55 protein-coding genes (2 of these 55 cut by a window edge) are annotated in these 56,322 nt (G+C 71.1%); 35 read left to right on the top strand and 20 right to left on the bottom strand.

From position 1 onward, the window contains the following. A protein-coding gene (locus ACFOYY_RS14205; RefSeq protein WP_352008912.1) for a 6-phosphofructokinase crosses the window boundary here: on the top strand, positions 1 to 637 show its 3' portion. The gene continues 389 nt to the left of window position 1, outside the view; the window shows 637 of its 1,026 coding nt (coding positions 390–1,026); the start codon falls outside the window, past its left edge; its stop codon occupies positions 635 to 637. A 189-nt stretch (positions 638 to 826) separates the two neighbouring features. On the opposite strand, the gene ACFOYY_RS14200 is transcribed toward ACFOYY_RS14205, so the two are convergent. Then, positions 827 to 1,741, bottom strand: a complete 915-nt coding sequence (locus tag ACFOYY_RS14200; RefSeq protein WP_386190002.1) for an MHYT domain-containing protein — start codon at positions 1,739 to 1,741, stop codon at positions 827 to 829. A gap of 120 nt (positions 1,742 to 1,861) precedes the next feature. Here ACFOYY_RS14200 and macS point away from each other — a divergent pair, with 120 nt between their 5' ends. From macS to thiI, 3 genes are all read left to right on the top strand, one after another. Then, positions 1,862 to 2,998 carry a MacS family sensor histidine kinase gene (macS, locus tag ACFOYY_RS14195; protein WP_386190001.1) on the top strand — a complete coding sequence of 379 codons (1,137 nt, stop codon included), beginning with the start codon at positions 1,862 to 1,864 and terminating at the stop codon, positions 2,996 to 2,998. After that, positions 2,998 to 3,636 (top strand): response regulator transcription factor, encoded by a 639-nt coding sequence (locus ACFOYY_RS14190; protein WP_352009455.1) that lies wholly within the window; start codon positions 2,998 to 3,000, stop codon positions 3,634 to 3,636. Before macS ends, ACFOYY_RS14190 begins: the two co-directional genes overlap by 1 nt. Before the next feature lie 125 nt (positions 3,637 to 3,761). Continuing rightward, positions 3,762 to 4,964 (top strand): tRNA uracil 4-sulfurtransferase ThiI, encoded by a 1,203-nt coding sequence (gene thiI, locus ACFOYY_RS14185; protein WP_386190000.1) that lies wholly within the window; start codon positions 3,762 to 3,764, stop codon positions 4,962 to 4,964. 4 nt (positions 4,965 to 4,968) lie between these two features. Here thiI and ACFOYY_RS14180 read toward each other — a convergent pair whose 3' ends face one another. Both ACFOYY_RS14180 and aroF read right to left on the bottom strand, forming a co-directional pair. Next, on the bottom strand, positions 4,969 to 5,253 hold the full coding sequence (locus tag ACFOYY_RS14180; RefSeq protein ID WP_184714681.1) for a YiaA/YiaB family inner membrane protein: 285 nt from the start codon (positions 5,251 to 5,253) through the stop codon (positions 4,969 to 4,971). A gap of 117 nt (positions 5,254 to 5,370) precedes the next feature. Continuing rightward, the gene (aroF, locus tag ACFOYY_RS14175) at positions 5,371 to 6,408 is read right to left on the bottom strand and encodes a 3-deoxy-7-phosphoheptulonate synthase (protein WP_386189999.1); all 1,038 of its coding nucleotides are present in this window, start codon (positions 6,406 to 6,408) and stop codon (positions 5,371 to 5,373) included. 346 nt (positions 6,409 to 6,754) lie between these two features. Between aroF and ACFOYY_RS14170 the strand changes: the two genes are divergently transcribed. The 7 genes from ACFOYY_RS14170 (at position 6,755) to ACFOYY_RS14140 (ending at position 12,266) form a co-directional block, all read left to right on the top strand. Beyond that, positions 6,755 to 7,372, top strand: coding sequence for a molybdopterin-dependent oxidoreductase (locus ACFOYY_RS14170; RefSeq protein ID WP_386189998.1), 618 nt, complete (start codon positions 6,755 to 6,757; stop codon positions 7,370 to 7,372). A gap of 48 nt (positions 7,373 to 7,420) precedes the next feature. Continuing rightward, complete coding sequence (locus ACFOYY_RS14165; protein ID WP_386189997.1) at positions 7,421 to 8,605, top strand: histidine kinase; 1,185 nt, start codon at positions 7,421 to 7,423, stop codon at positions 8,603 to 8,605. Positions 8,606 to 8,681: 76 nt separating this feature from the next. Further along, positions 8,682 to 9,440, top strand: coding sequence for a LytR/AlgR family response regulator transcription factor (locus tag ACFOYY_RS14160; protein WP_352008919.1), 759 nt, complete (start codon positions 8,682 to 8,684; stop codon positions 9,438 to 9,440). Positions 9,441 to 9,524: 84 nt separating this feature from the next. After that, positions 9,525 to 9,929, top strand: coding sequence for a ClpX C4-type zinc finger protein (locus ACFOYY_RS14155; protein ID WP_386189996.1), 405 nt, complete (start codon positions 9,525 to 9,527; stop codon positions 9,927 to 9,929). A 104-nt stretch (positions 9,930 to 10,033) separates the two neighbouring features. After that, on the top strand, positions 10,034 to 10,231 hold the full coding sequence (locus ACFOYY_RS14150) for a hypothetical protein (RefSeq protein ID WP_352008920.1): 198 nt from the start codon (positions 10,034 to 10,036) through the stop codon (positions 10,229 to 10,231). Then, positions 10,231 to 10,578, top strand: a complete 348-nt coding sequence (locus ACFOYY_RS14145) for an ArsR/SmtB family transcription factor (RefSeq protein WP_352008921.1) — start codon at positions 10,231 to 10,233, stop codon at positions 10,576 to 10,578. Before ACFOYY_RS14150 ends, ACFOYY_RS14145 begins: the two co-directional genes overlap by 1 nt. Positions 10,579 to 10,634: 56 nt before the next feature. Then, positions 10,635 to 12,266: a SulP family inorganic anion transporter gene (locus tag ACFOYY_RS14140; RefSeq protein ID WP_362910988.1), complete on the top strand. Its 1,632-nt coding sequence runs from the start codon at positions 10,635 to 10,637 to the stop codon at positions 12,264 to 12,266. 401 nt (positions 12,267 to 12,667) lie between these two features. Here the strand turns inward: ACFOYY_RS14140 and ACFOYY_RS14135 are convergent, their stop codons facing one another. Further along, positions 12,668 to 13,525: a deoxyribonuclease IV gene (locus ACFOYY_RS14135; protein WP_352008922.1), complete on the bottom strand. Its 858-nt coding sequence runs from the start codon at positions 13,523 to 13,525 to the stop codon at positions 12,668 to 12,670. A 142-nt stretch (positions 13,526 to 13,667) separates the two neighbouring features. Here ACFOYY_RS14135 and ACFOYY_RS14130 point away from each other — a divergent pair, with 142 nt between their 5' ends. Further along, positions 13,668 to 14,858, top strand: a complete 1,191-nt coding sequence (locus ACFOYY_RS14130; RefSeq protein ID WP_386189995.1) for a glycerate kinase — start codon at positions 13,668 to 13,670, stop codon at positions 14,856 to 14,858. A gap of 67 nt (positions 14,859 to 14,925) precedes the next feature. Here ACFOYY_RS14130 and pknB read toward each other — a convergent pair whose 3' ends face one another. From pknB to thiO, 4 genes are all read right to left on the bottom strand, one after another. Next, on the bottom strand, positions 14,926 to 16,911 hold the full coding sequence (gene pknB, locus ACFOYY_RS14125; RefSeq protein WP_386189994.1) for a Stk1 family PASTA domain-containing Ser/Thr kinase: 1,986 nt from the start codon (positions 16,909 to 16,911) through the stop codon (positions 14,926 to 14,928). Positions 16,912 to 16,987: 76 nt separating this feature from the next. After that, on the bottom strand, positions 16,988 to 17,770 hold the full coding sequence (locus ACFOYY_RS14120; RefSeq protein WP_386189993.1) for a thiazole synthase: 783 nt from the start codon (positions 17,768 to 17,770) through the stop codon (positions 16,988 to 16,990). 5 nt (positions 17,771 to 17,775) lie between these two features. Beyond that, on the bottom strand, positions 17,776 to 17,976 hold the full coding sequence (gene thiS, locus ACFOYY_RS14115; RefSeq protein ID WP_352008926.1) for a sulfur carrier protein ThiS: 201 nt from the start codon (positions 17,974 to 17,976) through the stop codon (positions 17,776 to 17,778). Beyond that, entirely contained in the window at positions 17,973 to 19,136 is a 1,164-nt protein-coding gene (gene thiO, locus ACFOYY_RS14110; protein WP_352008927.1) for a glycine oxidase ThiO, read from the bottom strand. Before thiO ends, thiS begins: the two co-directional genes overlap by 4 nt. A gap of 327 nt (positions 19,137 to 19,463) precedes the next feature. Here thiO and ACFOYY_RS14105 point away from each other — a divergent pair, with 327 nt between their 5' ends. From ACFOYY_RS14105 to thiE, 3 genes are read left to right on the top strand one after another with little or no spacing between them, the layout of a single operon-like run. After that, the gene (locus ACFOYY_RS14105) at positions 19,464 to 20,648 is read left to right on the top strand and encodes an NAD(P)/FAD-dependent oxidoreductase (RefSeq protein WP_386189992.1); all 1,185 of its coding nucleotides are present in this window, start codon (positions 19,464 to 19,466) and stop codon (positions 20,646 to 20,648) included. 50 nt (positions 20,649 to 20,698) lie between these two features. Then, a complete protein-coding gene (locus ACFOYY_RS14100) occupies positions 20,699 to 21,073 on the top strand; it encodes an Rv2175c family DNA-binding protein (RefSeq protein WP_352008929.1) in 375 nt (124 codons plus the stop codon). Beyond that, on the top strand, positions 21,051 to 21,695 hold the full coding sequence (gene thiE, locus ACFOYY_RS14095; protein ID WP_352008930.1) for a thiamine phosphate synthase: 645 nt from the start codon (positions 21,051 to 21,053) through the stop codon (positions 21,693 to 21,695). The genes ACFOYY_RS14100 and thiE overlap by 23 nt, the downstream gene beginning before the upstream one ends. A 44-nt stretch (positions 21,696 to 21,739) precedes the next feature. On the opposite strand, the gene ACFOYY_RS14090 is transcribed toward thiE, so the two are convergent. Then, positions 21,740 to 22,807, bottom strand: coding sequence for a polyprenyl synthetase family protein (locus tag ACFOYY_RS14090; protein ID WP_386189991.1), 1,068 nt, complete (start codon positions 22,805 to 22,807; stop codon positions 21,740 to 21,742). Positions 22,808 to 22,935: 128 nt separating this feature from the next. On the opposite strand from ACFOYY_RS14090, the gene metF reads away from it, so the two are divergent. Further along, complete coding sequence (gene metF, locus ACFOYY_RS14085; RefSeq protein WP_352008932.1) at positions 22,936 to 23,871, top strand: methylenetetrahydrofolate reductase [NAD(P)H]; 936 nt, start codon at positions 22,936 to 22,938, stop codon at positions 23,869 to 23,871. Here the strand turns inward: metF and ACFOYY_RS14080 are convergent. After that, positions 23,868 to 24,422 carry a GNAT family N-acetyltransferase gene (locus tag ACFOYY_RS14080; RefSeq protein WP_362778639.1) on the bottom strand — a complete coding sequence of 185 codons (555 nt, stop codon included), beginning with the start codon at positions 24,420 to 24,422 and terminating at the stop codon, positions 23,868 to 23,870. The genes metF and ACFOYY_RS14080 overlap by 4 nt on opposite strands. Before the next feature lie 76 nt (positions 24,423 to 24,498). Further along, the gene (locus ACFOYY_RS14075; protein WP_352008934.1) at positions 24,499 to 24,978 is read right to left on the bottom strand and encodes a YbaK/EbsC family protein; all 480 of its coding nucleotides are present in this window, start codon (positions 24,976 to 24,978) and stop codon (positions 24,499 to 24,501) included. A 112-nt stretch (positions 24,979 to 25,090) separates the two neighbouring features. Between ACFOYY_RS14075 and ACFOYY_RS14070 the strand changes: the two genes are divergently transcribed. Next, positions 25,091 to 25,879 carry a L,D-transpeptidase family protein gene (locus ACFOYY_RS14070; protein WP_386189990.1) on the top strand — a complete coding sequence of 263 codons (789 nt, stop codon included), beginning with the start codon at positions 25,091 to 25,093 and terminating at the stop codon, positions 25,877 to 25,879. A 726-nt stretch (positions 25,880 to 26,605) separates the two neighbouring features. After that, entirely contained in the window at positions 26,606 to 27,052 is a 447-nt protein-coding gene (locus ACFOYY_RS14065; protein ID WP_352008936.1) for an SAV_6107 family HEPN domain-containing protein, read from the top strand. Between the two features lie 5 nt (positions 27,053 to 27,057). On the opposite strand, the gene ACFOYY_RS14060 is transcribed toward ACFOYY_RS14065, so the two are convergent. The 9 genes from ACFOYY_RS14060 to ACFOYY_RS14020 form a co-directional block, all read right to left on the bottom strand. Continuing rightward, positions 27,058 to 28,284, bottom strand: a complete 1,227-nt coding sequence (locus ACFOYY_RS14060; RefSeq protein ID WP_352008937.1) for a PP2C family protein-serine/threonine phosphatase — start codon at positions 28,282 to 28,284, stop codon at positions 27,058 to 27,060. 149 nt (positions 28,285 to 28,433) lie between these two features. Continuing rightward, on the bottom strand, positions 28,434 to 28,928 hold the full coding sequence (gene bldD / locus ACFOYY_RS14055; RefSeq protein WP_271219163.1) for a transcriptional regulator BldD: 495 nt from the start codon (positions 28,926 to 28,928) through the stop codon (positions 28,434 to 28,436). A gap of 269 nt (positions 28,929 to 29,197) precedes the next feature. Beyond that, positions 29,198 to 30,106 (bottom strand): universal stress protein, encoded by a 909-nt coding sequence (locus tag ACFOYY_RS14050; protein WP_352008938.1) that lies wholly within the window; start codon positions 30,104 to 30,106, stop codon positions 29,198 to 29,200. Then, positions 30,103 to 31,527 (bottom strand): amino acid permease, encoded by a 1,425-nt coding sequence (locus ACFOYY_RS14045; RefSeq protein WP_352008939.1) that lies wholly within the window; start codon positions 31,525 to 31,527, stop codon positions 30,103 to 30,105. Before ACFOYY_RS14045 ends, ACFOYY_RS14050 begins: the two co-directional genes overlap by 4 nt. Positions 31,528 to 31,552: 25 nt before the next feature. Then, positions 31,553 to 32,488: a carbamate kinase gene (gene arcC, locus ACFOYY_RS14040; protein ID WP_386189989.1), complete on the bottom strand. Its 936-nt coding sequence runs from the start codon at positions 32,486 to 32,488 to the stop codon at positions 31,553 to 31,555. Between the two features lie 2 nt (positions 32,489 to 32,490). After that, entirely contained in the window at positions 32,491 to 33,495 is a 1,005-nt protein-coding gene (gene argF, locus ACFOYY_RS14035; protein ID WP_352008941.1) for an ornithine carbamoyltransferase, read from the bottom strand. 21 nt (positions 33,496 to 33,516) lie between these two features. Continuing rightward, entirely contained in the window at positions 33,517 to 34,761 is a 1,245-nt protein-coding gene (locus ACFOYY_RS14030; RefSeq protein WP_352008942.1) for an arginine deiminase, read from the bottom strand. A gap of 38 nt (positions 34,762 to 34,799) precedes the next feature. Then, positions 34,800 to 36,230 (bottom strand): amino acid permease, encoded by a 1,431-nt coding sequence (locus ACFOYY_RS14025; protein WP_362778624.1) that lies wholly within the window; start codon positions 36,228 to 36,230, stop codon positions 34,800 to 34,802. A gap of 123 nt (positions 36,231 to 36,353) precedes the next feature. Then, the gene (locus ACFOYY_RS14020; RefSeq protein ID WP_352008944.1) at positions 36,354 to 36,623 is read right to left on the bottom strand and encodes a DUF3040 domain-containing protein; all 270 of its coding nucleotides are present in this window, start codon (positions 36,621 to 36,623) and stop codon (positions 36,354 to 36,356) included. A 280-nt stretch (positions 36,624 to 36,903) separates the two neighbouring features. Here ACFOYY_RS14020 and pyrR point away from each other — a divergent pair, with 280 nt between their 5' ends. From pyrR to ACFOYY_RS13935, 17 genes are all read left to right on the top strand, one after another. Continuing rightward, a complete protein-coding gene (gene pyrR / locus ACFOYY_RS14015; RefSeq protein WP_352008945.1) occupies positions 36,904 to 37,473 on the top strand; it encodes a bifunctional pyr operon transcriptional regulator/uracil phosphoribosyltransferase PyrR in 570 nt (189 codons plus the stop codon). After that, complete coding sequence (locus tag ACFOYY_RS14010) at positions 37,470 to 38,402, top strand: aspartate carbamoyltransferase catalytic subunit (RefSeq protein ID WP_362910403.1); 933 nt, start codon at positions 37,470 to 37,472, stop codon at positions 38,400 to 38,402. The genes pyrR and ACFOYY_RS14010 overlap by 4 nt, the downstream gene beginning before the upstream one ends. Further along, the gene (locus ACFOYY_RS14005; protein ID WP_352008947.1) at positions 38,399 to 39,694 is read left to right on the top strand and encodes a dihydroorotase; all 1,296 of its coding nucleotides are present in this window, start codon (positions 38,399 to 38,401) and stop codon (positions 39,692 to 39,694) included. The genes ACFOYY_RS14010 and ACFOYY_RS14005 overlap by 4 nt, the downstream gene beginning before the upstream one ends. A gap of 202 nt (positions 39,695 to 39,896) precedes the next feature. Next, positions 39,897 to 41,045: a glutamine-hydrolyzing carbamoyl-phosphate synthase small subunit gene (gene carA, locus ACFOYY_RS14000; protein WP_352008948.1), complete on the top strand. Its 1,149-nt coding sequence runs from the start codon at positions 39,897 to 39,899 to the stop codon at positions 41,043 to 41,045. After that, entirely contained in the window at positions 41,038 to 44,331 is a 3,294-nt protein-coding gene (carB, locus tag ACFOYY_RS13995) for a carbamoyl-phosphate synthase large subunit (RefSeq protein ID WP_352008949.1), read from the top strand. Before carA ends, carB begins: the two co-directional genes overlap by 8 nt. 230 nt (positions 44,332 to 44,561) lie before the next feature. Continuing rightward, entirely contained in the window at positions 44,562 to 45,413 is an 852-nt protein-coding gene (locus ACFOYY_RS13990; RefSeq protein WP_352006960.1) for a dihydroorotate dehydrogenase electron transfer subunit, read from the top strand. Next, on the top strand, positions 45,403 to 46,377 hold the full coding sequence (locus ACFOYY_RS13985) for a dihydroorotate dehydrogenase (protein ID WP_352008950.1): 975 nt from the start codon (positions 45,403 to 45,405) through the stop codon (positions 46,375 to 46,377). The genes ACFOYY_RS13990 and ACFOYY_RS13985 overlap by 11 nt, the downstream gene beginning before the upstream one ends. Further along, positions 46,374 to 47,087: an orotidine-5'-phosphate decarboxylase gene (pyrF, locus tag ACFOYY_RS13980; RefSeq protein WP_352008951.1), complete on the top strand. Its 714-nt coding sequence runs from the start codon at positions 46,374 to 46,376 to the stop codon at positions 47,085 to 47,087. The genes ACFOYY_RS13985 and pyrF overlap by 4 nt, the downstream gene beginning before the upstream one ends. A gap of 199 nt (positions 47,088 to 47,286) precedes the next feature. After that, entirely contained in the window at positions 47,287 to 47,610 is a 324-nt protein-coding gene (gene mihF, locus ACFOYY_RS13975) for an integration host factor, actinobacterial type (protein WP_184714603.1), read from the top strand. A 139-nt stretch (positions 47,611 to 47,749) separates the two neighbouring features. Continuing rightward, the gene (gmk, locus tag ACFOYY_RS13970; protein ID WP_386189988.1) at positions 47,750 to 48,382 is read left to right on the top strand and encodes a guanylate kinase; all 633 of its coding nucleotides are present in this window, start codon (positions 47,750 to 47,752) and stop codon (positions 48,380 to 48,382) included. A 13-nt stretch (positions 48,383 to 48,395) separates the two neighbouring features. Continuing rightward, positions 48,396 to 48,659, top strand: coding sequence for a DNA-directed RNA polymerase subunit omega (gene rpoZ / locus ACFOYY_RS13965; RefSeq protein ID WP_352008953.1), 264 nt, complete (start codon positions 48,396 to 48,398; stop codon positions 48,657 to 48,659). An 8-nt stretch (positions 48,660 to 48,667) separates the two neighbouring features. Next, complete coding sequence (coaBC, locus tag ACFOYY_RS13960; protein WP_386189987.1) at positions 48,668 to 49,972, top strand: bifunctional phosphopantothenoylcysteine decarboxylase/phosphopantothenate--cysteine ligase CoaBC; 1,305 nt, start codon at positions 48,668 to 48,670, stop codon at positions 49,970 to 49,972. 79 nt (positions 49,973 to 50,051) lie between these two features. Beyond that, positions 50,052 to 50,420, top strand: a complete 369-nt coding sequence (locus ACFOYY_RS13955; RefSeq protein WP_352008955.1) for a hypothetical protein — start codon at positions 50,052 to 50,054, stop codon at positions 50,418 to 50,420. A 224-nt stretch (positions 50,421 to 50,644) separates the two neighbouring features. Beyond that, positions 50,645 to 51,832 carry a methionine adenosyltransferase gene (gene metK / locus ACFOYY_RS13950; protein ID WP_352008956.1) on the top strand — a complete coding sequence of 396 codons (1,188 nt, stop codon included), beginning with the start codon at positions 50,645 to 50,647 and terminating at the stop codon, positions 51,830 to 51,832. A gap of 240 nt (positions 51,833 to 52,072) precedes the next feature. Then, a complete protein-coding gene (locus tag ACFOYY_RS13945; protein ID WP_386189986.1) occupies positions 52,073 to 54,394 on the top strand; it encodes an ATP-binding protein in 2,322 nt (773 codons plus the stop codon). A gap of 218 nt (positions 54,395 to 54,612) precedes the next feature. Beyond that, on the top strand, positions 54,613 to 55,872 hold the full coding sequence (locus ACFOYY_RS13940; protein ID WP_386189985.1) for a helix-turn-helix transcriptional regulator: 1,260 nt from the start codon (positions 54,613 to 54,615) through the stop codon (positions 55,870 to 55,872). A 220-nt stretch (positions 55,873 to 56,092) separates the two neighbouring features. Then, on the top strand, positions 56,093 to 56,322 hold the beginning of the coding sequence (locus tag ACFOYY_RS13935) for a primosomal protein N' (protein ID WP_386189984.1). Its footprint extends 1,849 nt past the window's final position; only the first 230 of its 2,079 coding nucleotides appear in the window; the start codon lies at positions 56,093 to 56,095; its stop codon lies beyond the right edge, outside the window.

The raw sequence follows: 56,322 nt of genomic DNA, 5'->3' as shown, positions 1-56,322 counted from the left end.
CAACGCGACCGACTACACCTTCGGCTTCGACACCGCGGTCAACATCGCGACCGAGGCGATCGACCGGCTGCACACCACCGCCGAGTCCCATCACCGTGCCCTGATCTGCGAGGTCATGGGCCGTCACGCGGGCTGGATCGCCCTGCACGCGGGCATGGCGGGCGGGGCGAACGTCATCCTCATTCCGGAGAAGCCCTTCGACATCGACCGGGTCTGCGCCTATGTGGAGTCACGCTTCAAGACCCGTTACGCGCCGATCATCGTGGTCGCGGAGGGCGCGCACCCGATCGAGGGGCAGATGACCCTGCAGGCGAACGAACTCGACTCCTTCGGGCACGTCCGCCTCGGCGGCATCGGCGAGATGCTCGCCAAGGAGATCGAGAAGCGCACCGGCAAGGAGGCCAGGACCACGGTCCTCGGGCACATCCAGCGCGGCGGCACACCCACGGCCTTCGACCGGGTGCTGGCCACCCGGTTCGGGCTGCACGCCATCGACGCGGTGCACGAGGGGCGCTTCGGGACCATGGTCGCGCTGCGTGGCACGGACGTGGTCACCGTCGGCCTCGACGAGGCGACCAGAGAGCTGAAGACCGTGCCGGTCAGCCGTTACGAGGAGGCCGAGGTCTTCTTCGGCTGACGGGCCGGGAAACCGGCGGGATCGACGGGCGGCGCACCGGTGACGGGGCGCCGCCCACGCCTTGTATCGGCCTGCAAACGTTCTGCAACCCCCCGGGCATACCGTCGGGCCGCGGATGCGCGACGATCCGCTACCTCTCCATGTACGGCTTGCGCCTCAGCAGCGGCCCGTCCGGGCGCAAGCCGTACATCACCTGTCCTGGGCGTCGAACAGGGAGGGACGTCGCTGCTCGGCGGGGGCGTTCTGCCCGGCGTTCCGCACGGTGTTCTGCCCGGTGTTCTGCGCGGCGGGGGCGCTCGCCGCGGCCGCGGTCGCGGCGTGACGCGCGGTGGTGCGGCGGTTCTCCAGCTGGGCCAGCAGTTCGGCGTCCGTACGCATCTCCTGCTCGGAGGGCGCCAGGATGACGGCGAGCAGCAGGCCCAGCGTCAGCAGGCTGACCGCTCCCAGGACCGGCAGCATGAAGTCGATGCCGCGCGCGCCGTCGACGGGCGTCAGGGAGATGCGGGGGCGCACCTCCATCGCGAACATCCCGACGTAGTGCATGCCGCACACCGCGACACCCATGATGAGGGCCGCGCCCGCGGTGGCGAGCGTCCCGTCCGTCTTGACGCTGAACCAGAGCGCCACGGTCGAGGCGACCATGGCGATGACGACCGACAGGGCGATCAGCGTCACGTCGTAGTAGACGGTCGCCGACATGTTCATCGCGGACACGCCGAGATAGTGCATCCCGGCCACGCCGACTCCGGTGACCATGCCGCTGACCACCAGCCGGGACGCGCTGTAGTTCTTCGAGGAGACCAGGAAGAGCCCGCCGCCGACGATGACGACCGCCAGGAGCATGGAGACGCTCGTCAGGAGCACGTCGTAGCGGATGGGGTTGCCGCCGACCGTGAAGCCCATCATGGCGACGAAGTGCATGACCCAGATGCCGGTGCCCCCGATGGAGAGGGCTCCTCCGACCAGCCAGCGCGCCCGCGCGGGCCCGGTCGCGGCCCGTGCCTTGGCGGTGAGCGCCAGGCCCAGCATGCACCCGATGGTCGAGACGATATAGGCCGCGATGGGGGTGACCAGGCCATATGAGAAGTGGTCTACGTGGGACATGTTCCAATTTCTGAGTCAGTGGGTGATTTGTTGGATTATGGCAGTTGTTGGTCGTTGTGCGTAAAAGAGGGGGTTTCGCGGAAGAGAAGGGAGGGTTGCGGGTGGCGATAAGGTCCAGGAGTGACGGGGATCGAGGGTCCGTTCTGGCGGGTCATCGCGGTCTTCCGCGTCGCCTCCCTGGTCTACGCGGTCCTGTTGCTGCTGCGCGCGGGCGGATACGCCCACCCGGTGACCGGCTGGCTGGTGATCTGCGTCATGGCGCTGTGGAGCGCGGTGGCGACCTTCGCCTACTCCTCACCCGAGCTGCGCGGCCGTACGCTGCTGGCCGCCGACATGGTCGTGACGCTCGGCTGCCTGCTGGCCACCCCGCTGGTCCAGGGCGCCTACCGGACGGGGAGCCTGCCGGTGACCGGCACCTGGATGGGCGGCGCCGTACTGGCCTGGGGCGTGTACGGCGGGCGCCGCGCCGGGGCGGTCGCGGCCCTGGTCGTCTCAGTGGCCGACCTGTGGCTGCACGACCTGCGCGGATCCGGTGTCGGCTTCGAGAACCTGCCGATCAACGGCAGCGTGCTGCTCTTCCTCGCCGGGGTCCTGGTGGGGCACGTCGCCCAGCTCGCCAGGAGGGCCGAGGCGCGCCTGCAACGGGCCATCGAGATCGAGGCCGCGGGGCGCGAGCGGGACAGGATCGCCAGGGACATCCACGACTCGGTGCTGCAGGTGCTGGCGCTGGTCCAGCGCAGGGGCCAGGAGATCGGCGGGGAGGCCGCCGAGCTGGGCAGGCTCGCGGGCGAGCAGGAGGCCGCGCTGCGCGAGCTCGTCAGGCTCCGCCCTGAGCCGCCCCGCGACGGCGTCGCCGACCTGCGCGTCCTGCTCCAGGCGTACGGCTCGGCCTCGGTGACCGTCTCGGTCCCCGCGACCCCCATGTCCCTGCCCGAGACCGTCGCGAGGGAGCTGGCCGCGGCGGTCGGCGCCGCCCTGGACAACGTGGCGGGGCACTGCGGCCCACACGCCCCCGCCTGGGTCTTCGCCGAGAGCGACGACGGCCTGATCACCGTCACGGTCAGGGACGAGGGGCCGGGCATCCCCGCCGGACGCCTTGAGGAGGCCGCCGCGGCCGGGCGGCTCGGCGTCGCCCAGTCCATCAAGGGCCGCGTCACCGATTTGGGCGGCACGGTCACGATCATATCGTCCCCCGGCGAGGGGACGGAGATCGAGATGTCCGTCCCCGTCCGGTCTAGGCTTGGCGGATGCGCGTGATGGTGGTTGACGACCACCCGATGTGGCGGGACGGCGTGGCCAGGGACCTCACCGAGGCGGGATACGAGGTCGTGGCGACGGTCGGCGAGGGCGCCCAGGCGCTCAGGGCCGCGGCTGCGGTCAGGCCCGAACTGGTCGTCCTCGACCTGCGGCTGCCGGACCTGTCCGGGGTCGAGGTGGCCAGGCGGCTGGCGGCGCACGACCCCCAGCCCCGCATCCTGGTGCTGTCGGCCAGCGGCGAGCAGGAGGACGTGCTTGAGGCGGTCAAGGCGGGCGCCTCCGGATACCTGCTCAAGTCGGCGAGCAGGCAGGAGTTCCTCGACGCGGTCAGCCGTACCGCGCAGGGCGACGCGGTCTTCACCCCGGGCCTGGCCGGGCTCGTGCTGGGGGAGTACCGCAGGCTGGCCGCCCAGCCGGTCCCCGCGGACGGCCCCCGGCTGACCGAGCGGGAGACGCAGGTGCTCCGCCTGGTCGCCAAGGGACTGTCCTACCGGCAGATCGCCGAGCGTCTGGTCCTGTCGCACAGGACCGTGCAGAACCACGTCCAGAACACCCTGAACAAGCTCCAGCTGCACAACCGGGCCCAGCTGATCCGTTACGCCATCGAGAGGGGGCTCGACGGTCCCGGGGGCGACTAAAGTGAGTTGTCTTTATCAGGTAACGCGCGACACTTGGCGTTGTGGCGCGGTCCTGAGGGCTCCCGCCGCGTGACGGCGGTGCCGTGCGCCCCTTTTCCCCTCGAAGTTCCACCGGAGGTTACGCCATGACGATGTCGGCCTTGGGCGAGCCCTGCGTTCTGCTCAAACTGGGCGAGGTCGTCCTCAAGGGAAACAACCGCGAGCTCTTCGAACGCACCCTGCAGTCCAACATCAAGGCCTCCGTCAAGGACCTGGACTTCAAGGTCGATCTGCGGCAGCGCCACGGAGTCATCGCGCTCTTCCTGCCGGAGGGTTCGGGGGTCGAACGGGCCGAAGCGGTCGCCGAGCGCGTCGGGAACGTGCCCGGCCTGGTCTGGATCCACCGCGCGTGGCGGGTCGCCAAGGACCCCTCTGCGGTCACCAAGGCGGCGATCGAACTGCTCGCCGACCGGGAGGACGTCCGGCGAGGCGTCTCCTTCGCGGTCCGCTCACGCCGTCGCGACAAGCGCTTCCCGCTGACCTCGATGCAGCTCGACCGGACCGTGGGCGGCGAGCTCAACGACATCTACGGCCTGCCGGTAGACCTGAAGAACCCGCAGCTCGTGGTCTCCATCGAGGTCGACCGTGACGAGGTCTTCGTCTTCACCGGCGGGCAGCCGGGCCAGGGCGGGCTGCCGGTCGGCACCAGCGGCAGGGGCCTGGTGCTGATGTCCGGCGGCATCGACTCCCCGGTCGCGGCCTACCGGATGATGCGCCGGGGCCTGCGGGTGGACTTCCTGCACTTCTCCGGCATCCCGTTCACCACCTCGGAGTCGATCTACAAGGCGTACGCCCTGGCCAGGGCGCTGGACAAGTTCCAGGGCAGGTCCCGCCTGTGGGTCGTCCCCTTCGGCAAGGCCCAGCAGTCCATCAAGGCCTCGGGCCAGGAGCGGCTGGCGGTCATCTCCCAGCGGCGCCTGATGCTCAAGACCGCGGAGGAGATCGCCCGCCGCCTCAGGGCCGGGGCGCTGGTCACCGGCGACTCGCTGGGACAGGTCTCCTCCCAGACGCTGCAGAACATCACCGCCCAGGACGACGCGGTCGACATGCCGATCCTGCGCCCGCTCATCGGCCTCGACAAGACGGAGATCATGGCGGAGGCCCGCCGCATCGGCACCCTGCAGATCTCCGAGCTGCCCGACGAGGACTGCTGCACGCTCCTGGCGCCCCGCAGGGCGGAGACCGCCGCCAAGATCGCCGATCTGAAGCAGATCGAGCGACGCCTGGACGCCGAGGAGCTCGCCGTGCAGCTGGCCGGTTCCCTGCAGGAGTACAAGCTGCAGGTGTGAGACCTCAGACGGGCTTGAAGGGGTCGTGCTCCGTCAGGAGCTTCTCCAGCCGCGCCCGGTCGACGCGGCTGGTGACGTCGGTCAGTTCCTGACGGTCGCGCACGCACTTGGCCAGGGTGAAGGCCGAGGTGACGACGTACAGGACGCCGATGCCGAGGAAGGCGCGAACCCAGGCCTCGACCGGGAGGTAGGCGACTCCGATGGCGACCGCCGAGACGGAGACGCAGAAGGACAGGACCGACTGGATGTAGAAGGCGCCGGTGTGCCGTGGCTGGATCGTCTTGGTCATGCCCCAACGATCCCCGGCCGCCGGCCGTGACGCCTGGGTGTTCCTACTTAATTACCGGTGAGTACGATGCTACTGGCGAGTACGGCCCACGGGCCGGGCCGTACTCGCCGGTGGTCGTCAGGCGGTGGCGAGGGCGTCGCCGGTCGCCGTCTTGCCGAGCAGCGGGGGCAGGGCGCGCATCACCTCGGAGAGCTCCTCAAGATCACTATGGACCAGTGCCTGCGGGCCGTCGCACAGGGCCAGCTCGGGCTGCGGGTGCACATCGATGATCACTCCGTCCGCCCCGACGGCGATGGCCGCCCGGGTCAGCGGGAGCACAAGGTCACGCCGTCCGCCCGAGTGGGACGGGTCGATGATGACCGGCAGGTGGGAAAGCCGCTGGGCCACCGGAACCGCGGAGACGTCAAGGGTGTTGCGGGTGGCCGTCTCGAAGGTGCGGATGCCGCGCTCGCACAGCACGATGTCGAGGTTGCCGCGCTGGGCGATGTACTCGGCCGCCATCAGCCACTCCTCGATGGTGGCGTTCATGCCGCGCTTGAGCATGACCGGCTTGCCGATCCCGCCGACCGCCTGCAGCAGCGCGAAGTTCTGCGCGTTGCGGGTGCCGATCTGCAACATGTCCGCGTAGGAGGCGACAAGTTCGACGTCGTGGGCGTCCACGACCTCGGTCACGATGGGCAGCCCGGTCTGCTCGCGCACGTCGGCGAGGATGCGCAGGCCCGCCTCGCCCAGTCCCTGGAAGGCGTAGGGGGAGGTGCGGGGCTTGTAGGCGCCCCCGCGCAGCAGGGTCGCACCCGCGGCCTTGGCCATGAGCGCCGCGTCGAGCGTCTGCTGCGGCGTCTCGACCGCGCACGGGCCGGCGATCAGGGTGACCAGGCCCGGCCCGATCGGCACGCCGCCGACCCTGACCGTGGAGCGCTCGGGGTGGTTGTCCCGGCTGACGAGCTTGTAGGGGGCCGTCACCCTCATCACCTCGGCGACTCCGCGCATGCCCTTCAGGTTGAGCGCGCCGAACTGCTCCACGTCGCCCACGAGGCCGATGATCGTACGGCTGACGCCACGGCTGACGAAGGCGTCGCCGCCCGCAGTGCCGATGATCTCCACGATCGCCTCGATGTCGCCCTGTGTGGCGTCGGGGCCCATGACGATGACCATGTCTCTCCTTCGCTGATCCGGTGGAAGTTCCGGGAAAACGAAAGGCCCCGAGTCCGTTGTCCGGACCCGGGGCCTTCACGTTCGCCTGGCTGTCTAGCGCAGCATCTGGAGGCGAACGGTCCGACCCACGGGTCCGTCGCCATACCAAAACCAGAACGCAGTACGCATCGCGGGCAATAGTAGCGCACCGCCGGGAGGCGACGGCGAGGGGCCGGGGAACCATGGCGGGCCCGTGAACGCCGGGTGACACCGGCGACGCGTTAGCGGGTGGCCGCCGCGAGGGCGGTGGACGCACGATGGCAGGATTGCCCCGAGTGATCGGGGCGCGACGGCGAGGGGAGTGACGGTGGAGCAGCCCGAACCTCCGGGGGAGGATGCGCGCCTGCCTCCCGGCCAGTACGTTCCCCGGGGCTATCCGGTGATCCACTACGGGAGGGTGCCCACCTTCCGGCCCGCCTCCTGGCGGCTGCAGGTGATGGGGGCCACGGCCTCCGGGGAGCCGCACGGCTTCACCTGGCCCGAGTTCTCCGAGCTGCCCCGCACCACCGTCGTCGCGGACTTCCACTGTGTCACCAAGTTCTCGGTCATGGGGAACGAGTGGCGCGGCGTCTCGGCCGCCACGCTGATGGAGCTGGTCCCTCCGGCCCCCGAGGTCAGGCACGTCATGATCTGGGCCGAGTACGGCTACAGCGCCAACGTGCGGATGAGCGACTTCGCCCGCGACCACACGCTGTTCGCCCTCGAACTCGGCGACAAGCCGATCACCCCGGAACGCGGCTTCCCCGTCCGCGCCCTGGTTCCCCACCTCTACGCCTGGAAGAGCGTCAAGTGGGTGCGCGCCATCGAGTACCTCGTGGAGGACAGGCGCGGCTTCTGGGAGGAGCGCGGTTACCACAACGTCGCCGATCCGTGGCGGGAGCAGCGCTACTCCTATCAGGAGGAACCGGGTGAAGGGCCGCCGTGATCGGCGTTCTTGCCTGATTGACAGGCGGGTTTGACTACGGTTTCCCGCATGTCGACCAGTGTCTGGGCGCTGCTCTGCGCCGTCAGGACTCTCCTGGGATTCGTTGTGCCGGGCCGTACCCCCGTCTTCCCCCGGCGCGCGGGCGGCTCACCGGACGAGGCCACCTTCGCGACCCTGCACGTCGCCGCGCTGGCGGCCCCCTCCCTGCGCGCGGGCCTGACGCGCGACTCGGCCCGCAAGACGATCAGGCACCTGCGCGCCCTGCTGGGCGCGGGCGCCATCGCGGTGACGGACGTGGACGGCGTGCTCGCCTGGGACGGCGAGGTGGACTGCCAGCGTGAGCACGCCCCGGGCCACGCCCGTGCGGTCCTGGCCTCGGGCAGGCCGCGTGTGGTGACCGGGCACGCCCTGTCCTGCGACGTCCCCGGATGTACGATCAGAGGGGCGGTCGTCGTCCCGCTCACCGTGGACAGACGGGTCGTCGGAGCGCTGGCCGCCTACGACTCGGCCGTCGGCCCCTCACTGGTCAGGACCGTCACCGAGGTCGCCCGCTGGGTGTCGTGCCAGCTCGAACTGGCCGAGCTGGACTCCTCACGGCGGCGTGCGATGGAGGCGGAGACCCGGGCCCTGCGGGCGCAGATCTCCCCGCACTTCATCTACAACTCGCTGACCACCATCGCCTCGTTCGTCCGCACGGACCCGGAGCGGGCCCGCGAGCTGCTGATGGACTTCGCCGACTTCACGAGATACGCCCTGCGCCGTGAGCGTGACTTCACCACCCTCGCCGACGAGCTGCACTGCGTCGACCGCTACCTGCTGCTGGAGCGCGCCAGGTTCGGGGAACGGCTCCGTTTCACCGTCAGGGTGGCCCCGGAGGTGCTCTCGGTCCCGGTGCCGTTCCTGTGCCTGCAGCCGCTCGTCGAGAACGCCATCAAGCACGGCATGGGCGAGACCGGGGGGTGTGGTGAGGTGCGGGTGCTGGCCTCGGACGCGGGCTCCGAGGCGCACGTCAGCGTTGAGGACGACGGACTCGGCATGGACCCGGAGCGGGCCAGGCTGCTGCTGGGCGACGACTCGCGGAACGAACGGGGTGAGGGCGGGATAGGCCTGGCCAACGTGGACGTACGGCTGCGCCACATCTACGGCGAGGACTACGGGCTCGTCGTGGAGACCGCGCCCGGCGCGGGCACCAAGGTGCGGCTGCGCCTTCCCAAGCTCTCCTGCCGGGCATAGCTAATTGTAGTCATCTCGTTACGCTAAGTTTCCTCTTCCCTTGCGGGAAGGCGGCCGTAGCGGGCAGCGTGGGGCCATGTTGAGAGTCCTGGCTGTCGACGACGAGGTCCCCGCGCTGGAGGAACTGGCCTACCTCCTGCGTCAGGACCCCCGCATCGAGCACGTCTTCACCGCCTCGGGAGGGGTGAACGCGCTGCAGGACATGGTCCAGATGATCGGGGCGGGCGAACGGCTCGACGGAGTCTTCCTCGACATCAGGATGCCCGGCCTCGACGGCCTCGACATGGCCCGTCTCATCGGCGGTTTCCCCAACCCGCCCCGGCTGGTGTTCGTCACGGCGCACGAGGACTGCGCCGTCCAGGCCTTCGAGCTTGAGGCGGTCGACTACCTCCTCAAGCCCGTCAGGCCCGACCGGCTGGCGGAGGCCGTACGGCGTCTCGAATGCGCCGCGCAGGCGTCGGAAGGACCGGAGATCGACGACGTCATCCCGGTCGAACTCGGCGGCAGGACCAGGTTCGTCCCCCAGCAGGCGGTCAGGTTCGCCAAGGCGAAGGGCGACTACGTGCGGCTGCACACCGTCGACGGCGACTACCTGGTGCGCATGTCGCTGGCCGCGCTCGAACGCCGCTGGGCCTCCTCCGGTTTCATACGTGTGCACCGCAGCACGCTGGTCTCCGCGCGGCACGTGAGCGAACTGCACTTCGACGGCGGCCGGGTGACACTGCGGGTGGGCGCGGAGACGCTGCCCGTCAGCCGCCGCCACACCCGCCGGGTCAGGGAGCGGCTCGTCCGTCAGCTCCAGGACCGTCCGGCCTCCCAGGGGACGCTCGGTTGATGTTTGTCAGGCGCTGCCTGACGGTATAGGCTCGCGGCGATGCTTGTCAGGGTGGGCCTGACAGCCATACGCGTGGAGGGCCGTATGCCCGTGACGTCTTTCGCCGAGCAGGAGATCCACTGCTCCTTCTGCGCCAAGCCGAAGACCGAGGTGGAGAAGGTGATCGCCGGTCCCGGCGTCTACATCTGCAACGAGTGCGTCGACCTCTGCGTCGCGATCCTCGCCGAGACCCGGACGTCCACGGCCGAGCAGGGCGAGCCGGAGAAGCCGGAGGAGGAGGTCCCCGGCATCCCCTGGCCCGAGGGCATGACCGAGGAGGAGATCCTCGCCCACCTGCCCCGCGTCGCGGCGGCGAGCGCCAGGGTCGAGGGCGACCTGCGGGCCTGGATCGAACGGCTGCGCGGGCGCGGGGTCACCTGGGCCAGGATCGGTGCCGCCCTGGGCATGACGCGTCAGTCGGCCTGGGAGCGCTTCTCCGGCGAGGAGTGACCCCTCGCGGGCCGGGGTGGTCCGGCCACGAGGTATCGTAATTGCGAAAATTCGCAATTACGTAGGTGTGTCCCCCCGGGTCGCGCCGCGACCGAAGGGATGACGTGAGTACGGCTTTCGCCGCGGCGATCAGAGAACGGGCGCGCCAGGCCTGGCAGGCCCTGCAGCAGGCCCGTGAGGACGACGACGTGCACGCCGGCCTGGCGGCCAAGAACGAGTGGGAGGACGTCCGGCGTCTGGCCCGCGAACACGGAGTGAGCCTCGACCTCGGCCCCCAGGCCGAGGAGGAGGCGGACTCGTGATGTCGGTACCGCTGTACGAGGCCAAGGCGGAGCTGTTCCGGCTGCTGGGGCACCCGGTGCGCATCCGGGTGCTGGAGCTGCTGCAGGACGGCCCCAGGCCGGTACGGCAACTGCTGGCCGAGATCGAGGTCGAGCCGACCGGCCTGTCCCAGCACCTGGCGGTGCTGCGCCGTTCCGGGCTGGTCACCGCGCAGCGCGAGGGCAGCACCGTGGTCTACGCGCTGGCCGGTGGGCGCGTCGCGGGCCTGCTGCGGGCGGCGCGCGAACTCCTGACGGAGAAGCTGACCGGGCAGAACGAACTGCTCGACGAACTGCTGCGGGACAGGGCGGGGAGCGGCACGTCGTGAACACGGTGGTTTCGCCGGGTGGCCGCCTGCGCGCGCTGCTGCCCGGCAGGGCGGACATGGCCGCGATGGCCCGCCGCCCGGGCAGGGACCTGCTGGCCGGGCTGACGGTGGCGATCGTGGCGCTGCCGCTGGCCCTCGGGTTCGGCATCTCCTCGGGACTCGGCGCGGCGGCCGGGCTGGCCACCGCGGTGATCGCGGGCACGGTCGCCGCGTTCTTCGGTGGATCCGGCCTGCAGGTGTCCGGCCCGACCGGGGCGATGACGGTGGTGCTGGTGCCGATCGTGCACGAGCACGGCGCCTCGGGAGTGCTGACCGTCGGCGTGATGGCCGGGCTGCTGCTGATCGCGCTGGCGCTGGCCCGTGCCGGACGGTACATGGCGCTGGTGCCCGCCCCGGTGGTCGAGGGCTTCACCCTCGGCATCGCCTGCGTGATCGGGCTCCAGCAGATCCCGGCGGCGCTCGGCGTCCCGACGCCCGAGGGGGAGAAGGTCACGGTCGTGGCCTGGCGGGCCGTGCTCGACTTCGCCGCCGACCCCGGGGGATGGGCCCCGGCGATCGCGGCCGGGGTGGTCGCGACGATGCTCGTGGGCGCCAGATGGCGGCCGACCGTCCCCTTCTCCCTGCTGGCCGTGGCGGGCGCGACCGTCGTGGTCGAGCTGACCGGGATCGAGGCGAGCCGGATCGGCGAACTGCCCGCCGGGCTTCCCGCCCCCTCACTGTCCTTCCTCGACCCCGCGGCCCTGGGGTCGCTCCTGGCCCCGGCCGTCGCGGTGGCCGCGCTGGCCGGGCTTGAGTCGCTGCTGTCGGCCGCGGTCGCCGACGGAATGAGCGTCAACCACCGGCACGACCCCGACCGGGAGCTGTTCGGGCAGGGACTGGCCAACGTGTTCGCGCCGATGTTCGGCGGCGTCCCGGCGACCGGCGCGATCGCCCGTACCGCCGTCAACGTCCGCTCGGGCGCCCGTTCGCGGCTGGCCGCGCTGGCGCACGCCGTGATCCTGGGCCTGATCGTGTTCACCGCCGCCGGGCTGGTCGCCAGGATCCCGCTGGCCGCGCTGGCCGGGGTGCTGCTGGCCACCGCGATCCGGATGGTCGAGGTCGGCTCGGTCGTCGCCATGCTGCGCTCGACCCGCGGCGACGCCGTGGTGCTGGCGCTGACCGCCGTCGCCACCCTGGCGCTCGACCTGGTCCAGGCGGTCATCCTCGGCCTGATCGTGGCCGGGGCACTGGCGCTGCGGGCCGTCGCCCGTGACGTCCGCCTTGAGGCCATGCCGCTGCGGCCCGACCTGCCCGGTGACCACACCGACGAGGAACACGCCCTGCTGGCCGAGCACATCGTCGCCTACCGCCTGGACGGGCCGCTGTTCTTCGCCGCGGCCCACCGTTTCCTGCTGCAGCTGTCGGAGGTCGCCGACGTCTCGGTGGTCATCCTGCGCATGTCCAGGGTCACCACCGTGGACGCCAGCGGCGCCCTGGTCCTGGCCGACGCCATCGGGCGGCTGCGACGGCGCGGCATCACCGTCTACGTCTCGGGCATCCGCGACGGCCACCACCAGCCGCTGAACGCCCTGGGTGTCATCGCGGACCTCGACGAGGCCGGACACGTCTTCGCCACCACCCCGCAGGCCATCGCCGCGGCCCGTGACCACCTCCATCGCACCGGGGTGCTGGCCGCAGGACCGGCCTGACCGGCCGGGGGAGGCGTCCCAAGGAGGGGCTACCGCTCGTCGTCCGGGCGCTGCCGCTCGTCGCCTCGGAACGCTCCGTACATCGACGACTACGCACCGTTAATCGCGCTGGTCAAAAAATGGTGAGTCGTCCTCGGAGCACCCCCTCTAGTGTTCCGTACGTCGGAGAGCCAAACCCGCGGCACCGGAGAGGGGGAGAGAGCCGAAAGGCTCGAGAACACCTGGTGCGCGGAAACCCGAGGTGACCTCCAAGCGCGGTCACCCATTGCCGGGCCCCCAACCGGGGGGAAGGGGGCCCGGCGGCCTCCGGTGTGACGGGACGCCCGCGCCGACCCGCGGGGGCGGGTCCGAGCGATCCGGTCACGCGCGGGGGCGGCCGGATTGCGGGCGGCGGCGTCCCGTCACACCCGGGGACCCGAGGGCACCGGTGCCCGGCGGAGACCCTTGAGCGTCTCGATGTCCTGGCGGGCGGCGGAACCGGGGGTCTCGACGCAGACCGGCACCCCCGCCACCACCGGATGACACAGCAGGTGACCGAAGGGCCGCACGCCGATGTGGCCCGTGCCGATGTTCGCGTGCCGGTCCTTCTTGGAACCGCACACGTCCATGGAGTCGTTGGCGTGGACCAGCCCCAGCCGTCCGGGGGCGAACCCGTGCAGGGCGTCGAGGGTCTCGGCGACCCCGGCGGCGGTGGACAGGTCGTGCCCGGCCGCGAAGGCATGACAGGTGTCCAGGCAGACACGGGCCCTCGGATGCCAGTCGAGGGCCGCGAGGTAGGGCTCCAGGTCCTGGACGGTCGCGCAGAGCATCGCGCCCTGTCCCGCCATCGGCTCGAGCAACAGGTCCGGGCCGTCGTCCGGGATCTCGTCGAGCAGCGGGAGCAGACGCTCACGCAGCCTGCGCAGGGCCTTCTCACGGGGGTCGGTCACCGCGGACCCGGTGTGGACGACCACCCCCCGGGCGCCGATCGCGCGGGCCCGCCGGAGGCAGTGCCGTACGGTGTCCGCCGACCGGTCCAGAGTCTGCTGGTTGGGGGAACCCATGTTGACGAGGTAGGGCGCGTGCACGAAACACGGCATGCCGGACTCACGCAACAGGGCGTCCTCGGCGGGGTCGCCCTCGGCGAGCGCCCAGCCGCGCGGATTGGTGACGAACACCTGGATCACCTCGGCGCCGATCTCCGAGGCCGCCCGCAGGCCGCCCGTGGCCAGGCCACCGGCGACGGAGACGTGTCCGCCGATGAGGGACACGGAACTCATGGTGGAGCCAGTCTAGGGGCGTCCCGTCCGGGGACTCGCACCCGTCACCCATGTCCCGGCGGCGTGGTGTGATGATGGGCGTCCAGCACGCGGAACGCGGCGCACGCCGTCGTCCGCCCGTTTTTCGCCGCAGGGAGCAGGGTTGTCTCAGTCGCCGGGCCACGTCGTCGTCGCCCCGGACAAGTTCAAGGGGTCGCTGAGCGCGGCCGAGGTCGCCGCGCACGTGGCGAGGGGGCTCGGCCCCGGCGTCACCGTGGTCACGCTGCCGGTCGCGGACGGCGGCGACGGCACCGTCGAGGCCGTCGTCGCGGCCGGGTTCACCCGGGTGGAGATCCAGGTCGCGGGCCCCACGGGAGAGCCGGTGCGCGCCGCCTACGCCTGGCGGGAGGCCGCCCAGGGCGAGCCAGGGCCGACCGCGGTCGTCGAGCTGGCCGAGGCGTCCGGACTGCGCGTACTGCCCCAGCGGGGAGACGGCCCCGGCTTCGCCCCCCTCACCGCGACCACCCGAGGCACCGGCGAACTGGTCGCCGACGCCCTGCGGCGCGGAGCCCGCCGGATCGTGCTCGGCCTCGGCGGCAGCGCCTCGACCGACGGCGGGACGGGCATGATGCGGGCCCTCGGCGTCCGCTTCCTGGACGCGGAGGGAGCGGAACTGCCCGAAGGCGGCGCGGCCCTGCGCGAACTGGACAGGATCGACACCTCGGGGACCGTTCCCCTGGAGGGCGTCGAGTTCGTCGTCGCCTGTGACGTGGACAACCCCCTGCTCGGCCCGTACGGCGCCGCCGCCGTCTACGGCCCGCAGAAGGGCGCCGGTCCCGAGGAGGTGGAGCTGCTGGAACGGGCCCTGGCCAGGCTCGCCGCCGTCGCCACGCACACCCACGGCCTGGCCGGTGCCGTCGAGCACGACGGCGTCGTCCGCTCCATGGGCGTGGCGGGCATGCCGGGCGCGGGCGCGGCGGGTGGAACGGGCTTCGCGGCCCTGGCCTTCCTGCGTGCCGCCTTCAGGCCCGGCATCGAGTATCTGCTCGACCTGCTCGGCTTCGACCGGCGGCTCGACGGCGCCCGCCTCGTCATCACCGGCGAGGGCGCGCTGGACGAGCAGACCCTGCACGGCAAGGCGCCCGCCGGGGTCGCCTCCGCGGCGGCGAAGGCGGGGGTGCCGGTCGTCGCGGTGTGCGGCCGGTGCGACCTCGGCGAGGAGGAGCTGAACGCCGCGGGCATCACGGCGGCCTATCCGCTCACCGCCGTCGAACCCGACCCGGCCGTGTGCCTGGCCGAGGCGGGTCCCCTGCTCGAACGGCTCGCGGAGACCGTCGCGCGCGAACGGCTCTGACCCCGCCCGCCCGGAGGCCTCTCAGCGCCCCCTCAGTGCCCCCTCAGCACCTCTTTCAGTGCCTCTTTCAGTGCCAGATGGTGACCTGGGTCCCGGACGGCACCTGCTGGCCGCCCGGCGGGCGCTGGGCCAGGACCCTGCCCCTGCCCAGCCCCTTGCGCACGGTCACCTTCATCCCCGCGGCGCGAAGCTCCTCGCGCGCCGCCTTGACGTCCTTGAACATCACGTTGGGGACGACGGCCAGGGGCTGGGCCACGTCTCCGCCGTCGTCTCCCGGCACGGAGTTGTTGATCTCCCAGGGCCAGTGCCACTGGGGGTTGTTGCACAGCGACACGGTGAGCCTGATGGTCGCGCCCGCGTCGATCTCCGCGTTCGGCTGCGGGTCCTGGGCGATGACCGTGCAGGGCTGGGCGGCGTCGGTCTGCTCGACGAACTCGGGCACGAAACCCGCGCCGCGCAGCAGGGCGTCGGCCTGGTCGCGGGGCATGCCCTTGAGATCGGGCGCGACCAGGCCCGCGCTCACCAGCAGGTCGATCTTGGTGCCCTCCTTGACCCGGTTGCCCACGGCGGGGACGGTCCGCATGACCTGCCCGCGGGGCACGGTGTTGCTGGGCTGCTTCTTGACGTCGTCGACGGTCAGCGTCACCCTCGCCAGGTCCGACCTCGCCTGGGCCTCGGTCATGCCGATCACGTTGGGCACCACGACCCGCTTGGGGCCGTCCGAGGGGAACAGGACGATCTTGGACTGCTTGTCCACCGTGGTGCCCGCGATCGGATCGGTCCTGATCACGTTGCCCTTCTGCACCTTCTCGTCGTTCTCCGGCTTGCCGATCTCGACGAGGAAGCCGAGAGCCCTGGCCTCGCTCTGGGCGACGTTGACGTTCTTGCCGGTGAGCACCGGGACGACGATCGTGGTGTTCTGGGAGAACAGCCAGCCGGTCACCCCGACCGCGATCACCATCACCACGGCCAGCGCGACGAGGTACCAGTTCGGCCGGAACCCCCTGCGGGCGGGCGCGGGCGGGCGCGGGTGCGGGTCGGCCGCGGGGCCGGTGAGCAGGTCACCCCGTGGCTGGATCAGCGTGTGGTTGACGCCTCCCGCCGCGGGGGCGGCGGGGGGCTGACGGAACCCGGCGGCGGCCGTGTGCCCTCCGGTGGGCCCGGTCGGCTGCCCTCCCGCCTGCCCGGCCACGGGAGCGCTGTCCCTGGGCAGCGTCCGGTGCGCCTCGACCGCGGCGACCAGCAGCGCGGTCGCGTCCACGGGGCGCAGCGCGGGGTCGCGCGCCGTCGCCTGGGCCACCAGCGTGTCCAGCAGCGGCGGAATGTCCGGCAGCAGCGAGGAGGGCGCGGGCACGGTGTCGTGGACGTGCCGGTAGGCCACCGACATCGGAGTCTCACCCTCGTACGGCTGATGCCCCGTGACCAGCTCGAACAGCATGATCCCGGCGGAGTAGACGTCGCTGCGGGCGTCGGCGGAGCCGGAGGTCACCTGCTCGGGCGACATGTAGCCGATGGTGCCGATCATGACACCGGTGCGCGTCTGGTTCGTCGCCTCGATCGCGCGGGCCAGGCCGAAGTCCACGACCTTGACCCGCCCGTCGTCGGCGAGCAGCACGTTCTCCGGCTTGACGTCCCGGTGGATCATCCCGGCCTGGTGGGCGGCGCCCAGCGCGGCGAGGACCGGGATCATGACCTCCAGGGCCTCGCGGGCCGGCAGCCTGCCCCGCTCGCGGAGCACGTCGCGCAGGGTGCGCCCGGGGACGTACTCCATCGACAGGTAGACGTTGCCCCCGTCCGTGCCCTGGTCGAACACGTGCACCACGTTGGGGTGCGACAAACTCGCCACCGACTTGGCCTCGCCGATGAACCTGCGCACGAACGCGGGGTCCTCGGCGAGAGTGCGGTGCATCACCTTCACGGCGACCGTGCGGTCGAGCCGGACGTCCAGAGCCAGGTATACGGTCGCCATCCCGCCCCGGGCGATCCGGGACTCGACGCGGTAACGCCCGTCGAGGAGTTTCCCGACCAGGGGGTCCGTAAGCGTCGTGTCCACCCGGCAGAGTTTACGGGCGATTTGGCGCCCACAGGGTCGGCGTGTTCGAAACCGATGCGGAGAAGTTGACCGATCCCTAAGGAGTCATGGGGGATGAGGCCTCGGCGTACCTGCGGCGCGGGATACGGCCCGCGACCCTGGCCGTACGGCCCGCGACGACCGCGGAGCGCATGGCGCGGGCCATCAGGTCGGGACGCCTCGCCCTGGTCACGGCGGTCGCGAGCAGGACGGCGTCACAGCCGAGCTCCATCGCCAGCGCCGCGTCGCTCGCGGTGCCGATCCCGGCGTCGAGGATCACCGGAACGCCCGCCGCCTCCACGATGAGTTCGATGTTGTGCGGGTTCCTGACGCCCAGACCGGAACCGATCGGCGCGCCGAGCGGCATCACCGCCGCGCACCCGGCCTGTTCGAGCCTGCGGGCCAGGGCGGGGTCGTCACCGATGTAGGGCAGCACGACGAAGCCCTCGGCGACCAGCCGTTCGGCGGCGTCGAAGGTCTCGATGGGGTCGGGCAGCAGGGTGCGCTCGTCGGAGATGACCTCCAGCTTCACCCAGTTCGTCTCCAGGGCCTCCCTGGCCAGCCGCGCGGTCAGCACCGCCTCCCCCGCGGTGAAGCAGCCCGCGGTGTTCGGCAGGACCTTGATGCCGCGCCTGCGCAGCACGTCGAGCACCGAGCCCCGCGCGGACGGGTCCAGGCGCCGCATCGCGACCGTGGTCAGCTCGGTGCCCGAGGCGGCCAGCGCCTGTTCGAGGACGTCGAGCGAGGGGGCGCCCCCGGTGCCCATGATGAGCCGCGAGGAGAACTTCTCCCCGCCGATGACCAGGTCGTCGTCCGGGTTCGTCAGTGTGTCCCCAAGCATGTCCCTCAGCCTCCCTGCACCGCGGTGAGCACCTCGACCCGGTCGGCCTCGGCGAGCGTCGTGGAGTCCCACGCGCCGCGTGAGACCACCTCGTCGTTCACCGCGACGGCCACGCCGCTCCTGGCCTCGGTCAGCCGCTGTACGGCCAGCGCCACGGTCGCCCCCCTGGGCAGCTCGTGGGCGGTTCCGTTGATCGTCACGTTCATCGGTGCTCCTGGAAACGCAGTGGAGAGCAGATCGCCCGCAGTTCGTCCTCCTCGCCGGGTGGTGCGCCGGGGGAGTGCGCCTCGGACGAGGACGGTGGGAAGAGAAGGTCGGCGGTGAGTGGGGCGAGCAGGACGCCGCCTCTGTGGTGGCCGGTGGCCAGCGACAGACCGGCGGCGGCCGACGGCCCGACCAGCGGCAGGTTGTCCGGGGTGCCCGGACGCAGGCCCGCGACCACGTCGTGGACCTGGAGCTCGGTGACGCCGGGAACGAGCTCCCGCGCGTCGCGCAGCAGCTCCCACAGGCCTCCCGCGGTCACCCGGGTGTCGAAGCCCATCTCCTCCTGGGTCGCCCCGACGACCACCTCCCCGTCGCCGCGTGGCACCAGGTAGACGGGGGAGCCGTGCACCACGCCGCGCACGCACCGTCCCAGGATCGGGGTGGCCGAACGCAGCCGCATGATCTGTCCCTTGACCGGCCGCACCGGCGGCACCGCGTCGGGCGGCAGCCCCTCAAGGCCGCCCGACCAGGCGCCGGCGGCCAGGACCACCAGGTCCGCGCCGATGGTCTCGCCGGAGGCGAGCCGTACGCCGGTGACCCGCTCCGCGGCGTCGGTCGTGAGCCCGGCGACGCGGGAGCGGACCAGCGCGCCGCCGCGCCGCTGCAGCGCCGTCAGCAGCGCCTTGACGACCCTTCGCGGGTCGACCCAGGAGTCGCCGCCGGCCAGCAGGCCACCGCGCACCGACGGGGCGAGCATCGGCTCCAGGCGGCGGCACTCGCGGCCCGTGAGCCGTTCCGCGGGCAGGCCGAGCTTGTCGACGAAGGCGGCCAGCTCGTCGAGCGCGGCCAGATCGTCGGAACCGAAGGCGACGTCGAGCGTCCCCAGGGCCCGGTAGTCCAGGTCGAGGCCGCCGTCCTCGGTCAGGTCGGCGGCGAAGGCGGGCCATCTGGCCAGGGAGGCCAGCCCGAGGCGCAGCAGGGGCTCCTCGGTGTAGGTCACCTCGCTGACCGGCGCCAGCATGCCCGCCGCCGCGTGCGAGGCCCCCGAGCCGGGGTCGGGGTCGGCCACGGCCACCCGTGACCCCCTCCTGGCCGCACGCCAGGCCACGGAGAGCCCGGCGACGCCTCCGCCGATGACGAGCACGTCGAAGTGGTGTGACATTCGTACCCTCCGCTCCCTTCGCCGGCATGACCCGGATCAGGTTCCTGGCGGTCGAGGGCCGCTGACGGTCACGCCGGGATCATCGCCGCCGGACGCGCGCCCCGTGCGCCGGCACGGTGTATCAGCACGTCAAATGGCCTTCGATGGTCCGCGTCGCCCCGTAGCCCTCCTCTCAGCCCGGTGCGCTCCGGGCTCCCGCGCGTCTGCTCGCTTCCACCTTAAGGGCTGTGGTGACGCCCTCACTGCGTTGGATGCGAGCTAAATACCGTTTTCGTTATCAAACAGCTAATGGCAGAGGATCGGGCAGGGCGCTTAGGCTCGTGAGTTGTGAATCATGTCGTGGTGGTTGGCGCCGGCCTGGCCGGCGTGCGCAGTGTCGAGGCGTTACGAGCCCGAGGGTTCGCCGGCACGATCACATTGATGGGCGAGGAGGCACACCGCCCCTACGACCGTCCCCCGCTGTCGAAGTCCGTCCTGCTGGGGGAGACGGACTCCACGGTCGTCGACTCCGATCTCGACGCGCTTGAGGTCGACTTCCGCCCGGGGGTGGCCGCGAAGGGACTGCGGCCGGGCGTGGTCGAGACCACCGAGGGCGAGGTGGCCTACGACGGGCTGGTCATCGCCACCGGCGCCCGTCCCGTCCGGTTGCGCGGCGACGGCGAGCAGCACGTGCTTCGCACCATCGACGACGCGCTCGCCCTGCGCGAGCGGCTCGTCGCGGGCGTGCGCGTCGCCGTCATCGGGGCGGGCTGGATCGGCGCCGAGGTCGCCACCGCCGCCCACAGGGCGGGCTGTGAGGTGACCGTCGTCGAGGCGGCCGACCTGCCGCTCTCCCAGGCCCTGGGGGCCGTCGGCGGGCACACCGCCCGCTGGTACGAACAGGCGGGCGTCGAGCTGCGCCTGGGCGTCCAGGTCGCCTCCGTCGACCACGACGGGCTCACCCTGGCCGACGGCTCACGGGTCAGGGCGGACGTGGTCGTCACCGGCGTCGGCGTACGGCCCGCCGTCGAGTGGCTGGCGGGCTCCGGTGTCGAGCTGGACAACGGCGTCGTCACCGACGAGCACCTGCGCACCTCGCTGCCCGGGGTGGTCGCCGTCGGCGACTGCGCCGCCTGGTGGTCGCGCCGCTACGACCGCCGCCTGCGGGTGGAGCACTGGGACACCGCGCTGGGCGCCCCGGAGGTCGCGGTGGCCGCGCTCATGGGCGGAGACGCGGTCTACGACCCGGTGCCCTACTTCTGGTCGGAGCAGTTCGGCCACATGGTGCAGTACGCCGGGCACCACGACGACGGCAACGACGGCGAGCGCCTCGTCCTGCGCGGCGACCCGGAGGGCGGCTCCAGGTGGGGGGCCTGCTGGGTCCGCGGCGACGGCAGGCTGGCCGCGGTCCTGGCGGTGAACCGCCCCCGCGACCTCCTGCAGGGGCGCCGTCTCATCGAGGGCGGCCAGCGGCTCGACGCCGTTCGCCTGGCCGATCCGGCGGTGGCGCTGCGCGACTGCACGGTCGCTTAACCTGCCCACCGGGTGTTTGGCGGAAGGCACGATGTGGTAGTGGTGGATTCGTGACGCTTTCTGTTGCGCAGATCGACCGGGAAACAGACCAACTGGTGGGCGAGTGGCTCACCTTGACCGAGGTCGCCAGGAGACTCAACCTCAGCGCCGGTCGCGCGAAGCAACTTCTCAAGGACCGCAAGCTCATCGGAGTGCGAAGGGGCGGGGGCGAGCCACAGGTTCCCGCCGCCTTCCTCGGCAAGGACGACGTGGTGAAGGGGCTGCCAGGCACGCTCACCGTGCTGCTCGACGCCGGATACGACGACGTCGAGTCGCTCCGGTGGCTCTTCACCCCAGACGAGACCCTCCCGGGGTCCCCGGTGGACGCGATAGTCGCGGGCCGCCACACCGAGGTCAAGAGACGTGCCCAGGCGCTCGCTTTCTGACGCCCGCCTCTACCTCTGCACCGACGGGCGCCGTGAGCGCGGAGACCTGGCCGACTTCCTCGACGCCGCCCTCGCGGGCGGGGTCGACATCGTCCAGCTACGTGAGAAGGGCCTTGAGGCCAGGGAGGAACTCGCCCTCCTTGAGGTCTTCCGCGAGGCCTGTGACCGCCACGGCAAGCTGCTCGCGGTCAACGACAGGGCCGACATCGCTCACGCCGCCCGTCCCGACGTGCTCCACCTCGGACAGGACGACCTGCCGGTGCGGGCCGCCCGCGACATCCTCGGCGACGACATCCTCATCGGGCGTTCCACTCACGCCCCGCAGGAGGCCTCAGCCGCGGCCGTCGAAGCGGGAGTCGACTACTTCTGCTGTGGTCCCGTCTGGCCGACGCCGACCAAACCGGGAAGGCACGCCCCCGGCCCCGCGCTGCTCAGGCACGCCGCGGCGCTGGAGACGGAACGCCCCTGGTTCGGCATCGGCGGTGTCGACCTGTCCAACCTCGACGAGGTCATGTCGTACGGCGTGCGCCGGGTCGTGGTCGTGCGGGCCATCACCGAGGCGGACGACCCGAAGGCCGCCGCCGGGGAGTTCAGGCGGCGCCTGACCGCCGGGCTCACCTGATCCGCATCCGACCGGTCCGGGCCCGGTGGACGCCGGGCCCGGCCTCAGGTGCGACGTGACGTCGCGGCCACGGCCAGATCGGCCAGGGCCGTACGGGACCGCGGGGTGATCGGGGCGCCGTCGAGCGAGATGAGGGCGTGGTCGAGATATTCCTTGATCATGCTCTCGCACGCCGCCAGGGCCCCGGTCTCCTCGATGATCTGACGCAGCCTGGCGACCCCGGCGGCGTCCAGGTCGGGGTCGCCGAGCGTCTCCTCGACCGTCCTGGCCTGGAGCGGGGTGGCCACGGCCAGGGCACGGGCGACGAGCATCGTCCGCTTGCCCTCCCGCAGGTCGTCCCCGGCGGGCTTGCCCGTCTCCGCGGGGTCGCCGAACACGCCGAGGACGTCGTCGCGGAGCTGGAAGGCGATGCCGACGCTGCGGCCGTACTCCTCGCAGAGCCGGTCGATCCACGGCTCGACGCCCCGCGCGGCCAGCACCAGGCCGAGCCTGAGCGGCTGCTCGACGGAGTACTTGCCGCTCTTGAAGAGGGCGACCCGCAGCGCGCTGTCGAAGGTGTTCTCCTCGTGCGCCTGCTCCAGCAGGTCGAGGTACTGCCCGCACATCAGCTCGGTGCGCATGTGGTCGTGGATCCGCTGGGCAGCGGCCAGCGACTCCACGGGCAGCCCGCTGTTGCGCCACATCTCCCCGGACCAGATGAGCAGCAGGTTGCCGAGCAGGATGGCGGCGCCCTCGCCGAACTGCCCGGCGGAACCGCGCCAGCCCGCCTTCTCGTGCATCGCCTGGAACCTGCGGTGCGCCGACGGCATGCCCCTGCGCAGATCGCTGGCGTCCATGACGTCGTCGTGCACGAGGGCGCTGGCCTGGAGCAGCTCAAGGGAGGCCGCGGCGGTGAACAGCGCCGGGTCGTCCTCCCCGCCCGCGCCGTGCCAGCCCCAGTAGCAGAAGGCGGGCCGCAGCCGCTTGCCGCCCGCGAGGAACTCCTCGGCCGCGGTGAGCAGCGGGACCAGTTCGGGCGCGCCGACCAGGGGGCGCTGCCGGTCGACGAACTCCCTGAGGGATCGATCCACTTCGGAACGGATGGTGTCGAGAGCAGCCGCGGAAGGGGTCATACCCCGAGATTATCGGCCCGGAGGTGCGAGGTTATGCCCGCGGTGTCCCCGCCGGGGCCCGGCAGGAGGAAGGGTGTTGAACCGATCACGGTTGTGGCGCTCCGTCGGGCGGCCAGTACCCTAGGGGCATGGCTCTGGGTCGCTCGTCAGTCTTCCCCGAACGTGTGCCCACCGTCCGCGAGCTCCTCGCCGCCGGTGGCCGTTCGTTCTCGTTCGAGTTCTTCCCACCGAAGACGGACGAGGGGGAGCGTCAGCTCTGGCGGGCCATCCGGGAGCTTGAGGCCCTGCGGCCGACGTTCGTCTCGGTCACCTACGGCGCGGGCGGCGGCACCCGCGACCGGACGGTGGAGATCGTCGAGCGGCTCGCCCACGAGACGACGCTGACCCCGGTCGCCCACTTCACCGCCGTCAACCACTCCCTGCGTGAGCTGCGCCACCTGATCGGCAGGTTCGCCGGGGCGGGCGTGCGCAACATCCTCGCCGTGCGGGGCGACCCGCCCGGCGACGTGACGGGAGAGTGGATCCGTCACCCCGAGGGCGTGCAGTACGCCGAGGAACTGGTCAGGCTCATCCGCCAGTCCGGCGACTTCTGCGTCGGCGTGGCCGCCTTCCCCTACAAGCACCCCAGGTCCACCTCCGTCGAGGCCGACACCGAGCACTTCGTGCGCAAGTGCCGGGCGGGCGCCGACTACGCGATCACGCAGATGTTCTTCCGCGCGGAGGACTATCTCAGGCTGCGTGACCGGGTGACCGCCCGTGGATGCGAGACCCCGATCATCCCCGGCATCATGCCCGTCACCCAGATGAGCACGATCGCCCGTTCCGAGCAGCTCTCCGGCGCGCCGTTCCCGCCCGAGGTCGCCGCCAGGTTCGAGGCCGTCGCCCACGACCCGGCCGCGGTGCGCGACCTGGGCATCGAGCACGCCGCCGAGCTGTGCCAGACCCTGCTCGACGAGGGCGCGCCCGGCATCCACTTCATCACCTTCAACCGGTCGAGCGCGACCCGCGAGGTCTTCCAGGCCCTCGACGTCACGACCGGGGCGGACGACCGGCTGGCGGTCTAGACGTACTGGGCCAGCGGGAGCGGGGTGCCCAGGATCGCGTAGCGCTCCTGGCCCCCGGGGAAGACGAACCCGGTCAGCAGGTCGCCGAAGCCCAGGCTCCGGTAGAGATGACGTGCCGCCGTCTCCTGGTCACGGGTCGACAGTACGGCGGTGCGCTCCAGGCGCCCCGCGCACAGGCCGGTGACCATCGCCCGGCCCACGCCCTTGCCCTGGTAGTCGGGGTGGACGTGGACCTCGGCGAGTTCGAAGGCGTCGTCGAGCCACTCGCGGGTCCTGGCCTGGCCGTCGTGCTCGGTGATCGCCTGACGGACGACGCCGTGCCACCACTGGCCGGGTTCGCCGTGGAAGCCGTAGGCGAAGCCGACCGTCCTGCCGTCGGCGCGTTCGGCGAACAGGCAGGTGAACCGGGAGTAGGAGGCGTGGCCTCTCATGATCGCCCTTCGCCCGGTGAGCTGGTCGGCGGGCGGGAGCATCGCCGCGGTGTAGACGTCGAGGACCGCGTCGAGGCTCACGGCGAACTCCTCGGGGCCGACCCGTCGCAGTTCGATCACGCAACGCACCCTAGCAGGACGACCACCATGAGGATCTGAGAGGTTCGTCAGGGTTTGGCGGGTGTCCGCCTGGCGTTCAGCGCTCGACCTCGACCGGGGTCCCGCCGGTGACGCGGAGGAGTTCGGCGAAGGAGGTCGGGAAGACCGTGTGCGGGTGGCCGGCCGCGGCCCAGACCACCTCGTGCCTGTCGAGCCAGACGTCGACCAGGGTCCTGATCGGGGCGGGATGTCCCAGCGGGGCGACGCCGCCGATGACCTGGCCGGTCGCCGCGCGGACGAAGTCGGGGGTCGCCCGCCGTACCCGCGCCGCGCCGACCTTCTCGGCGACCAGACCGGTGTCCACCCGGTGGGCACCGCTGGTCAGCACCAGGAGCGGCCGGTCGTCGGCGTCGAAGATCAGGCTGTTGGCGATGGCGCCGACCTCGCAGCCGAGCTGCGCCGCGGCGGTCGCCGCCGTCGGCGTCGCCTCGTCGAAGACGACGATCTCTCCGGTGACGCCGTGCTCTCTCAGAGCCGCGGCGACCTTCTCGATGTTGGGATGCAACTTTTCCGGCACCCGGTCACTCTAAACGGGTTGACCATCGATTACCTCTTCATAACCGTTGCCGGAGAGTGGATGGTTGGTGCGCTATGGTCCGTTGTTCGGGCTTGACTGACAGGAGGGGATGATGGTGATGGGGGTTGGAGGACGGCTCGGAGTGGCCGCCCTGGTGACGGCGGGGGCGATGCTGCTGGCCTCTCCCGGTGTCGCGAACGCTCAGGTCGTCACCTCCGCGGCGACCGCGGTCACGGCCCAGGCGGCGCCGGGGTTCGTCGCCCCCGGCCAGACGCTGAGGCTCGGGGCGAAGGGGACCGCGGTCAAGGCGCTGCAGACCAGGCTGCGGGAGCTGGGCTATCTGCCGGGCACGGCCGACGGGCGTTACGGCGGCACGACGCTGACCGCGCTGTGGGCCTTCCAGAAGATCAACGGCATCGCGCCGACCAGCACCGTGACCAGGAAGACCTGGAACGCTCTACAGAACCCCAGGTCGCCGAAGGTGCTGGTGCCCAACGGCAGGCCGACCAGGGTCGAGGTCAACCTCACCCAGCAGGTGATGACCCTGTACGTGGACGGCAGGGTGAAGCTGATCAGCCACATCTCCTCGGGCAGCGGGATTCCGTACTGCGAGACGGCCACCTGGGAGGGCAAGACCCAGAAGTTCTGCGGCAGCGCCCGCACGCCGACGGGCGACTACAAGACGACCTGGCGCAGGAACGGCTGGCACAGGTCATACCTTGGTCAGCTCTACAACCCGATCTTCTTCAACGGCGGTATCGCCCTGCACGGCGCACTCTCGGTGCCGTTGGCCCCGGCCTCCCACGGCTGTGTGCGGCTGCCGATGAACGTCGCCGCGGTCCTGCCCGGCATGCTCGGCACGGGAGTCCCGGTGCACGTCCGGGGCAGATTCGTTCGCTGACGGAGTGAACGCGGTTCTTCGTGCCCCCGGTCCTTCAAGGGCCGGGGGCACGGTCGTTCCCGGGGCCGCCGCGGGGGCGCGGGAAAGGGCGCCGTGGCGGGCCCGTCTTGACGGCTGTTTCCCCGCCCTGTGAACACCGGGCCGTGTTCTCGTCATGGGGAACTCGTGGGCAACGCGGAACGCGCGGCGCCCACGACTCCCGGCCACCGAGATGCCGCAGAAAACCGCACAACGCTCAAACTCCACCTTGAACATTTAAAGCAGGCACAGGCCTATAAATCAGCCAATGCGACAGGGAAAGGGGTATGGAGGCGGCCGTGCGTCCGCTGGGTGAGGGAGGGAAGCCGGGGATGTCCGAAACCCCTTGGCCGTGACCGCCCCGGCTTGTCCGCGCGCGACCGGCGACTCTCCGGCGGTTCTTCCGGGGTGGGTGATTCGTATGGTTCCAGGCTGCCCGGTGGTGTCGAACTTTTGTTCGTGCGTTTACTTGACACTACCAGTGATCGAATTTATGTTCGATGTGATGACGTGGGGCTCGCGGTCCACGTCCAGGGTGGTTGGCCTTTCCGGGACCGTCGGCCACGGCGGCCCGGCCGGGCCGGGGCGGGCGGGGAGAGGGGAAGCTCCTCGTCCGGCCGCCCGGAGGATTTGTCGGTGGGGTCTGCGAGTGTTGACCTGACCGGCGGATTCGCCGGGAGCCGCTTGCGACCAAGGAGGCTGAAGCACATGACCCCTCGGCTCAGCGATTCCGATGGGCCCCGGCTCTCGTCCACGGTGCGGGCGCACCTGGCCGACGCGCGCGACTGTCTTGAGGAGGCGGGCGCCGCCCGGACCCCCGCAACCCGATACGTCGCCGCCCACCTGGCGGCGCTCAGAGCCGCGGCCGCGATCCTGGCCGCGCGGCCACGGCCCATGGACGGCCGCAGGCGCCGTCTGCGCAGCGCCTGGGAGCTGCTGCCTGAGGCCGAGCCCAGGCTGGCCGAGTGGGCCCCCTACTTCGAGACCAGCGCGACCAAACGGGCCGCCGCCGAGGCGGGCATGACCCGCATGGTCTCGGCGAGGGACGCCGAGGAGCTGATCTCCGAGGCCGAGCGGTTCGTCGTCACGGTGGAGACCCTCCTGGGCCTGCCCGCCCAGACCACCCTCCCGGCCCGCGTCCCTCTGGCCGGCTAGCGGCTCTAGGCCGCCGATGAGGCCAGCGGGCGGGCGGCGCGGTGGCGCAGCAGGAGCATGGCGGCGTCGTCGTTCAGCGGCTTGCCCACGTGACGCAGCAGGTCGGCGCGTAGCGCGTCGAGGGCCAGCTGCGGGTCGGAGCCGTTCAGCAGGTGCGCCCTGTCGGCCAGCGGATAGAACCGGCCCGTCCCGTCGCGCGCCTCGATGACCCCGTCGGTGTAGAAGAGCACCTGGTCACCGGGTTCGAAGCCGATCTGGTACGGCACGGCCTCGGCCCCCTTCAACGACGCCATGCCCAGCGGAAGGGCCTCGTCGGGCGGGTCGGCGAAGGAACGGCTGCCGTCGGCCGCCAGCACCATGGGCGGCGGATGACCGCAGTTGATGACGGTGATGGAGGTGCCCTCCTGCGCCTCGCCGAGATCGGTCAGGTCGGTGATCTCGGCGAGTACGGCGGTGACGAACTGCTCGCCCGACAGCTCCCGCGACAGCGCGTTCTCCAGGCGGGCCACGACGCCCTGCAGCTTGGCCTCGTCGTGGGCGGCCTCCCTGAAGGCGCCGAGCACCACGGCGGCGGTCTCGACGGCCTCCAGGCCCTTTCCCTGGACGTCTCCCACGATGATGCGCACCCCGTGCGGGGTGGTCACCACCTCGTACAGGTCGCCGCCGATGCGGGCCTCGGCCGTGGCGGAGGTGTAGGAGACGGCCACGCCGATCCCCGGCCCGGCGCGGCGCGGGACCGGCCGCAGCAGCACCCGCTGGGCGGCCTCCGCGACGGAGCGGACGTCGGCGAGCTGACGCTCGTGCCGCAGGCGTCCCGCGCTGGCCAGCACGCTGGCCACCGTGACACCGAGGATGGCGGCCATGGTGATGTTGGTGCGGGGCGTCCACAGGATGTCGTTGTAGACGCCGAGCGCCACGCACAGGGCCAGTGCGATGAGGCCGGAGACCGTGGTCCTGGCCAGGCCGCAGGCCACGCTGGCGAAGGCGGGGCCGAGGGCGAGCAGCGGCAGCAGCCCGGAGGTCGGCCCGGAGCCGAAGTCGATCAGCGCGACCAGGGCCATGACGACGAACGGCAGCAGCCTGAGCGTCTCCTGGGTCCTGGTCGCCCCGACGGAGGTCAGCAGCCGCAGGAACGCCCGGGTCTTGGTCGAGCCCAGGGCCGCCTTGAGTGAGGCGAGACGGCCTTCAGGGCGCGGTCGAGAGTGATCGTGACGATCCTCTCCCCGGGCCATGTCCACCACATCTCGTTAAATGCCATGTTTGCCTTTTCCTACCACAGCGATGGTGATCCGTGGCGGCGTGCGGGCCATGTTCTAACGAGAGAGGAAGACCACGGCTCGCGGGCACGCCCAGCCGCGCGTGCCCGCGACCGGACGGGTCGTCAGAAGGACTCGACGGCCCTGCGGGCCTCGGGGTCGAGCACACCCCAGGTGATGAGTTCCTCGGTGAGCTCACTGGGGGACTTGTCGTAGATCACGGCCAGGGAGCGCAGGTCCTCCTGACGGATGGACAGCACCTTGCCGTTGTAGTCACCACGCTGGCTCTGGATGGTGGCGGCGTAACGAGCCAGCGCACCCGCCTTCTCCTTGGGCAGCTGGGCAAGACGCTCAAGGTCGATCACAAGCTTCGGCGTGGGGCCAAGAGGGCTCGGCGCGCTGCCCCCGGGCAGGAGCTCATTGACCGGAACCCCGTAGAAGTCGGCCAGCTCGGCCAGCTTCTGCACCGTGACCGCACGGTCCCCACGCTCGTAGGAGCCGACGACAACGGCCTTCCAACGACCGCGGGACTTCTCTTCGACTCCGTGCAGGGACAGGCCCTGCTGAGTGCGAATCGCGCGGAGTCTTGCACCCAGCGACTTGGCGTATTCAGACGGCATCGTGTGGCCCCCCGGCTCGGTTATGTACTGCTTTCAGTTGATTGTCCTCCCTCGCAACTTATGCCCCAACCACCGGGTTGGCCTGGGGTAGGCACCTTCGGTGACTGATGCGTCGGGGTTTACCCGATAACGCCGCGAGGTGTGGTTACGGACAGTGACGGTAAAGCTGTGGGCGCCTAAGGTCAAGCTGATTGGAAAAAAGATGTCGAATCCGATCCGATGTGGTCCGCCTCAAACGCCGTGCTTGTCCCATGGCGGATAGTGAATCATCACCGTTTCCCGCGCCGTCCGGCGGACCCTCGCTTCCCGGCGGGACTCCTGGGCACCATCATCACCGGACAGGGGGCCGAACGTATGATCTTCAGCGAGACGTCGCCGGGGAAGACCCGCCGCAGGGGCCCGGTCTCGCTGGAGGCACAGATCAACATCGCCCCCTCGCAGTCGGTGCCCGCCAGCGCGGCGGCCACGTCTCTGCCCTCAAGCACCTCCACGTCGACCCGGACGTCGTCGTGCCCCCGGACGATCTCGTCGAGGTCGGCGGTGACCTTCTCCCTGATCCTGCCGAGCATCTCGGCCTCGACCCCGCCCCGCCGTCCCCCGCCCAGCACGAGGGTGACCAGGCGCAGCGGGACGTCCATCCGCCCGGCCAGCTCGAAGGCCTGCCGTACGGCCTCGTCGGAGGCGGGGTCGCGGCGGTAGGCCACGGTCAGCCTCCGCAGGGCCGGCGGATGGCTCTCGGCGTACCCGCGGGGCGCGAGGGCGACGGGCACGGGGGAGGTGTGCAGGAGCTGGTCGGCGGTGCTGCCGACCCGGATGCGGCCCTTACCGCCTCCGGGGGCGGGGCCGATGACCACCGCGTCGGCCTCCAGCCGCCCGGCGAGCTGGACCAGCCCCCTGCCGCTGCCCCGGTGGCCGTGGGAGACGAAGTCGACCGGCACGTCCCGCACGCCGGCCAGCAGCTCGCGGGCCTGCTCCAGGACGGTCTGCGCCTGCGCGGCCACGTAGGCGCGCCACTCGGCGTCGATCTTCCCCGGTCCCGGGGTCGGCCAGGTGGGCACGTGGACGTGGGCGACGGTCAGCCGGGCCCCGGCCCGCCGGGCCAGCAGTACGGCCAGCGTCAGCCCGTCCTGGCCCCGGCCACCGGGGACGAATCCGGCGAGGATGTGCTCGATCTTCATCGGACGCTCCTGCTGAGGCGTGAGTGGCGGTAGCCGTACAGGAAGTAGGCGAGCAGGCCGACGGTCATCCAGATCGCGAAGGCGAGCCAGGTGACCCCGGCGAGCCCCAGCATCACCACCACGCAGAAGATCACCCCGAGGACCGGTGTCAGCGGGAAGAACGGGGTCCTGAAGCTGCGCGGCAGGTCCGGCCGGGTGTAGCGCAGCACCAGCACGCCGACGTTGACGATGGCGAAGGCGAACAGGGTCCCGATGCTGGTGGCCTCGGCGAGCTGGCCGAGCGGGATGAACCCGGCCAGCAGGGAGACGAACGCGGCGACGATGATCGTGTTCGCGACCGGGACCTGGCGGCGTGGATCGATCCGTTCGAAGATCCTCGGCAGCAGGCCGTCGCGGGACATCGCGAACAGGATGCGGGTCTGGCCGTACAGCACGGTCAGCACGACGCTGGCGATGGCGATGACCGCGCCGAAGGAGATGATCAGGCCCGCCCAGGTCGAGCCGGTCGCGCGGTCGGCGATCAGGGCGAGACTGGCCTCGGTCGTGTCCGGGTCGAACCGCTGCCACGGCATGGCGCCGACGGCGGTCAGCGCGACCAGTACGTAGACGACCGTGACGATGAGCAGGGACAGCAGGATCGCCAGCGGCAGGTCGCGCTTGGGGTTCCTCGCCTCCTCACCGGCGGTCGAGGCGGCGTCGAAGCCGATGTAGGAGAAGAAGACCTGCGAGGCGGCGGCGGTGATCCCGGCGACGCCCAGCGGGGCGAAGGGGGTCAGGTTGCCGCTCTCGAAGGCGGTGAAGGCCACGACGCAGAAGAACGCCAGCACCGCGATCTTGATCAGCACGAAGACCGCGTTCGCGGCCGCGCTCTCCGAGGCGCCGCGCAGCAGCAGCCAGGTGGCCAGCAGGACGATCAGGACCGCGGTGACGTTGACCACCCCTCCCTGGTCGCCGGGGGAGTGGGTGACGGCGGCGGGCAGCTGCCAGCCGAACAGGTCACGGAGGAAGTGGTTGAGGTACTCGCCCCAGCCGACCGCGACCGCCGCGACGGAGACGGCGTACTCCAGCATCAGGCACCAGCCGCACACCCAGGCGACCAGCTCGCCCAGCGTCGCGTAGGCGTAGGAGTAGGAGGAGCCGGAGACCGGGATGGTCCCGGCCAGCTCGGCGTAGGACAGCGCGGAGAACAGGGCCGTGACGGCGGCCAGGGCGAAGGAGACGACCACGGCGGGGCCCGCCTTCGGCACGGCCTGGCCGAGGATGACGAAGATGCCGGTGCCGAGTGTGGCGCCGACGCTGAAGAGGGTGAGCTGCCACAGGGTCATGGTCCGGCGCAGCTCGCCGCCCTCGCCGTGACCGCCCTCGGCGACGATCTGCTCGGTGGGTTTGGTGCGCAGCAGCCGCCGTACCACGGAGTCCACGTGACGCCCTCCTCGAAGAGACAGGTCAAAGGGTGCTGGCCAGCGGCCAGGTGGCGTTGGGGGTGACGATGGTGCCCGCCTCGCCCTCAAGGATCAGCTCCGCCTCGTCCAGCCTGCCGATCGCGGCCATGTCGCCGGTGGTCTCGACGAACCGGCAGGCGGCCTCGACCTTGGGGCCCATGGAGCCCGCAGGGAACCGTTCTGCGCGCAGCTGGTGGGGAGTGGTGTGGGTGATCTCCTCCTGCCGCGGGGTGCCGAAGTGCCTGGCGACCCGCGGCACGTCGGTGAGGATCATCAGGACGTCGGCTTCGAGGGCCTCGGCCAGCACGGAGGCGGTCAGGTCCTTGTCGATGACCGCCTCGACCCCCTGGAGCTGTCCCCGGTCGTTGCGGATCACCGGTATCCCGCCACCGCCCGCGCAGATCACCACGACGCCGTCGCGGACCAGGCGGCGCAGCAGCCGGGTCTCCACGACCCGCTGCGGGACGGGGGAGGGCACGACCCTGCGCCAGTGCCGTCCGTCCGGCTTGACGGTCCAGCCGTACTCCTCGGCCAGTCTCTCCGCCTCCGCCCGCTCGTAGACCTGGCCGACGAACTTCGTCGGGTCGTCGAAGGCGGGGTCGACCGCCGAGACGAGCGTCTGGTTGACCGTGGCGGCCACCTGCCGCCCCGGCAGCGCGTTCTGCAGGGCCTGCAGCATCCAGTATCCGATCATGCCCTGGGTCTCGGCGCCGATGGTGTCCAGGGGGTACGGCCTGGCCAGGTTGGGGTCGTTGGCGCTCTCCAGCGCCAGCACGCCGACCTGGGGGCCGTTCCCGTGCGTGATGATCAGCTCGTGCCGTTCCGCGAGCCGGGCCAGCGAGGCGGCGGCGACCCGGACGTTCTCCCGCTGGGGCAGCGCGTCGGGGCTCTGCCCCCTGCGCAGCAGCGCGTTGCCCCCCAGGGCGGCCAGGACGCGCATCCTCAGTCTCCCAGGGTGGCGACCATGACGGCCTTGATCGTGTGCAGCCGGTTCTCCGCCTGGTCGAAGACGATCGACAGCGGGGACTCGAAGACCTCGTCGGTGACCTCGAGGGCGTCGTGGCCGGTCTTCTCGAACAACTCCTCGCCGACCTTCGTCTCCCGGTCGTGGAAGGCGGGCAGGCAGTGCATGAACCTCACCCTGGGGTTGCCGGTCGCCTCGACGACCGAGGCGTTCACCTGGTACGGCATGAGCAGCTTGACGCGCTGGTCCCACACCTCGTCCGGCTCGCCCATGGACACCCACACGTCGGTGTAGAGGAAGTCCACGCCCCTGACACCCTCGGCGACCTCGTCGGTGACGGTGATCCTGGCGCCGGTCGCCTCGGCGAGGTCCCTGGCGGGCCCGGCGACCCCCGTCTCCTCCGGCCACAGCTGCCTGGGGGCCACGATCCGCACGTCCATCCCCATCAGCGCGCCGGTGACCAGCAGCGAGTGGCCCATGTTGTTGCGGGCGTCGCCCAGGTAGGCGTAGGAGATCTCGCGCAGGGGCTTGTCGCTGTGCTCCCGCATGGTGAGCAGGTCGGCGAGCATCTGGGTGGGGTGCCACTCGTCGGTGAGGCCGTTCCAGACGGGGACGCCCGAGTAGGCGGCCAGTTCCTCGGCGTAGGCCTGCCTGCTGCCGCGGTACTCGATGCCGTCGAACATCCGGCCGAGCACCCGCGCGGTGTCCCGCACCGACTCCTTGTGGCCCATCTGGGAACCGGAGGGGTCGAGGTAGGTGACGTGCGCGCCCTGGTCGTGCGCGCCGACCTCGAAGGCGCACCGGGTGCGGGTCGAGGTCTTCTCGAAGATCAGGGCGATGTTCCTGCCCCTCAGGCGCGGCCTCTCGGTGCCCGCGTACTTGGCCGCCTTGAGGTCGGCCGCGAGGGTGAGGAGGAACCCGAACTCCTCGGGGGTGAAGTCGAGCTCCTTGAGGAAGCTGCGGTTGCGCAGGTTGAATGCCATGTGCCTGTCCCTGGTGAGAGGTCAGATGCCGTCGCGTTCGAGGGGGCAGCTCATGCACCGGGGACCGCCGCGGCCCCTGCCGAGCTCACTGCCCCTGATGGTGGTCACCTCGACGCCGTTGGCGCGCAGGTAGTTGTTGGTGGTGGTGTTGCGCTCGTAGGCGATGACCACGCCGGGACTGATCGCCAGCACGTTGCAGCCGTCGTCCCACTGCTCCCGCTCGGCCGCGTAGACGTCCTGCGTCGGGGTGAGGATCCTGATCTCGTCCAGGTCCATGGCGCGGGCGATGGCCCGGTGCATGTCCTCGGGCGCGTGATCGGTGATCTTGAGTTCCTTCTCCGTGTCGCCGGGTTCGACGGTGTAGGAGGGCAGCATCCCGAGCCCGGCGAACTTGACGAACACCCCGACGTCCACGCTGGTCATCACGGTGTCCAGGTGCATGAACGCCCGTGCCTTCGGCATGTTCAGGGCCACGATCCGTTTCGCGCCGCCCTTGGCGAACAGGCTGCGCGCGAGCATCTCGACCGCCTGCGGCTGCGTGCGCTCGCTCATCCCGACCAGTACGGCCCCGCGGCCCAGCACCAGCACGTCGCCGCCCTCGATGGTCGCGGGCGCGGCGGCCATGCCCGGCATCCACAGGTTGAAGCCGCCCTCCTGCGGCCTGTCGAAGCCCGGGGCGAACATCGGGTGGAAACGGTAGATCGCCTCGTAGTTCACGGTCTCGCGCTGGCGGGCCTTCTTGCGCATCGCGTTGACGGAGACGCCGTCGTAGATCCAGCAGGAGGTGTCGCGGGTGAACAGGTGGTTGGGCAGCGGGGGCAGGACGAAGTCGTCGGGGCCGAGGGTGTGGAAGGCCAGGCTCTTGGGGTCGGTGCCCCGTTCGACGAGTTCCTGCTTGGTGATCCCGCCGGTGAGGTAGAGCTGCAGGTCGTCGGAGTGCATGGCGTCCAGCGCGTTGCGCAGGGCGTCCACGGCCATGGGGCCGAAGAAACGCTCCTCGATGACGTGGTCGAGGATGTACTTGCGGGCCTCGGGGATGTCGATCGTCTCGCGCAGCAGGTCGCCGAGGAGGTGGACGGCGACCCCGTGCTCGCGCAGCACCCGCTGGAACTCCTCGTGTTCCTCGACCGCGCGCTGCACCCACAGCACGTCGTCGAAGAGGAAGTCGTCCTTGTTCGACGGGGTGAGCCGCTTCAGGGACAGCTCGGGCCTGTGGAGCAGGACCCGGTGGAGCCGCCCGACTTCGGAGTCGACGTGAAAGGTCATCTCTCTTCCTCCGTGCTGGCCTCGTGATGGCCGGTCGGTCAACGGTCGTGCCCGGCCGCCGGTACGGCGGCCTCACCTCCCGGGCCGTACTCGCCGCGTCTGGCCTTGGTCCAGATGTAGACGGGGATGCCCACCAGGAGCATCAGGAATCCGACGAAGATGGCCTGGGTGCCGGCGCCGTACGTCATCCAGAAGGCGAACAGGACGGCGAGGGCGGTCACGGCCAGGTCGCGGCCGAGCCTGGCCCCCTTGACCTCGCGGGCCCCGGTGACCAGCCAGAACAGCTGGGCGCAGGCGGAGAAGAAGTAGGGGATGACGGTGGTGAAGGTGGCGATGAGCAGGATCCTGTCGAAGCCGCCCTCCGAGCCGAGATAGTTGTAGAACACGACCAGCGAGGTCAGCGCGGTCCCGGCGACGATGCCGACCCAGGGCGCGCCGCGGCGCGACCGCCGGGCGAAGACGGAGGGGAACAGGCCGTCCCTGGCGGCGGCCATCGGCATCTCCGCCACGAGCATGGTCCAGCCGTTGATGGCGCCGATGCCGGAGACGATCGCGCAGGCGGCCATGACGCCGCCGCCGACGCTCCCGCCGAACATGGCGTTGATCGCGTCGGCGAAGGGGGCGGTGGAGCCGACGAGCGCCTGGTGCGGGACGACGCCGAAGACGGCGACCGTGCTGAGCATGTACATCGCGGCGCAGATCAGCACGCCGTAGACGCTGGCCCTGCCGATGTTGCGGGCCGGGTCCCTGACCTTCTCCGCGACGATGGTGACGCTCTCCACGCCTGAGTAGATGAACAGCGCCAGCGCGCCCGCGGTGGACAGGGCCGCGATCCAGGAGCCGCCGGTCGCCACGAAGGGGCCGAAGTCGGCGCCCCGCATGAAGAACAGGCCGACCACCGCGACGAAGACCAGCGGGACGAACTTCAGCACCGTGGTGACCAGCGCGAAGACGCCGATGTTCCGCACACCGCTCAGGTTGATCAGCGCGGGGACCCACAGGGCGACGAGCGCCAGGGCGATCCGGGCGGCGGGGGAGTCCCAGCGCAGGAAGTAGCCGACGTAGTTGACCCAGACGACGGCGATGGCGGCGTTGCCGATCCAGGCGGTCAGCCAGAACGACCAGGCGTTCCAGAAGCCGGAGAACTCGCCGAAGGCGTCCTTGGCGTAGGCGTACGGCCCGCCGCCCTCCGGCAGGCGCGCGCCGAGCCTGCCGAACACCACGGCGAGCGCGACGGCGCCGATCGAGACCAGGGCCATGGCCAGGATGCTGACGGTGCCGTAGGCGGCCAGCGAGGCGGGCAGCAGGAACACGCCCGTGCCCACGATGTTGCCCACGATCAGGGCGATGGCCGCGGGCAGGCCGAGTTTGCCGTGTTCCCCGGCGATCTCCTCGGCCGCCTCGTCGCGGATCACTCCTTCTTCTGCGGCGGTGCGCCCTCGCGGACGGTCGCCGAAGGAATCTCCCATCCCACGCCCCCTGGCACGCATCCCCCGCACTGCCCGTTTCGGGTGCCGATAACCAATGGAGTCCCCAACGGGGAAAGGTGTGAAACCCGTCCTACCAGGGCGGACGGCGCGCGGAGCCGGAGGTCAGCCGCGGGTCAGCGCGTGGGTGGGGGAGGGGGCGACCTCGGCGGCCGAACCCGAGATCGGGGGAAGCAGCACGGCCATGATCGCCATGATCGCGGCCAGCAGGGCGACGGGGATCAGGACGCCGGGGAAGGCGCCGCGGCGGGCGGGCAGGGGCTCGGCGGTGACCGCGCCGGTCGCGAACGACGACAGCGTCTCGGCCAGGAGGGGGTCCTCGCTGTAGATCCGGTCGGCGATCCCGTCGAGGGCGCGCTTTTCGCGAGCGGACAAGCCCATGGTTCTCGATTCCCCGATGGCTGACGATGACCCGAAGGATTTTAATGGCACTTTGTCGGGTTTTGCCAAGCTAGGGAGGTAGATCTTCGTCCATCCAGAGATGTTGATCAATACCATGAAATATCCGGATTGTAGGCATCTGGGATGTATGTGTGGTTTGTCGTAGTTGGAGGGTCAAGGGGGTGCTTCAGGAGCATCGCCGGGCGGCTGCTAACGTGAGGACGTCAGCTTCCTTTAAGACCCGTCCCGTGAGGCGGGAAAGGTGGTGTTCGCATTGGCTGATGCCGTTTCGCATGCCCGCGGGGGCGCGCACGCGGTCCTCGAAGGACCCGACATCAATCGCGCGCTGATCCGCATCTCCCACGAGATCCTCGAACGCACCAAGGGTGCCGAGGACATCGTCCTGCTGGGGATCCCCACCAGGGGCGTTCACCTGGCCCGCCGCCTGGCCGGCTACATCAGGCAGTTCGAAGGCCGTTCCGTGCCGGTCGGGTCCCTCGACGTCACCATGTACCGCGACGACCTGCGCCTGCGGCCCGCCCGCGCGCTCGGCCGCACCGAGGTGCCCGCCGACGGCATCGACGGCAGGATCGTCGTCCTCGTCGACGACGTCCTCTACTCGGGCCGCACCGTCCGCTCCGCCCTCGACGCCCTCAACGACCTGGGCCGTCCGCAGGCCGTCCAGCTCGCCGCCCTGGTGGACCGGGGCCACAGGGAGCTGCCGATCAGGGCCGACTACGTGGGCAAGAACCTCCCGACCTCCAAGTCCGAGATCGTCAAGGTCTACCTGGAGGAGAACGACGGCCGCGACGCCGTCCTGCTGCTGAAGGAAGACGACAAGTGAAGCGGCACCTGATCTCGGCGGCCGACCTGAGCCGTGACGACGCCCTGCTGATCCTGGACACCGCCGACGAACTGGCGAAGATCTCGGAACGTTCCATCAAGAAGCTGCCGACCCTGCGGGGCCGTACGGTGGTCAACCTCTTCTTCGAGGACTCCACCCGCACCCGCATCTCCTTCGAGGCCGCGGCCAAGCGCCTGTCCGCCGACGTCATCAACTTCTCCGCCAAGGGGTCGAGCGTCTCCAAGGGGGAGTCGCTGAAGGACACCGCGCTCACCCTGGAGGCCATGGGCGCCGACGCCGTCGTCATCAGGCACGGCGCCTCGGGCGCCCCGCACCGCCTGGCGAACTGGGTGCGCGGCAGCGTCGTCAACGCCGGGGACGGCACCCACGAGCACCCGACCCAGGCCCTGCTCGACGCCTTCACCATGCGCCGCCGCCTCGGCTCGCTCGACGGCAGGAAGGTCACCATCGTCGGCGACGTCCTGCACAGCAGGGTCGCCCGCTCCAACGTGCTCCTGCTGGCCACGCTCGGCGCCGAGGTGACCCTGGTCGCCCCGCCGACCCTGCTGCCGGTGAGCGTCGGATCCTGGCCCTGTGAGGTCTCCTACGACCTCGACGCCGTGCTGCCCAAGTCCGACGTGGTGATGATGCTGCGCGTGCAGCGCGAGCGGATGAACGCCGCCTTCTTCCCCACCGAGCGGGAGTACAGCCGCCGCTACGGCCTCGACCGCGAGCGCGTCGCCCGGCTGCACGACGAGGCCATCGTGATGCACCCCGGCCCGATGAACCGGGGCATGGAGATCGCGGCGGAGGTGGCCGACTCGCCCCGCTCGACGATCGTCGAACAGGTCACCAACGGTGTGACCACCCGCATGGCCGTCCTTTACCTGCTGCTCGGCGGCGCCGACCTCGGAGGAGAGATCCAGTGAAGACCATCGTCATCAAGGGCGCCAGGATCCTCGGCGGAGAGCCCGCCGACATCCTGATCCGCGACGGAGTCTTCGCCGAGATCGGCCAGGACCTGAGCGGGGACGAGACCGTCGACGCCACCGGGCTCATCGCGCTGCCCGGCCTGGTCGACCTGCACACCCACCTGCGCGAGCCGGGCCGCGAGGACGCCGAGACCGTGGAGAGCGGCACCCGCGCCGCCGCGCTCGGCGGTTACACCGCCGTGCACGCCATGGCCAACACCGACCCGGTCGCCGACACCGCGGGCGTCGTCGAGCAGGTCTGGCGCCTCGGCCAGGAGGCGGGCCACTGCGACGTGCGCCCGGTCGGCGCCGTCACCGTCGGGCTCGACGGCGAGCGCCTGGCCGAACTCGGCGCGATGGCCGACTCGGCCGCGCGGGTGCGCGTCTTCTCCGACGACGGCAGGTGCGTCTCCGACGCGGTGCTCATGCGCCGCGCCCTGGAGTACGTCAAGGCCTTCGACGGCGTGGTCGCCCAGCACGCCCAGGAGCCGCGCCTGACCAAGGACGCGCAGATGAACGAGGGCGCGGTCTCCGGCAGACTCGGGCTGACCGGCTGGCCCGCGGTCGCCGAGGAGGCGATCATCGCCCGCGACTGCCTGCTCGCCGCGCACGTCGGCTCACGCCTGCACGTGTGCCACCTGTCCACCGCGGGCTCGGTCGAGATCGTCCGCTGGGCCAAGTCGAAGGGCTGGGACGTCACCGCCGAGGTGACCCCGCACCACCTGCTCCTGACCGACGACCTCGTCGAGGACTCCCCGGTCGGCTCCTACAACCCCATCTACAAGGTGAACCCGCCGCTGCGCACCCGCGCCGACGTCGAGGCGCTGCGCGCGGGCCTGGCCGACGGCACGATCGACTGCGTCGCCACCGACCACGCCCCGCACCCGGTGGAGGACAAGGAGACCGAGTGGGCCGCCGCGGCCATGGGCATGATCGGCCTGGAGACCGCGCTGTCCGTCGTGCAGGAGGCCATGGTCGAGACCGGGCTGCTCGACTGGGCGGGTGTGGCCGAGCGCATGTCGTCCGCCCCGGCCAGGATCGGCCGGGTGGCCGAGCACGGCGGGCCGATCGAGGTGGGGGCCCCGGCCAACGTCACCCTCTACGACCCGGCCGCGCGCGCCGAGGTCGACCCGGCCGGATACGCCTCCAAGAGCCGCAACACCCCCTACCAGGGCAGGAGCCTGCCCGGCAGGGTCGTGGCGACCTTCCTGCGCGGCAGGCCGACCGTCCTGGACGGAAAGATCGCGTGAGGCCCGGCCCGAGCGGGCCTGCCGTACGGCTGTGCCGTCCCGGCGTCGCCCCGGCGGCGTCAGGGCGCCGTCGCGACCCCGCAGCCGCAGGGTGTCGCCGCGGGTGGCGCGAGGCCGTCCCACATCATGGAGAGACACCTCTCAGGTGCGCCAGATATTTCATACTTTGCGGAGCAATGACCGAGATGATCGGGGTGTTCGAGTGACCGCAGTGCTAGTGCTGGAAGACGGCCGCGTCTTCCACGGGACCCCCTACGGGGCCCAAGGTGAGACCTTCGGCGAGATGGTCTTCAACACCGGGATGACCGGCTACCAGGAGACGCTCACCGACCCCTCCTACCACCGCCAGATCGTCGCGATGACCGCGCCGCACATCGGCAACACGGGGGTCAACGACGAGGACCCCGAGTCCTCGCGCGTCTGGGTCTCCGGCTACGTGGTCCGCGAACCCGCCCGCATCCCCTCCAACTGGCGTTCGAGGCGCTCCCTCGACGACTACCTGAGGGACCAGGGCGTCGTCGGCATCGCCATCCCCGGCACCCGCGCCCTCACCCGCCACCTGCGCGAACGCGGCGCCATGCGCGCGGGCGTCTTCTCCGGCGAGGCCCTCGCGCCGGTGGAGGAGCTCCTCGCCCGGGTCAGGAACAGCCCCGCCATGGAGGGCGCCGACCTCGCCGAGGCCGTCTCGACCGCCCAGCCGTACGTGGTGCCGGCGGTCGGGGCAAAGCGCTTCACGGTCGCCGCCGTCGACCTCGGCATCAAGGCGATGACCCCGCACCGGATGGCCGAGCGCGGCTGCGAGGTGCACGTCCTGCCCGCCTCCAGCACCGCAGAGGACATCCTCGCCCTCGACCCCGACGGGGTGTTCTTCTCCAACGGCCCCGGCGACCCGGCCACCGCCGACCACCAGGTCGAGGCGCTGCGCGGCGTCCTGGAGGCGGGCAAGCCGTTCTTCGGCATCTGCTTCGGCAACCAGATCTTCGGCCGCGCCCTCGGGCTCGGCACCTACAAGCTGCGCTACGGCCACCGCGGGGTCAACCAGCCCGTCCAGGACCGCCGCACCGGCAAGGTGGAGATCTCCGCGCACAACCACGGCTTCGCCGTACGGGCCCCGCTCGACGGCTCCTTCGACACGCCGTACGGCCCGGCGGAGGTCAGCCACGTCAACCTCAACGACGACTGCGTCGAAGGACTGCGGCTGATCGACAGGCCGGCCTTCAGCGTCCAGTACCACCCGGAGGCCGCGGCGGGCCCGCACGACTCCGCCGGGCTGTTCGACCGCTTCTGCGCCCTGATGGAAGCGACGCAGGAAGAGACAGGGAACACGACGAGGGGGAACAAGGGTGCCTAAGCGTACGGACATCCAGTCGGTCATGGTGATCGGCTCGGGGCCGATCGTGATCGGGCAGGCCTGCGAGTTCGACTACTCGGGCACCCAGGCCTGCCGCGTGCTGCGCGCCGAGGGCTTCCGCGTGATCCTCGTCAACAGCAACCCGGCCACGATCATGACGGACCCCGAGTTCGCCGACGCGACCTACGTCGAGCCGATCACCCCGGAGATCGTCGAGAAGATCATCGCCAAGGAGCGCCCCGACGCGCTGCTGCCCACCCTGGGCGGTCAGACCGCGCTCAACACCGCGATCGCCCTGCACGAGGCCGGTGTCCTGGCCAAGTACGAGGTCGAGCTGATCGGCGCGGACGTGGACGCCATCCAGGCGGGCGAGAACCGCGAGATGTTCAAGGACATCGTGACCAAGGTCGCCGCCGAGCACGGTCTCAACGCCGAGTCGGCCCGCTCGTTCGTCTGCCACACCATGGACGAGTGCCTGGCCGCCGCGGGCGAGCTCGGCTACCCGCTGGTCGTGCGGCCCTCCTTCACCATGGGCGGCGTCGGCTCCGGCTTCGCCCACGACGAGGAGGGCCTGCGCAGGATCGCCGGCGCCGGCCTGGACGCCTCCCCGACGACCGAGGTGCTCCTTGAGGAGTCCATCCTCGGCTGGAAGGAGTACGAGCTGGAGGTCATGCGCGACAAGGCGGACAACGTCGTCATCGTCTGCTCCATCGAGAACCTCGACCCGATGGGCGTGCACACCGGCGACAGCGTCACCGTGGCCCCCGCGCTGACCCTCACCGACCGCGAGTACCAGAACATGCGCGACGTCGCCATCGCGGTCATCCGCGAGGTCGGCGTCGACACCGGCGGCTGCAACATCCAGTTCGCGGTGAACCCGGCCACCGGGCGCATGATCGTCATCGAGATGAACCCCCGCGTCTCCCGCTCCAGCGCCCTGGCCTCCAAGGCCACCGGCTTCCCGATCGCCAAGATCGCCGCCAAGCTGGCCGTCGGCTACACCCTGGACGAGATCCCCAACGACATCACCAGGGAGACCCCGGCCTCCTTCGAGCCCTCGCTCGACTACATCGTGGTCAAGGTGCCGCGCTTCGCCTTCGAGAAGTTCGCCGGGGCCGACCAGACCCTGACGACCCACATGAAGTCGGTCGGCGAGGCCATGGCCATCGGCAGGTCCTTCCCCGAGGCCCTGCAGAAGGCCCTGCGGTCCCTGGAGAAGAAGGAGTCGACCTTCACCTGGGCCGGGGAGCCCGGCGACAAGGACGCGCTGCTGACCGCCTGCCGCACGCCGCACGACGGCAGGCTGCGGACCATGCAGCAGGCCATCCGCGCGGGCGCCACGGCCGAGGAGCTGTTCGAGGCGACCGCGGTCGACCCGTGGTTCCTCGACCAGCTCTACGCGATCGACGAGATCGCCGCCGAGGTGCGCCAGGCGGAGGACCTCACCGCCGAGATCCTCGTCAGGGCCAAGCGGTACGGCTTCAGCGACACGCAGATCGCCGAGCTGCGCGGCGCCGACGAGCCCGGGATCCGCGCCCTGCGGCACGCGCTGGGCGTACGGCCCGTCTACAACACCGTGGACACCTGCGCGGCCGAGTTCGCCGCCCAGACCCCCTACCTCTACTCCACCTACGACGAGGAGACCGAGGTCCCGCAGGGCGAGCGCCCCAAGGTCCTCATCCTCGGCTCCGGGCCCAACCGCATCGGCCAGGGCATCGAGTTCGACTACGCCTGCGTGCACGCCTCCTTCGAGCTTTCGGCCGCCGGGTACGAGACCGTCATGGTCAACTGCAACCCGGAGACCGTCTCGACCGACTACGACACCTCCGACCGGCTCTACTTCGAGCCGCTCACCCTGGAGGACGTCCTGGAGGTCGTCCACGCCGAGCAGCAGAGCGGCCCCGTCGCGGGCGTCATCGTCCAGCTCGGCGGCCAGACCCCGCTCGGCCTGGCCCAGGCGCTCAAGGACGCCGGGGTGCCGATCGTCGGCACCTCGCCCGAGTCGATCCACCTCGCCGAGGAGCGCGGCGCGTTCGGCCGGGTCCTGGCCGAGGCCGGGCTGCCCGCGCCCAAGCACGGCACCGCCGTCACGGTCGAGGAGGCGCTGGAGATCGCCGAGGAGATCGGCTACCCGGTGCTGGTCCGGCCCTCCTACGTCCTCGGCGGCGCGGGCATGGCCATCGTCTACGACGACAGCACGCTGTCCACCTACATGGCCAGGGCGGGCGCGGCCAGCGACCACCCGGTCCTGGTGGACAAGTTCCTCGACGAGGCCGTCGAGATCGACGTGGACGCCCTGTTCGACGGCGAGGAGCTCTACCTCGGCGGCGTGATGGAGCACATCGAGGAGGCCGGCATCCACTCCGGCGACTCGGCCTGCTCGCTGCCCCCCATGACGCTCGGCAGTCACGACATCAAGCGCATCCGCGCCGCGACCGAGGCGATCGCCAGGGGCGTGGGCGTGCGGGGCCTGCTGAACGTGCAGTACGCCCTGTCGGCCAACATCCTGTACGTCCTGGAGGCCAACCCCAGGGCCAGCCGTACGGTGCCGTTCGTCTCCAAGGCGACCGCGGTCCCGCTGGCCAAGGCGGCGGCCAGGGTGATGATGGGCGCCACCGTGGCCGAGCTGCGCGCCGAGGGCATGCTCCCGGCGGAGGGCGACGGCGGCACCCTGCCGCTCGACGCGCCCATCGCGGTCAAGGAGGCCGTGCTGCCGTTCAACCGGTTCAGGGGCGTCGACACCGTGCTCGGCCCCGAGATGCGCTCGACCGGCGAGGTCATGGGCATCGACGAGTTCTTCGGCACCGCCTACGCCAAGTCGCAGGCCGCCGCCTACGGCTCGCTGCCCACCAAGGGAAGGGCGTTCGTCTCGGTCGCCAACCGCGACAAGCGCGCGATGGTCTTCCCGGTCAAGGCGCTGGCCGATCTCGGCTTCGAGATCCTCGCCACCGAGGGGACCGCCGAGGTGCTGCACCGCAACGGCGTCCAGGCCAAGGTCGTGCGCAAGCAGAGCGAGGGGCCGGGGCCCGACGGGGAGCCGACCATCGGCGGGCGCATCCTGGACGGTGAGGTGGACCTCATCGTGAACACGCCCTTCGGCAGCCCCGGCCAGTCCGGACCCAGGCTGGACGGCTACGAGATCCGCACCGCGGCGGTGCTGCGGGGCGTGCCCTGCATCACGACCGTCCAGGGGCTGGCGGCGGCCGTACAGGGCATCCAGGCCATCGTCCGCGGTGACGTGGGCGTGCGGTCGCTGCAGGAGCACGCGCGGCGGCTGCGGGGCTGAGCCGGCCCGGTTCGGCCCGGTGGTCCTCCCGCGGCGGACGAGGACCGGTCCCGGGCGTGGAGAATGAGGAGCCGGACGCGGACCGCGGGCGCGTCCGGCAGGCGGGACGGGTGAGCGGCGGCAGGCCGCGGGGCCCGCTCCGCGCCGGGCGAGGGACCGGACGTCACGGAGACGAGAACACCTGCGGGGTCGACGCCTAGGCGGAGGTGAGAGAGACGGCTGTTACTCCCGTGCAGGTGACGGGCACGGTGCTGACGACGCGCCGGGTCGACGCCTACCACGCGCTGACCGTGGTCGCGCCCGGCGTCGCCGAGCGGTTCAGGCCGGGCCACTTCGTCTCGGTCGCCGTCGGCGGGCCGCAGACGTCGATGCTGACGCGCCGGGTCTTCTTCGTCCACGACGTCAAACCCGACTACGGCGGCACGGTCGAGTTCGTCTTCACCGTCAGGGGGCCGGGCACGGCCTGGCTCGCCGAGCGCCGCGCCCGCGACACCCTCGACCTGGTCGGCCCGCTCGGCAGGCCGTTCCCGCTGCCCCGCGACCCCGCGACCTGCGTCCTGGTCGGCGCCGAGTACGGCTCGGCGACACTGTTCACCGTGGCCGACGCCCTCCAGCAGCGCGGCTGCCGCGTCGACTTCGTGCTCGGCGCGGCCTCGGCCGACCGGGTCTTCGGCGCGCTGCGCGCCAGGAGGATGGGAGAGACGACCACCCTGACCACGGAGGACGGTTCCCTCGGTATGCGCGGCAGAGTGGCCGACGTGCTGCCCGGTGTGATCGCCGACGTCAGGGCGGACGCGGTCTACGCGTGCGGCCCGATGGAGACGCTGCGCGGCGTCACCGCCGTCGCGGTCGAGTTCGACATCCCGGTGCAGGTGGCCGTCGAGGAACGGATGGCCTGCGGGATCGGCGTGTGCATGACGTGTGTGCTGCCGGTCATCGGAGACGACGGCGTCACCCGGATGGTGCGCTCGTGCGTCGAAGGACCGGTCTTCAGAGGCGAGCGCGTCCGCTTCGACGACGTGGGGACCATCCCGTTCGACGCGCTGGGAGCGCCGGGTGGGGGAACACGGAATGTCGGTTGACATGCGGACCTACCTGGGGCACGTGGAACTGGCCAACCCCATGACCACGGCCGCGGGGTGCGCCGCCTCGGGGGCCGAACTGGCCCAGTTCTTCGACCTGGCCAGGATCGGCGCCCTGACGACCAGATCGATCACCATGGCCCCCAGGGCGGGCAGGCCGACCCCCAGGGTCGCCGAGACCCCCTCGGGGCTGCTCAACGCCGTCGGCCTGCAGGGGCCGGGCATGGACGCCTTCCTGGAACGCGAGCTGCCCTGGCTGGCCCAGCGGGGGATAAGGACCGTGGTCTCCATCGGGGGCGGCACCGTCGCCGAGTACACCGCGCTGGCCCGCAGGCTCACCGACGCCCCCGGGGTGACCGCCGTCGAGGTCAACCTGTCCTGCCCCAACATCGAGGACCGGGGCAGGGTCTTCGCCCGTGACGGGGCCGCCTCCGCCGAGGTGGTCGCCTCCGTCCGCTCGGTCATGCGTTACGACGTGCCGGTCGTGGCCAAGCTGTCGCCGGACGTGATGGACATCGTGAGCGTGGCCAGGGCGTGCGTCGACGGCGGCGCCGACGCCCTCTCGATGATCAACAGCCCGATCGGCATGAGCATCGACACCGAGGCCATGCGGCCCTCCCTGGCCGCGGTCACCGGCGGCCTGTCGGGACCGGCCATCAGGCCGCTGGCCGTACGCTGCGTGTGGCAGGTGCACGCGGCGCTGCCCAGCGTGCCCATCATCGGCATGGGCGGCGTGCTGACCGGCAGGGACGCCTTCGAGCTCATCCTGGCGGGCGCCTGCGTCGTCGCCGTCGGCACCGCCCTGTTCCACGACCCCTACGCCTGCCTGCGTGTCCTGAGAGAGCTTGAGGAGCTCCTGGCGGCGCGCGGTTTCCACCGGCTGGCCGACGCGGTCGGGCTGGCCCATCGCCCGCCGGGCGCTTCCGCCCGGAACCGGATAGACCTGGAGGAGAGTTCCCTGTGACGCCCGCACCCATCGCCGTAGCCCTGGACGCGCCCGACCTGGAGACCGCAGCCCGCTGGGCGGGCATGGTCACCCCGCATGTCAGCACCGTGAAGGTCGGGCTCGAACTCTATCTCCGCTACGGCCCCGAGGTGATCGCCTCGGTCAGGGGCGCCAGCGGCGTCCAGATCTTCCTCGACCTCAAGCTGCACGACATCCCCAACACGGTCGCCGGCGCGGCCAGGGCCGTGGCACGGCTCAAGCCCGCCATCCTGACCGTCCACGCGGCCGGAGGCCCCGCCATGATCAGGGCGGCCGTCGAGGCGCTGCCCGACACCCGGATCGCGGCCGTGACGGTGCTCACGTCGCTGTCCGCGGCCGATCTGGAGCGCGTCGGCCTGGAGGGCTCTCCCGACGACGCCGTGCGCCGCCTGGCCTCGCTGGCCGTGGGCGCGGGTGCCCAGGCCCTCGTGTGCTCACCCCGCGAGGTCGCCGCGGTGCGGGCAGAGGTCGGCCAGGACGTCACCCTGATCACCCCCGGCGTCCGCCCCGCCGGTTCTGAGACTCAGGACCAGGCAAGAGTAGCGACTCCGGAGAGGGCTTTGGCCGACGGGGCCGATCTTCTGGTGATCGGCCGCCCGATCACCGGCGCCGCCGACCCCGGCGCGGCCGCCGCGGGAATCGCCGCCGCGCTGCGCAGAGCCCTCTCCTCGGCCGGTGGGAACGCCTGATCCGGGATGTGATCCACGCCCCCGTAAAACACGGAGTTGAGGGTTGTTTCATCGACACTCGGCGACTTTCACGCTACACAAAGTGACGAAGTAGATTTTCTAAGGGAAGAAACTGGTCTTGACGTTGCTTGAAGCGCGATGACCAGCTAGTTTCCCTTCCCGTCCGAGTACATCGACAGGAAATTCGAGGTGACCCGGCGTGGCTCTTCCTCCCCTTACCCCTGAGCAGCGCGCCGCAGCCCTAGAGAAGGCTGCCAAGGCCCGCCGAGAGCGTGCCGAGGTTAAGAACCGCCTGAAGCACGGCGCTATCTCTCTGGCTGAGGTGCTCAAAGACGGGCAGGCTGACGACGTCATCGGCAAGATGAAGGTGTCGGCTCTTCTGGAGTCGCTCCCCGGCGTGGGCAAGGTCCGCGCCAAGCAGCTGATGGAGCGGCTTGGCATCGCAGAGTCCCGCCGCGTGCGGGGCCTGGGAGCCAACCAGCGGGCGTCCCTTGAGCGTGAGTTCGGCGGGGCCGAGGGCTAGTCTCGGTCCGGTACGGACACGCTCATCCGCGCCTGGCGCGGGAACGGCATCACGGGGGGTTGTGGAGTTGACCGGAACATCGTGGTCCGACGGGAGTCGGGCTCCGGGGAAGACCGCTGAGAGCGGGTCCGGCGGCTCCGTGTCCCCGGTCGAAGGTCCGGAGGGGGCTGGAGCCTTCCCCGGGCCGACCGGCAACCGCCTGACGGTCCTCTCAGGGCCGTCAGGCGTTGGCAAGTCCACGGTCGTCGCCGAGCTTCGGCGGGCACACCCCCAGGTGTGGCTGTCGGTCTCGGTGACCACCAGGAGGCCCCGGCCGGGTGAGACCCACGGGGTCGAGTACTTCTTCGTCGACGACGCGGAGTTCGACCGCCTGGCCGCCTCGGGCGAGCTGCTCGAATGGGCGGAGTTCGCGGGCAACCGGTACGGCACGCCGCGCGGCCCCGTGCTCGCCAAGCTCGCGGCCGGGGTGCCCACACTCCTGGAGATCGACCTGCAGGGGGCCCGTCAGGTCCGGGCGAGCATGCCGGAGGCCCTGCTTGTCTTCCTCGCCCCGCCGAGCTGGCAGGAGCTGGAGAAGCGCCTGCGGGGCAGGGGCACCGAGCCCGAGGACGTCATCGCCCGCCGCCTGGCCGCGGGCCGGATCGAGATGGCCGCGGAGCAGGAGTTCGATCTCTCCCTGGTGAACACGTCCGTCCAGGAGGTATGCCACAGGCTGATAGCCTTGTTGGCTGATGCTCCCGAGGCTTCGAGCCCCGGACGTTCACCTAACTAGGGGAAAACACAACGTGGCAACGAACGCGGCCTACTCCGAAGGCATCACCAACCCGTCGATCGACGCCCTGCTGGAGATCGTCGACAGCAAGTACAGTCTGGTGATCTTCGGTTCGAAGCGCGCCCGTCAGATCAACGCCTACTACTCCCAGCTCGGCGAGGGCCTGCTGGAGTACGTCGGGCCGCTCGTGGAGACCCACGCCCAGGAGAAGCCGCTGTCCATCGCGCTGCGCGAGGTCAGTGAGGGTCTGCTGACCTCAGAGCCGATCGAGGGCTAGTCCCGCCGATGCGGACGCCTGGCGAGGGCGAGACCGCCCTCCCCTCCTCCCTCGCGGAACCATCCCGGACGGAGCCCGTCCCGGCGGAGCAGGCGGTCCCCGGCCCGCGCCGCCGACCGGCCGTCGTCCTGGGGGTCGGCGGCGGCATCGCCGCCTACAAGGCCTGTGAGCTGCTGCGCCTGTTCACCGAGTCGGGCCACGACGTGCGCGTCGTGCCCACCAGGCAGGCCCTGCGCTTCGTCGGCGAGCCCACCTGGGCCGCCCTGTCCGGAAACCCCGTCGCCGCCGACGTCTGGGAGTCGGTGCACGAGGTGCCCCACGTCAGGATCGGCCAGGGCGCCGACCTGGTCGTCGTCGCGCCCGCGACCGCGGACCTGCTGGCCAGGGCCGCCCACGGGCTGGCCGACGACCTGCTGACCAACACGCTGCTCACCGCGCGCTGCCCGGTCGTCCTCGCGCCCGCGATGCACACCGAGATGTGGGAGCACCCCGCCACCCGCGCGAACGTGGCGACCCTCCGCGAGCGCGGCACGCTCGTCGTCGAGCCCGCCGTCGGCCGCCTCACCGGCGCCGACACGGGCAGGGGACGGCTGCCCGACCCCGTGGAGATCTTCGAGTTCTGCCGGGGCGTGCTCGCGGGCAGGCCCGCCGACCTCGCGGGCCGCAGGCTGGTGGTCTCGGCGGGGGGCACCCGCGAGGCCATCGACCCGGTCCGCTTCCTGGGCAACCGCTCCTCCGGCCTGCAGGGCTACGCGCTGGCCCGTACGGCCCTGGCCCGCGGCGCGGAGGTCACCCTGGTCGCCGCCAACGTCACACTGCCCGATCCGGCGGGGGCGACGGTCGTCCGGGTCGAGTCGGCGCTCGAACTGCGCGAGGCCGTGCTGAAGGCGGCCGAGGAGGCCGACGCCGTGGTCATGGCCGCCGCCGTCGCCGACTTCAGGCCCGCGCGGCGGAACGAGTCGAAGGTCAAGAAGACCTCGGCCGATCCCGACCCTATCCATTTGGTGAAAAATCCGGACATCCTTGCTGAGCTGGGTGAGCGCCGGAGGCAGGGGGAGGGGCCGAGCCCGCGGGTCATCGTGGGGTTCGCGGCCGAGACCGACGACGTGCTCGCCAACGGGCAGGCCAAGCTCGCCCGCAAGGGCTGTGACCTGCTGGTCGTCAACCAGGTCGGGGAGAATCTCGCCTTCGGGACACCTGACAACGCGGCGGTCGTGCTGGCCTCGGAGGGCGGCCGGGTCGAGATTCCGCGCGGCCCCAAGGAGGCCCTGGCCGACGTGGTCTGGGACCTCGTCGCCGAACGCCTGGCCTGACTCCCTTGCCGGAGATCGGCCGGCGGCGGATACTGCGTCCGGAGCGACCTGGAACGTCACGCCCGGAGGGTTCCCGACCATGCCGGTCTCCGCTGCCGTCAGGGCGCGCTGCCGCGCCCTGCTTCCGCCGGGGGAGGACATCAGTTACGTCCTGCCCGCCCTCTCCGTGAGCTCGCCGGGGACGGCGGCCTTCCTCATCGTGGTCACCGACCGGTCGATCCTGGTGATGTCCACCAAGTTCTTCGACCACGGCATGCCCAGTTCGGTCTACGCGACGCACGCGCGCCGTACCCGGCTCGGCCCGGTCGAGTTCTCCTCGAGCGCGGCCATCGAGTTCGGCGGGATGGTCTTCGAGATCGACGAGGAGTACGCGGCGGTGGTGTGCGCCGCGGACGCCGAGGTCTTCGCGCCGGAGACGCTGCCCGCCGACCCCCTGCCCGACCTCTGAACCCTGCTCTCCGGTCGCCGTCCGTAGCGTGATATCCCGGTAAATGGGTTGGTTTAGTGTGATTTTGGGCTGGTTGGACGGCAAGGCGTCAGGATTCGGGCACGCCGGATTCAGGGTGATTTCGCGGCGCCGTACCTGGTGGGGCTAGAATTCGGCGAGCGCTTCGGGTGCCGTGTGCCCCGAAGTCCCAGACGCCAGCAGCCGCTGCATGAGGAGCCACTGACTTGTCCCGTCGCCTGTTCACCTCCGAGTCGGTCACCGAGGGCCACCCGGACAAGATCGCCGACCAGATCAGTGACGCGATTCTCGACGCCATGCTCAAGGGAGACCCCCGGAGCCGTGTCGCGGTCGAGACGCTGATCACCACCGGTCAGGTCCACGTCGCCGGAGAGGTGACGACGGAGACCTACGTCGACATCCCCGGTCTCATCCGGGCGAAGATCCTCGAAATCGGTTACGACGCCTCGCACAAGGGCTTCGACGGCGCCTCCTGTGGCGTCTCGGTGTCCATCGGCGCGCAGTCGCCCGACATCGCCCAGGGCGTCGACGCCGCCTACGAGGCCCGTGAGGGCGAGGGCTCCGACGAGCTCGACCGCCAGGGCGCGGGCGACCAGGGCCTGATGTTCGGCTACGCCTCGCGTGAGACCCCCGAGCTGATGCCGTTGCCGATCCAGCTGGCCCACCGCCTGGCCGAGCGCCTGTCGGAGGTCCGTAAGAACGGCACCGTCCCCTACCTCCGCCCCGACGGCAAGACCCAGGTCACCATCGAGTACGACGGCGACAAGCCGGTCCGCCTCGACACCGTGGTCGTCTCCACCCAGCACGCGGCCGAGATCGACCTCAAGGAGATGCTCGCCCCGGACATCAAGGAGCACGTGGTCGATCCGGTGCTCGCCGGTCTTGAGATCGAGACCGAGGGCTACCGGCTGCTGGTCAACCCCACCGGCCGTTTCGAGATCGGCGGCCCGATGGGCGACGCCGGTCTGACCGGCCGCAAGATCATCGTCGACACCTACGGCGGCATGGCCCGTCACGGCGGCGGCGCCTTCTCCGGCAAGGACCCGTCCAAGGTCGACCGCTCGGCCGCCTACGCCATGCGCTGGGTCGCCAAGAACATAGTGGCCGCGGAGCTGGCGGACCGCGCCGAGGTCCAGGTCGCCTACGCCATCGGCAAGGCGCACCCGGTCGGCGTGTTCGTCGAGACCTTCGGCACCGAGAAGGTCCCGGTCGAGAAGATCCAGGAGGCCGTGCTCAGCGTCTTCGACCTGCGCCCGGCCGCGATCATCCGCGACCTCGACCTGCTCCGCCCGATCTACTCGGCGACCTCCGCCTACGGTCACTTCGGTCGTCCCGAGTTCTCCTGGGAGGCCACCGACCGCGCCGACGCCCTGCGCAAGGCCGCCGGTCTCTGACCCCGCAGGCACGGCCCCCGCGAGCATCCCTCGCGGGGGCCGTGCCGTTTTTCCCGGCCTTCTCCCCGTGTGGTCCTGACCGTGTCCGGCTCCGCGTGCGGGGCCGGAGGCGTGGCGGTGACCGGCTGCGTCCCGCCTTTCACGGGTCAAGAGCGCACATATGGAGCCTGACCACCAACTGTGTCCCCTGAACCGTCCAATTCTGTGTAACTTCTCTTTTGGAGATCTTGGGGGAGAGACGTGATCAGGCGGTTTGGGACAGGCGAACTGCCCATGGAGGCGACAAGCTTCGTGGGCCGCAAGGAAGAGCTTCGTCAGGTCAGGCGTCTGCTCCAGGTCTCCAGGCTGGTCACCGTCACCGGGGTCGCCGGCATCGGCAAGACCCGGGTGGCGGTCAGGGCGGCCTCCGAGGTGCTCGCGACCTTCGCCGACGGCGTCAAGTTCGTCGAACTGGCCGGGGTGAGCGACCCCGACCGTCTCGAACAGGCCGTGGCGTACGCCCTCGAACTGGTCGACCTGTCCGTGAGGCCGGACACCGAGGTCCTGGTCGAGCACCTCCGCGACCGGCAGATGCTCCTGGTCCTCGACACCTGCGAGCACCTCGTGGACGCCTGCGCCCGGTTGGCCCAGACCCTCCTGGAGAGCAGCCCCAACCTGCGCATCCTGGCCACCAGCAGGCAGTCGCTCGGAGTGCCCGGCGAGCACATCGTCGCCCTGCCGCCGATGGCCCTGCCGGGGCCGCGCGCCATGAAGTCGGTCGGCGCGCTCTCCCGGTGCGAGTCGGTCACGCTGTTCCTCGAACGTGTCGCCGCCGTCAAGCCGGACTACGCCCTCACCGGGGAGAACGCCGAGGAGATCGCGGAGATCTGCACCAAGCTCGACGGGATCCCGCTGGCCATCGAACTGGTCGCCGTCCGGATGCGCGCCTTCACCCTCGGCCGGGTCCGCGACCTGCTGGACGACCGGCTCTGGCTGCTGTCCGGCCGGGTGACGGCCAGCAGGCACCCGACGGTCGGCGCGACCGTCGACTGGAGCCACGACCTGTGCACCCCCGACGAACGGCTGCTGTGGTCGCGGCTGCCGGTCTTCGTCTCCGACTTCGACGCCGCGGCGGCGGAGGGGGTCTGCGCCGACGAGGCGCTGCCCGCGGAACGGATCCTGCCCACCCTGCTGGGCCTGGTGGACAAGTCGATCGTGATCCCGGTCAAACGCGAGGAGGGCACGGCCTACCGGCTTCTGGACATCATCAGGGAGTACGGCGCGGCCAGGCTGGCCGAGACCGGGGACGAGGGATGGCTGCGCCGCAGGCACCTGCGCTACCACTTCGAGCTGGCGCTCAGGGGCAAGGAGTCGGGCCGGCACGGCGACCAGGTCGAGTCGTGGAGCCGGGTCCGCAGGCAGTGGCCCAACATCCGCGCCGCCCTGGACCTGTGCGTCCAGGACCCCGAACTGCGTGAGACGGGCCTGATGATGGCCGCGGGCCTGTGGTACCTCTGGGTGGCCTGCGGGATGCTCAGGGAGGGCCGCGACCAGCTCGAAAGGCTGCTCGCCCAGCCCATGCCGGGCAGTCAGGCCTGGTCGTGGGGGCTGCTCACCCTCGTCTACATCGCCAACGCCAGAGGCGACCTGGACGAGGCGCGGCTGCTGCTGGAACGGTGCAGGGCGCACAGTCCGCCGGGGACGCCGGGCGCCGAGCTGGTCGAGCTGGTCCAGCTCAAGATGAACGGCACACTGGCCTCGGTCGAGGGCGACCCCCGGGCCGCGGAGGACATGCTCGGCACGGTGATCGAACGGCTTCGCCCCAACCGGGAGCTGCCCGAGGTGCTCCTGCCCGCGATGGTCGAGCTGGGCACCTGCCTGGTGCTCGGCGGCGAGCCCGAGGCGGCGGGCCGGATCCTGCTCGAATGCCGCGAGCTGTGCGACGAGCTGGGAGAGGTCTGGGCGAACGCGCACGCCGACTACGTCCTCGGCCTGGTGGCGCGGACGGAGGGCGACGCCGCCAGGGCGGTCGGGCACGCCCGCGACTCCCTGCGGGTCAAGACACGCTTCTCCGACACCATGGGCGTCGTCTCCTGTCTGGAGCTGCTGGCCTGCGCCGCGGCCGACGAGGGCGACCTGGCCAGGGCAGGGCGGCTGTTCGCCGCGGCGCGCGCGGAACGGCTCGACAAGGGGCTGATCGAGCAGGGCTATCCGGTGGTGATCGAGGAGAGCGCCCGCTGCGCCCAGCGTGTCGCCGCGGAGCTGCCTCGAAGGGAGGCCGAGCAGGCGGTCAGGGAGGGGGCCGCGCTCGGCTCGGAACGGGCGATCGCCTACGCGCTCGGCGAGGACGTGGCCACGGGGCCCGCCGTACGGGACTCCCGCTGGGCGCCGCTGACCCGCAGGGAGCGCGAGGTCGCGGAACTGGTCGCCGAGGGGCTGACCAACCGGCAGATCGCCCACCGGCTGGTGGTCGTCCAGCGCACGGTCGACTCCCACGTCGAGCACATCCTCGCCAAGCTCGGTTTCTCCGCGCGCACCCAGATCGCGGCCTGGGCGATCAGGCAGCGCAGGGGACACGTGTGAGGTCCGGCCGCACGGACGGCTGACCGGACATCAAGTACAGGTGGGCATGAAGTGTCCGCGTGTACAGGTATGCCTTGAGAGCCGGCGATTTTGCTGGACGTGAATGTTCTGGTCGGCGTGAATTTTTTGCCGTAGACGGATGTTCCAGAAGAGCACGGCCGATTCGGCGCCAAGGGCGTTCGCCTTTCGCCGGGCACGGCACCAAGCGGAAGCGGAGGATGAACATGGTGCGGGGGCCGGGAAACCTGCCGGTTGACCTGTCCAGTTTCGTGGGACGGGCGGAGGAGCTGGCCGAGGGCCTGCGCCACCTCACAGAGGCCAGGATCATGACCGTCACAGGACCCGCGGGCGTCGGCAAGACCCGTACGGCCCTGCGCCTGGCCGCCAGGCTGCGCCGCCGCTTCCCGGGCGGGACCTGGCGGGCCGAACTGTCCGGTACCGCCGACCCGGTGACCACACTGGCCGAGGCGCTCGAACTGCCCCGGACGTCGTCCGCCAGGGAGATCGGGGCCGCCCTGCGCGAACGGCGCCCGCTCGTCGTCCTCGACACCTGCGAGCACATTCCCGGTGAGGTCGCCGCGCTGACGGAGGACCTGCTGGCCGAGGCGCCCAGGGCCGCGATCGTCGTCACCGGGCGCAGGCCGCTCGGCCTGCCGGGGGAGCGGGTGCTGCAGCTCGCGCCGTTACCGCTCACCTCGGCCGTGCGACTGTTCGAGGACCGGGCGATGGCGGTCGACCCCCGGTTCGCGCTGACGCCGGCCACGGCGCCGATCGTGGCGGAGATCTGCGGCAGGCTCGACGGGCTGCCGCTGGCGATCGAGCTGGCCGCGACCCTGGTGCGGTCCATGCTGGCCAGGGACCTGCTTGAGGAGCTCAGGCACCGTTTCACCCTGCTGACCGGGGTCAGCAGGACCGTGCTGCCGCGCCACCGTGACCTGCGGGCGGCCGTCATGTGGAGCTACGACCTCTGCGACGCCGAGCAGCGCGAGCTGTGGGCCCTGCTGTCGGCCCTGCCGGGCTCCTTCGGCCTGGCGGACGCGCGCGCGGCGTGCCGGGGACACCTCCCCGGGGAACGGGTGGCCCCCGTCCTGGCGAAGCTGGTCGAGGGGTCCGTCGTACTCCGCGAACCAGGCGAGAGGTACCGGATGCTGGAGGCCTACAGAAGGGTCGGCCTCGAACCCTCGGGAAGCCCGTGGCGGCCCGCCGTACAGCGTCCGCTGCGGGGCGGGGGACGGCTGCCCTCCCCCCGGCAGCCGGGCGGGACGGCCAGGCCCGCGGGCACACTGAGCGCCAGGGAGCTCCAGGTGGCCAAACTGATCACCGAGGGACTCTCGAACCCGGAGATCGCCGTACGGCTTGACATCGCCAAACGCACCGTGGACGCCCACGTCCGCAACATTCTCGCCAAGGGCGGCCTCGCCTCCCGCACCCAGGTCGCCGCCTGGGTCGCGGAAAGCGATTATCAGTCCTCGACATAGGCACATCGCCCGATGCGGAAGGGGGGTGGTGGCGGTCATCATGGTGGTGGCCAGTGGGACACCGTGTGCTCCAGCGTTCCGCAGCGTCGGGTGGTCTTGAGGGAGGGGTCCCCTTCCACCTGAAGTATGTTGGGGTTTTCCCTGTGTCGGGCGTGACCCACTGGCCGAACCCCTCCCACGTCTGGCGGGACGGTCCCCGCGCATCTGGTAGGACAAGTGGGTGACCCACACCAGCCTCCCCGCGGACGACGGCGCCCTGCTTCCGCTCGACGCCGTGCGTCGCGGGCCCGTCCCCGCCGCCAGGTCCGCCAGGGGGGTGCCGGAGCCGGCCGCGACGCTGCCGGTCGCACGGGTCGTCGTGGACACGCCGTTGCCGCACCTGGACCGGCCGTTCGACTATCTCGTGCCCGCGTCCATGGACGCCGAGGCGGTCCCGGGCGCGCGGGTCAG

The sequence above is a fragment of the Streptosporangium jomthongense genome (genome assembly GCF_042650425.1).
Lineage (GTDB): Bacteria > Actinomycetota > Actinomycetes > Streptosporangiales > Streptosporangiaceae > Streptosporangium.
This window is presented reverse-complemented; position numbering and strand designations above follow the sequence as displayed.

What these genes read in the sequence shown, in the direction of transcription:
- ACFOYY_RS14200 (WP_386190002.1), bottom strand. Translation starts at nt 1,741, where the DNA reads ATGTCCCACGTAGACCACTTCTCATATGGCCTGGTCACCCCCATCGCG.
- ACFOYY_RS14190 (WP_352009455.1), top strand. Translation starts at nt 2,998, where the DNA reads ATGGTGGTTGACGACCACCCGATGTGGCGGGACGGCGTGGCCAGGGAC.
- thiI (WP_386190000.1), top strand. Translation starts at nt 3,762, where the DNA reads ATGACGATGTCGGCCTTGGGCGAGCCCTGCGTTCTGCTCAAACTGGGC.
- ACFOYY_RS14180 (WP_184714681.1), bottom strand. Translation starts at nt 5,253, where the DNA reads ATGACCAAGACGATCCAGCCACGGCACACCGGCGCCTTCTACATCCAG.
- aroF (WP_386189999.1), bottom strand. Translation starts at nt 6,408, where the DNA reads ATGGTCATCGTCATGGGCCCCGACGCCACACAGGGCGACATCGAGGCG.
- ACFOYY_RS14165 (WP_386189997.1), top strand. Translation starts at nt 7,421, where the DNA reads ATGTCGACCAGTGTCTGGGCGCTGCTCTGCGCCGTCAGGACTCTCCTG.
- ACFOYY_RS14160 (WP_352008919.1), top strand. Translation starts at nt 8,682, where the DNA reads ATGTTGAGAGTCCTGGCTGTCGACGACGAGGTCCCCGCGCTGGAGGAA.
- ACFOYY_RS14155 (WP_386189996.1), top strand. Translation starts at nt 9,525, where the DNA reads ATGCCCGTGACGTCTTTCGCCGAGCAGGAGATCCACTGCTCCTTCTGC.
- ACFOYY_RS14145 (WP_352008921.1), top strand. Translation starts at nt 10,231, where the DNA reads ATGTCGGTACCGCTGTACGAGGCCAAGGCGGAGCTGTTCCGGCTGCTG.
- ACFOYY_RS14140 (WP_362910988.1), top strand. Translation starts at nt 10,635, where the DNA reads ATGGCCGCGATGGCCCGCCGCCCGGGCAGGGACCTGCTGGCCGGGCTG.
- ACFOYY_RS14135 (WP_352008922.1), bottom strand. Translation starts at nt 13,525, where the DNA reads ATGAGTTCCGTGTCCCTCATCGGCGGACACGTCTCCGTCGCCGGTGGC.
- ACFOYY_RS14120 (WP_386189993.1), bottom strand. Translation starts at nt 17,770, where the DNA reads ATGCTTGGGGACACACTGACGAACCCGGACGACGACCTGGTCATCGGC.
- thiS (WP_352008926.1), bottom strand. Translation starts at nt 17,976, where the DNA reads ATGAACGTGACGATCAACGGAACCGCCCACGAGCTGCCCAGGGGGGCG.
- thiO (WP_352008927.1), bottom strand. Translation starts at nt 19,136, where the DNA reads ATGTCACACCACTTCGACGTGCTCGTCATCGGCGGAGGCGTCGCCGGG.
- ACFOYY_RS14090 (WP_386189991.1), bottom strand. Translation starts at nt 22,807, where the DNA reads ATGACCCCTTCCGCGGCTGCTCTCGACACCATCCGTTCCGAAGTGGAT.
- metF (WP_352008932.1), top strand. Translation starts at nt 22,936, where the DNA reads ATGGCTCTGGGTCGCTCGTCAGTCTTCCCCGAACGTGTGCCCACCGTC.
- ACFOYY_RS14070 (WP_386189990.1), top strand. Translation starts at nt 25,091, where the DNA reads ATGGTGATGGGGGTTGGAGGACGGCTCGGAGTGGCCGCCCTGGTGACG.
- ACFOYY_RS14065 (WP_352008936.1), top strand. Translation starts at nt 26,606, where the DNA reads ATGACCCCTCGGCTCAGCGATTCCGATGGGCCCCGGCTCTCGTCCACG.
- ACFOYY_RS14060 (WP_352008937.1), bottom strand. Translation starts at nt 28,284, where the DNA reads ATGGCCCGGGGAGAGGATCGTCACGATCACTCTCGACCGCGCCCTGAA.
- bldD (WP_271219163.1), bottom strand. Translation starts at nt 28,928, where the DNA reads ATGCCGTCTGAATACGCCAAGTCGCTGGGTGCAAGACTCCGCGCGATT.
- ACFOYY_RS14050 (WP_352008938.1), bottom strand. Translation starts at nt 30,106, where the DNA reads ATGAAGATCGAGCACATCCTCGCCGGATTCGTCCCCGGTGGCCGGGGC.
- arcC (WP_386189989.1), bottom strand. Translation starts at nt 32,488, where the DNA reads ATGCGCGTCCTGGCCGCCCTGGGGGGCAACGCGCTGCTGCGCAGGGGG.
- argF (WP_352008941.1), bottom strand. Translation starts at nt 33,495, where the DNA reads ATGGCATTCAACCTGCGCAACCGCAGCTTCCTCAAGGAGCTCGACTTC.
- ACFOYY_RS14030 (WP_352008942.1), bottom strand. Translation starts at nt 34,761, where the DNA reads ATGACCTTTCACGTCGACTCCGAAGTCGGGCGGCTCCACCGGGTCCTG.
- ACFOYY_RS14025 (WP_362778624.1), bottom strand. Translation starts at nt 36,230, where the DNA reads ATGGGAGATTCCTTCGGCGACCGTCCGCGAGGGCGCACCGCCGCAGAA.
- ACFOYY_RS13985 (WP_352008950.1), top strand. Translation starts at nt 45,403, where the DNA reads ATGTCGGTTGACATGCGGACCTACCTGGGGCACGTGGAACTGGCCAAC.
- coaBC (WP_386189987.1), top strand. Translation starts at nt 48,668, where the DNA reads ATGCGGACGCCTGGCGAGGGCGAGACCGCCCTCCCCTCCTCCCTCGCG.
- ACFOYY_RS13955 (WP_352008955.1), top strand. Translation starts at nt 50,052, where the DNA reads ATGCCGGTCTCCGCTGCCGTCAGGGCGCGCTGCCGCGCCCTGCTTCCG.
- ACFOYY_RS13940 (WP_386189985.1), top strand. Translation starts at nt 54,613, where the DNA reads ATGAACATGGTGCGGGGGCCGGGAAACCTGCCGGTTGACCTGTCCAGT.